Source organism: Psychrobacter sp. AOP7-B1-24, assembly GCF_052376215.1.
GTDB lineage: Bacteria > Pseudomonadota > Gammaproteobacteria > Pseudomonadales > Moraxellaceae > Psychrobacter.
The window spans coordinates 1-41,833 of record NZ_JBQSVL010000023.1; the positions used below are offsets into that span (position 1 = coordinate 1).

Sequence of the window (41,833 nt, forward strand, 5' to 3'; positions counted from 1 at the left end):
TATTGAGCCAATCCAGTAACTGCTCTCCAAAGGCAGCAATCATATCAATCTGTGGGTAATGTACATGCGTATCGATAAATCCGGGCATGATGAGTTTATGTTTCTCATTGTGAACCTGTACAGGTTCTTTGCCCTCTTGAGTATGAGCATACGCCGACATCATTGCAGCACAGTGACCATAATCTAAGACGCGACCCGTTGCATCATCGACCACCAATGCACCATCAGCAATGTACTCAGGATGAATATTTACACCAGCAATCACAGGCTGTAATGTAACGTTTTTCTCTACTGCTGTAATATTTAAAGGACTGGGGTTTTTCAAACCCTCTGCCGCAGTGTTTGTTTTTTTAGATCTGGCAGCTAAGTCATCTTCGGTAAGGTAGTGCAGTAACTGTGCTTGATAAATATGTATGGTCATAAAAAATCTCAAATTAAGGTGTATCAGTTATATAAAGTGATATTTACGACTGATGATAAAGCTGCAGAACTTGGGCAACGATGGAGATAGCGACGGCCATTGGTTCTTTGCCACCAATCTCAAGCCCAATTGGCATGGTCAATTTATTAATTGCTTGCTCACTATAACCACGCTGAAGCAAGCGATCTCGAAAGCGCTTGGCCTTAGTTGCTGAACTGATGCAACCCAAATAAGGCATAGATTCCAATGTATCGTTTTTGGGGCTGAGCTCTGTTTTAGAATGTGACTGTATATTATCTATATCAGTATCAAACCCTGTCTCAATATTGCTAGCGACATCTGTGTCTAAATAAGTATCCAACGTGGCACGTACCAACTCAAAATCAAGACTATGATCGTGCGTCATGACCAAAATAAAATACTGAGTACCTTTGTCTACTGAATTTACTGATGCGTATCGGCGACTTTTATCAATGAATGGTCGAATGAAATCCACAGGTTCTTCTTCAATATGTGGACGGATATGTGCAGGAAGTTGATAAGTAACGGGTTGGTCCAGCGTATCTATATCCCTCTTTACGTATCGTTCAAACATTTCAGCTCGGCTATCCACCCAGTCTACTTGACAAGGTAACTCAGCAAGTAAACTCATTAACGAGGCGGCTACGTGTCCAGCACCGAATACCAATAACGACATCGGCGGCGTCACGTTAAAACACTCAAACATCACAGTGACACTACCACCACAGCACTGCGCCAACTTGGCACCTAATGGATAATGCTTGGTGTATACCACATCGCGGCGGACAGCTTTGGCTTTTTTAGACCTGCCTTTTTTTGAGGGTCTAGTATCATTGGATGCATCTGTATCTAGCTCACCTTTCAGTAGCTTCCTAGCCGTTATCGTCACATCATGCTCAAGACTGCCACCACCCAATGTGTCACAGCAGTCATCAAGCGTAACAATCATTTTAGACTGCAACTCTCGAGGTGCTGAGCCATTGACAGCAATGACCGTGGCCAAGACATGCGCGACACCCTGATTTTGATACTGCGACAGTCCCTCATACCAACGCCTTGGCGCTGGTACCAAAGATAGTCCTGATAATAGTGATGAGGTTTGTGGTGCTGATTCATTACTCACCGTGTGCAGGTCCTCTAGCCGTTGATACATTAGGATCTTGTATCGCCTCAGGCTGTTCATCCATCAGTGTGCCTTCCGTTGCTGGCAAATGGATATCTTTGCTATGAGGCACTTGTTGTGGCTGTACTCGATCATCATCGATACCGCAGTTATCATCCACTGAGGTCAAACTCTCAACCGTATCAGTATCTATACGCTCTAAAATCTCCCACGCTTGGCCTTGTAAGCGCATGACAGATTTCAATACAGCTTCTGGCGTAGCTGGCATGGTCAGCTCTGGGTTTTTCTTATAATCACCGACGCTTGCAATGGCATTGTTTATCGCGCACCAAACACTAGCGGCTAACATGAACGGTGGCTCACCAACGGCTTTAGAGTTATAAATAGTCTGCTCTTCGTTTTTGCGATCGAACAGTTTGACACTCCACTGCTTTGGTAAGTCATGAGCGGTTGGAATTTTATAATTCGCGGCACCGTTAGAAGCCAACTTGCCTTTCTTGTCCCAAATTAATTCTTCAGCGGTCAACCAACCCATTCCTTGGACAAATCCACCTTCAATCTGACCAATATCAATGGCTGGATTAATTGACTGTCCAACATCATGCAGGATGTCGCAGCGTAGCACTTTATACTCACCCGTTAAGATATCAATTTCAACTTCAGAACAGGATGCCCCAAGTGCAAAGTAAAAGAATGGACGGCCCCAAGACTTTGAGCGATCATAAAAAATCTTTGGAGTTTTATAGTAACCGGTCGAAGACAAGCTGATACGGTGCTGATACGCCAATAGCACCAACTCAGCAAACGTTAATATATTTTTATCAGCGATATGAACGTGATTACGCTCAAACCTAATCTCCTCCTTGATAACGTCAAAATGTTCAGCAGCAAACTCAATCAAGCGTTGTTTAACCGTGATACAAGCATTTTGTGCCGCCTTGCCATTGATATCTGTGCCAGAAGAAGCCGCTGTCGGCGATGTATTTGGAACTTTATCTGTACGGGTCGCCGTGACTTTAACCGTATCTACATCCACGTCGAATTCATTGGCGACAATTTGGGCAATCTTTACATACAACCCTTGCCCCATTTCAGTACCACCATGGTTGATCTGAATACTACCATCGGTATAAATATGTACCAGCGCACCGGCTTGATTCAAATGTTGTACGGTAAACGAGATACCGAATTTAACAGGCGTCAATGCCAGACCCCAGCGTTTATCACTGCCCTCTGCTGCCGCTTTTTTATTGGCCGCTGTAACCTGCTGACGGCGTTTATCGTATTCGTTATCGTCTGCCAACGTCTGCATGATAGTAACTAAATCAAAATGCTCAATCGGCTGCCCATAATGAGTGCTTTGACCATCTTTGTATAAGTTCGCCAAACGTACTTGTAGCGGATCTTTGCCTAAAGTATAGGCAATATGATCCATCATATATTCGGCCGTTAATAGCCCCTGCGGACCACCGAAACCCCGATAAGCCGTATTGGATACGGTATGTGTCTTACAACGGTGACCAGCTATCTGTGCCGCTGGATAATAATAAGCATTATCACAATGAAACATCGCGCGATCGACGATAGCATCAGACAAATCAGGCGAATAGCCACACAATCCAGCTAATTGCATATCAACACCGAGCACTTGACCCTCGTCATTGACACCAACGTCATATCGGTTAGCAAACTCGTGACGTTTACCCGTCACCACCATGTCATCTTGGCGATCTAAACGCATGCTCACTGGCACATTATGGCGTTTGGCAACGATACCGCACAGACAGGCCCACGCAGCGGCTTGCGTCTCCTTACCACCAAACCCGCCACCCATTCTACGCACGACTGTCGTCACAGCATGAAAAGGCAGATCAATAACCTCAGCGACGAGCTGCTGTACTTCACTAGGATGCTGTGAGGAGGTGTAGACTTCGAGCCCACCGTCATCATAAGGCACGACATATGATACCTGACCTTCCAGATAAAAATGCTCCTGACCCAGCATATGAATATGACCTGCAATGCGAGTAGAAGCGCTGTCAATCGCTGCTTGAGAATCACCACGCGTCATAAAATGGCTAGGACGTACAAACTGTGATTGCTTTAATGCTTCTTCAATAGTGAGTATCGCTGGCAAAGGCTCATACTCTATCTTTGCCTTGAGCGTGGCTTTTTTGGCAGCACGATGACTGGTTGCAACGACGACGAACAAGGTCTGACCCACATACTCAGTAACCTTATCTACCATCAATGGATCGCCATCAAACACAGGACCGATATCGGTTTTAGCCGGAATATCTTTAAAGGTAATTACGTCTATTACTCCATCAACGGCTCTTACTGCACTGAAATCCATGCTCAGCACGCGTGCATGCGCATGGATACTTTTACCAATGGCTAAGTGTAATGTGCCTTGCGGTTTCAGTATGTCATCGACATAAGTGGCCGTACCCATCACATGACTGATCGCACTGTCATGTTTGGTACTGGTGCCAATTTTGTTTTTGGGTGGGCGGACGCGTCGAATACTGTCGCTGTCAAATAATGAAGAATGATGACTCATGATAGTGATCTCTTATATTTTTGGTCAAACCTCTCACCTATACACTTGGCTATTGATGGTTTGACGGTATGATAAAAGCTATGTTGCGAACAACTCTATTAAGAGTTAAATCAGACGCTAAACTTAATGACATTATCGTCAAAAGCACTGTCGCAAAATCATAACGGTCATAAGTATCTATTAAGCGCTTATCGTTTGCACTTCTGCTACCAGTTGCTTACCGCACTTAATCAGTAATCGTTGTACCACATGCATACGATACTCTCGACTGGCACGCACATCCGTCATGGGTGATACATCCATTGGTAGCATTTGTGCAGCCTTCTCAAAACTAGCTACCGTCAAAGGTTGTCCAATCAATGCTTGCTGAGATTTTGTCGCTAACAAAGGAATAGCCGCCATACCACCAAGCCCAAATTTTACATTTTCGATAGTCATGCCATCTACTGAGATATCCAGTCTTGCTGCAAGCAGACAGGCGGAAATATCATCTTCATAGCGTTTACTTATCTTATGAATAAATAAGTGCTGATTGTCTTGTAATAGTGGGATATGAATGGCGACAACATAACTGCCTGCACGTAGCTTGGTTTTTTTATAATCCAAAAAGAATTCAGATAAAGGTAGGGTTTCATCAGTGTAATACGCTGGAGACTCATCACTATTACGATCCGTATCGCAATGGCGTAAATGAACCTGCGCATCTAATGCTAATAAGATAGGCGGTAAATCACCAATCGGTGATGCATTAGCGATATTGCCACCGATCGTCCCCATGTTCCGGATTTGCGGAGAGGCAATACGCTCAAACAATGCTGCAAACTCAGGAAAATACTGCTCAAGTACAGGCAGCATTTTCTTGTAGCTCATACCAGCACCAAGCACTAACGATTTTGTAGATATTGGCACTACACTTTTCTCTCCATCATTTAATGACCAAGATTTCAACTCATCAATGGCAGATAGCTGAATAATAACGTCATGATCGATAAAATGCTGCGTCACACTTAGGCCCAAATCTGTACCACCAGCCCAAATCGTTGCCTTCGGATTCGCTGCTAATACTTGATTCAGCTCATCAATAGTCTGTGGTATAAATAATTTCTGTGAACCGTGAGTCAATGCAGGAGTGATAATGTTTGTGTGTAGTGGATCAGCTGTTTTACGATTTGCCATCGCATCCGTCGCTAATGCTAGCGTAAAGTCTTTCTGTGCTGCCTTCGCAGTATCTCGTTGCTGACCAATATCTGCCATTGCCAAACCGGCTTCAATAATCGGGCGGTAACCCGTACAGCGGCATAAATTTCCTGATATTGAAGCAACAATATCATCATAACTTAGCTCATCTGTCGTCGCATCTTTCACTTTTTGCAAACGATAATTTTCGTAAACACTTGCCAATGACATGACAAACCCTGGCGTACAAAAGCCGCACTGCGAACCGTGACAGTCCACCATCGCTTGTTGCGCAGGATGCAAGGAGGCACGCTCTGGATGATTCTCAGGATTGTCTGCGAGATAAGCCGCGGTCATCAAATGATGTCCATCCATCAATGATAACAAGGTAATGCAGGAATTTAGGGTATAAAAAGGCGTGGGATTGGCAGTCTCATTACCATTAGTAAGTAACGGCTGTGCCATAACGGTACACGCACCGCAGTCTCCACTAGCGCAGCCCTCTTTCGTATCACTCTGCCTTTCGTGCAGACGTAAATACTCAAGAACGGTTGTATTAGGATTAAGGTCGGCTATCTCATGAAACTTTCCATTTAGATAAAAACTGATCATGGCAATACTCGGCTATCAGGGTAAAGGTTATATAGAAAATTAATTTAAACTCTGAGAGGAAGTTATGCAATGCGGTCGCACACTGTTCCCAAAGTAGGATCAACTGTTAGTCAAACCTAAATCAATAAAAATATCTATAAGCATATGGGATAAGCTGACTGCCTTCTGAACTTCTGACTTGCTCAAGCTTAATCTGACTGAGGAGAGTGCTTCAATATCGTCACAAGATGTCTAAACAAATAGGTTTACGCAACAAGTGGATATAAAGATTGAAATAAACGTGTATTTAGGGTCTGTTGGGCAAGGTTGCTACTTTGTGTGTAAAGCTGACCTTTTGGTTAAGTTCTTACATATTATCATTATATTTATTTAATACACAACTCATAAAATTGTATTTTTACTCATCAATATTGAGCAATTAGTGTCTGCAGAACCTTTAATTAAAAAAACGGTCAACGCTTATTCATTGAAAATATCAATAAATAAACGCTGACCGTCGTGTCAATTCGATTAGATTCCAACACCATTTCTATTTTTTGGTATTGGTAAAATCAACTACTCTGTACCAAGCTCCAACAAGCTCGCATTACCACCAATAGCCGTAGTGTTGATTGTTTTTACTCGTTCAGTAACGAAGCGATGGAGATAATCAGGTGTTAGCATCTCCGAAAAACCTTCCATATCGGTCACACTAATCACTTGAGTCAAAATACCGTCGGTGTTGGCAAGCTCTTGGCTAATCTCCTGCACTTCACTGCGACTGCCAGCGACAGCAACTTGCGCAAGACGGTCAATATATAACAATGTGACCGTTTGCGAGTCGTTTGCCACGCTAATGACGTCATCACTGATACCAGCATCATAGAGTATATTTGCCGCTTCATTGCACATCTCTTCTTGGCTTGGGCAATGTAATATCACCTCATTACCTGTCAAAAGTGCCGCTATTAACTGACCAAGCACTGCCATCGCTTTAGCAGAATCACCACCGATGACCATGGTTTTCCCACGAGCCGTCACATACAAATCATTTGACTCGCCGGTAGCACCAGTCATGCGATGTACTTCATCTAGGCTAGGTGCTTCATTCAACAAATGATTAAACAAGCGCTTTGCTTTGTTGGCATCACCCGTGAGTAAGGCCAGTTTTGGAATAGCCGCTTGTAGATAAACAGCGCGATTGACTGCGCCAAGCAGTCGCCAAGATTCACAAACCTGGGCATGATTTTTTTTGAATTCTGTCGCCATGTTGCTACTCCTTACGCGATTTCTGATTGAGTGGTTGTTTGAGATTGGTTTTGCGTCACCGCAGCATTAGTATCTACGGACTCGCTGCTTAATTTCATCAGACGTGCGACATAGTGCGGACCACCAGCTTTAGGGCCAGTACCAGACAAGCCACAGCCACCAAACGGCTGTACGTTTACGACTGCACCGATTTGGTTACGGTTAACATAAGTATTACCTACCACAGCACGGCGCTCAATATGTTCAGTAGTGTTTTCAATACGGCTATGGATACCCAAGGTCAAACCAAAACCTGTGGCATTAATCGCATCAATCAGCTTATCTAAGTCACGCGCTTGATAACGTAGCACATGTAGAATTGGGCCAAAATGCTCACCGCCGATCACATCAATGCTACTTACTTCAATCGCCGTTGGCAATACAAAGGTAGACTGCTCTTGACTCACCACTGAGCTAGAACTCATTGGCGTCTGCGCTAAGATAGTCGCCGTCGGCTCAGCACTCATACGCTCGATATGCGCTTCAAGACCTTGCTTGGCATCTGCATCAATCACTGGGCCCACGTCTGTCGCAGCGTATAACGGATTGCCGACAGACAGCTCCGCCATATTACCTTGTAACAGCTCAATCAAATCATCAGCCATTTCTTCTTGCACACACAAAATACGGCAAGCTGAACAGCGCTGACCTGCTGAACCGAACGCTGATAGAACCGCATCTTTAACCACTTGTTCTGGTAGTGCTGTCGAATCAACTATCATGGCGTTTTGACCGCCAGTCTCAGCGATAAACACAGGCAGCTCACCGCTGGCCTTTTCATGATTATTTAGGCTTTGATTAATGTACTGTGCTGTCTGAGTTGAACCAGTAAAAATAACACCTGCAATATCAGCAGCGGCTGTCAATGCCCCACCAACGTCGCCCGCACCAATTACTAACTGCAATGCTTCTACTGGCACGCCTGCTTGATGCATCAACTGTACCGCAAAGTGCGCAACCAAGCTGGTCTGCTCGGCAGGTTTCGCCACGACGGTGTTGCCCGACGCGAGTGCTGCCACAATTTGACCCGTATAAATAGCCAATGGAAAGTTCCAAGGACTGATACAGACAAACGTACCACGCGGTTTATACACTTGACGCGACAGCTTACCAGATAAATCGGCAAATTCATGGACGACATCATCCAAACGTTCAGCTTCATCCGCATAAAAACGGCAGAAATCAACGGCTTCTTTAATCTCATCAATACCATCTTGCATGGTCTTGCCAGCTTCAATCTGACAGATTGCCATCAGCTCAGCATAATTCTCTTCGTAGAGGTCAGCTATTTTGCGCAATATTTCAGCCCGCTTAGCAGCAGGTACCGCTTGCCAGATACTTTCTCCTGCCACCGCCGTATCAACCGCTTGACGGGCAATGTCTGCATTGGCATAGACAACGTCACCAGCGATTACTTCATGGTTCCAAGGTGCTTTGACCGCCTGACGATCAAGCTTATGAGTAACGCCATTATCTTCATAGCTGTCAATCGCTTTGCCATTAATAACAGACATCGCTGACCAAGTTTTACCCAAATGGCTGTCGATCTCAGATTTGAAGGATAACCACTGTGATTCTGTGAATATATTAGGACCAAAACTGGCACGGCGCTCACCGTAAATTTCTAGTGGCAACGGTATTTCTGGATTATGCAACGTGGCATTGGTCAGCAGCTTGTCGTATGGATGTACGGTCAGTTTATCAATTGGATAAGACTTATCTAACAACTGATGCACAAACGAGCTGTTTGCACCATTCTCAAGCAAGCGACGCACTAAGTACGGCAGTAAGTCTTTATGTGCGCCAACAGGTGCGTAGATACGTACCGCAATTTTATACGCTTGTAAGATATGATCATAAAGTGCATCACCCATACCATGTAAGCGTTGGAACTCAAAGTCTCTATGCTGACTCATGGTCATAATCGACGCAAGTGTGTGCGCGTTATGAGTGGCAAACTGTGGCCAGATTAATCCGCGTAGATGCTCTGATAATAAGAAACGAGCACAGGCAAGATAAGCCGTATCCGTGCCTTCTTTACGTGTCCAAACAGGATAGCCTGACAAACCCTTTTGTTGAGCAAGCTTAATTTCAGTATCCCAATAGGCACCTTTTACCAAACGTACAGGAATGCGGTCACCTACTTCTGTCGCCAAACGAGCCAGCCAAGCCAATACAGCAATTGCACGTTTAGAATAGCCCTGTACGACGATACCTAGACCATCCCAGCCCTCTGTCAAACTGTCGCGATATAAAGACTCAAACAGTTTTAAAGAAATCTCTAAACGGTCGGCTTCTTCAGCATCGATACTCAGATCCACGTTGACTTCACGTGCCGCTTCGATAAGCAACAAGCAGCGTTGGCGTAGTAGCCCCATTACTTGTGCTTCTTGTGTCGCTTCATAGCGAGGATGCAGTGCTGACAATTTAATAGACACTGATGGCTTCGGCATACCCTCTTTGACTTTAATGCTAGCGGTGGCTCTAATCGCATGCAAATAGTCATTGAAATATTTTTCGGCATCTTTATGCGTGATCGCCGCCTCACCTAACATATCGAACGAGTAGGTATACCCTTTATTACGATATGGCTGGCTGTTTTTATTCGCACCCTCAATCGTTTCGCCTAATACGAACTGATGACCCATGATACGCATGGCTTTTTGCATGGCACTACGAATGACAGGCTCGCCCATCTTCTTAGTCATGCGATCCAAAAATCCTGACGCCGTAGTATTGCTATCAATGCTAACAACACGACCTGTCATCATCATGCCCCATGACGAAGCATTGACCATAAAGCCATTGTCATTCTTGATGTGTTTTTTCCAATCAGCCACACTCATTTTGTCATGAATCAGTGCATCAGCCGTATAGTTGTCTGGCACTCGAATCAACGCTTCTGCCAAACTCATTAGCAAAATACCTTCTTGAGTATCAAGACTGTATTCAAGCAGTAGAGAATCGACCATCTTGACGGCTTTGCCATCATTACGTACATACTCTACCAACTGGCGCGTTTGCTCAGCCGCTGCATCACGTTCTTCAGTGCTAGGCTTGGCAAGTGGCAACAATTCAGACAACCAACGTTCTTCATCGACACTGTATAGTGGCGTGATACGATCATGTAGTGTGTCTGCTGATTGGGTCATGTATTCTGGCGACAACAAGTCAACCGGTTTGAATAAAATCGGCTCTTGCGGGGTAAATTGGTCTACTGGGTTCATAACCACTCCATAACTATCGTTTAAAAACCATAATAAATGGTGCTTTAGGAATTCTAATTTTTCTGCATAGCTGGCTATAACCACTAAATAAATAGTCGTTATAAATACCTACTCACAATAATAATCAAAGAACCAAATGGCGCCATCACAAAACGAGAAAATCCAGCATCAGCTGGAAACCATTAAGTAGGTCGTTCAAGTGTTAAACGGCTACGTTAACAATACAAAGGCAACAATAAAAAGTTAAGCGGCATTAGTGCCTTCTTCTTGCTAGTAGTGAAAGGAGTTTGATGATCAGGTTTTGCGATAACAATGTTAAATATAGAATCATTTAACACCATATTATCAAAACGAAAGTAAATCGTATTAATAAACACAAATCCATCATCTAATATGATACTAATTCACTGTAAGAAAAACCTCTACGGCGTTGATTGAGGTGATGCGCTTAACTTGAGTATAGTATCATGAAAAAAAAATTCAAACTAACGATATTGTCAGTTTTTATAAATTAATATACCGCTAAAAAACAAACAGTTACCAGCACTTTTTTCACAATGACGCTTTGGTCTTATCTCCCTATTTACGATAGAAAATCAATTGTTTTTTTAAATCAAATACTTAAAAAAAATCGTAATGATGTAACCCATATTTCGGCCAAAAAAAATCTCTCTTTATCAGTGATAGATAAAGAGAGATTTTCACATGCTAATGATTTTTCAGAACAACGGCATTGACATTTTAGTACTAAACAAACCCTAACTTGCAGTATAACCAATCAAACAAAGACAATTTTTGCCAATAGCACAATGGTCAATATCCATACTGGAATGCTGATGTCAGAGAATTTACCCGTCAATGCTTTGGTTGCCGTATAAGTTATGAAGCCTAGCGCAATACCGTCGGCAATAGAGTACGTTAATGGTGTAAATAACAATACCACGACGACTGGTCCCGCCTGGGTTAAATCAGCCCACTCAACATCTTTGAGTGTGCCTAACATCAATACTGCCACATAAAATATCGCGCCTGCTGTCGCATAAGCAGGAATCATACTGGCCAATGGTGCAAAGAAAATACTGAGTAAAAATAATACACCGACAGTCACAGCGACCAATCCTGTACGACCACCTGCGGCAATTCCTGAAACGCTTTCGATATAACTGGTCGTCGATGACGTGCCCAGAAAAGTACCTGCGACCGTTGCCGTAGAATCCGCAAACATGGCTTTACCCATATTCTTAACTTTACCATCTTTGTCGACCAATCCTGCCTGTTGAGTGGTCGCAATTAACGTACCTGCTGTATCAAACAAATCCACGAATAAAAAAGCAAAGATAACGCTGATCATACTCACATCAAACGCACCAGCAATATCAAGCTGCATCAGCGTAGGAGCAATCGATGGCGGTGTAGATATAATACCTGTGAACTGCGTATTGCCAGTTAATAAGCTAACCAACGCCACCAGTAAAATACCAATCGTCACTGCACCAGGGACTTTCTTGTAGGATAAAGCCATAATGACAATAAATCCGATAGCAGCCATTGCAGGTCCAAAGGTCGTCATGTCTCCTAGACCGACCAAAGTAGCATCATGATTAACGATAACCCCTGAGCTTTGTAATGCAATAAACGCTAGAAATGCACCGATACCAGCGACCACGCCTTGCTTGAGTGACACAGGAATAGAGTTGATAATCATCTCTCGAATCTTGAACAGACTCAACAGCACAAAGATACAACCAGACAAAAATACCGCGCCAAGTGCTACTTGCCACGTATACCCCATGCCTAGCACAACGCCATAAGTAAAAAAGGCATTCAGCCCCATACCAGGAGCCTGAGCAACTGGTAAGCGAGCATAAAGCCCCATAATCAAACACCCAATTGCTGCTGCCAAACAAGTAGCAACAAACACAGCACCTCTATCCATGCCAGCATCTGCCAGCACGTTAGGATTAACAAAAATAATATAAGCCATCGTCAAAAAAGTCGTTAAACCGGCAAGAATTTCCGTTTTAATCGTGGTGTTTTGACCATTGATTCCAAAATAACGTTCGATTGCATTCATAAGTGTCGCGCCCAGCTTGCTAGTGAAAGAACAAATTTATTGGTGTCTCAAATAGAGGTGACATCAACAAAAAAATAGTGACGTCATTACTAGAAGGCATCAGTAACGAAGTGTAACATTCTAGAGAAGTTACTATGCAAATTCAATCGCTACCCGTACCTTGTGAGTACAAATACCTGCTTTCATAACTTTAGAAAAAACTGTTAAAAAATATTTCAGAGATTTATTTATAAAATCCTGTCGACCTTGGCAAGTAAGCTTATATGCATAAATATCTATATAATTATGTGGTATTTAACATTTTAATAATGACCTTTCCTTCATTTAACAGTAAACTAAGCGGTTGATACAAGTATGCAGAATTATTGCCCTATCATATTTTTATGTTATCAAAGATCCTATCTGGTATGCGTAATGCACCATATCAGCTGACGTCAACTATCCGTGAGTTTATTACATGCCTGAGTCATTAAATATTATCGATCTTGTTACCCAAGCCAGCCTATTGGTGCAGATTGTGATGGCACTATTATTATTAGCCTCTTTGTTCAGTTGGGTGATTATTTTTCGTATGAGTGCACGGCTTGGTACAGCCCAAAACTTCGACCAACAGTTCGAGACTTGGTTTTGGTCAGGAGAAGATTTGGCCAAACTCTATCAAGGTGTGCAAGGATCACCTGAACGCCAAGGACTTGAACAAATTTTTTATATTGGGTTTTCAGAATACCTCAGAATGCATAAAAAGCGCCAACCTAAAGACGACATCATCGATGGTGTTGAGCGTAAGCTAAGAGTCGGTTTGGGTCGTCAGCAGCAATTACTAGAGTCAGGGCTAACGACGCTAGCAAGTATCGGATCGGTCGCGCCTTATATCGGACTGTTTGGTACCGTTTGGGGCATCATGAATGCCTTTTTAGGATTGTCTCAAACAGAGCAAGCTACTCTAGCTTCGGTCGCACCTGGCATCGCTGAAGCATTAATCGCGACGGCGATGGGTCTGTTTGCTGCTATTCCTGCGGTATTGGCTTATAATCACTTTACCGCAAAATCCAGTCGCTTGTATGACTCGCGGGCGCTGTTTTGTGATGAAATGACCGGCATGCTCCAGCGTGAGACCAGTGTAGAAAGCAGCACAAAAAGAGAAACGCCAGCGAATGCTACGCAGGTGCAAGGGTTATGAAACAAAGTCCCTATCGCCGTGAAAAAAAAGCGCTAAATGCGGAGATGAATGTCGTGCCTTACATCGATGTCATGCTGGTATTGCTGGTCATATTTATGGTGACAGCACCGATGCTAATTACTGGTGTTGATGTTGATTTACCAAAAGAGCAAACCAACACCATGAGCCAAAGCCAGCTACCTGTGATTGTTTCTTTGACGGATACTGGAGAGATTTTTATCAGTTATGAAAATCATATCGACTTACCGATGAGTGAACCTGAATTGATTAACACCTTATCCAATTTACAGTCTCAGAGTAACGAACTCGGCGAACAACCAGTGCAGGTAATGATAAATGCCGATCAAAACAATCAATATGGTGTCATTATGACGCTAATGGCAACGTTACAACAAGCAGGTATTCAAAAGGTCGGACTATTAACAGGTGCACCACTACCCGCGCCTGCTGTGCCTTAATTATAAGCACCATTCTCAATCAAGCTGACAATAGAATAGTAGCCAACCCAATGAACCACGTTCATGAGTATAAATATTATGAATAATGCTCCTGCCGTCTATGTGCCTACCCAACCTGAAGGAAATGGGCTCACTATGCCTATGCTATTCAGTCTATTAGCGCATAGCCTTGTGATTGGCTTGCTGGTTTATAGCTATCAAAACTCTGAGGTAGAGATGGTTGGTAGCCTTGAAACGGTCATGGTCTCTCCTGAGCAACTGGCTGAGATGCAAGGGCAGATACTGGCCAATCGTGCAGCCGCGCAGGCACAAGCTGCCAGTATCGATGGTAGTGCAGCGGCAGTCGCCCAAATAAATGAGTCTGACAGTAACGATTCAAACCAAAACAGCACCCAACCAAGCTCACAACAAGTTCCTAGTTTTAGCCGTCCCGACGACACTACTGGTCGCCCTTTACTCATGAGCGAAGAACATCATCAGCGCTTGCTTGAACGAAATAGAGTATATGAGCAGCAAATGGCTGAGTTGGCAGAACAATTGGATGAGTCGATAGCAGAAAGCCACGGCCCAATTCAGGAGAAGCTAAGAAAAGATAAAGCTGAGCTTGAGAAATTACGCTATATACAACAGCACCCTGTTACTATTGCACGTCCCAATGCTGATAGTACTAATATAGAATTTGAAAGTAATGATCCTGATGGCGCACCTCAGGATTACAGTTTGGCAGGCGATGGTAAACCTACCATATCTGGAAGTACGTCTAGTCAATATGGTCCTAGTGGTGGTTCTTCCAAATCAAAAAAACAATATATCAATGGCATCGTATCTCAAATCAAGAATTCATTTGCATTTCCAGAAAACACTTATGGTCAAACAGTAAAGTTAATTATCAAAGTGGATAAATCTGGTAACGTGACATCAGTAAATGTTTCGCGAGAATCAGGTGGTAGTGACGTGGCTCAAGCAGCAGCAATTACTGCTACCAAACAAGCCAGTCCATTAGATATCGACCCTGATAATTTTGAAGACTATAAAGAGATTCAAGTGACCGTTACCATACCTTCAGCGTCCTAACCTAGTAATTATAAAAGAGCAGAAGCTGAAATAAGTAAAAGAAATAACGAAAGGATGAATGTAGTGATGGAGTTTTTTCTTGCACGAATAACGACAGCCAGAACCCTCAATTCTTTATTTTTCTGTTTGTTATTTACGTCATCTTCATTAGCATCCACAAGTGAAATTAATGATGAAAATTCAGTAAATAATACAAAAGAGCATCTTTCAAAGTCTTATAGTTCTGATTCACATAAAAAAAGCATTATGACAGCTATTCGTGATCACTATACGCCACCTATTACTTTCGCCAGAGAACCAGTGAAAGCTATCATACGGCTTGATAAGACAGGCAGAGTGATTGCAGTATCAGCAATCGGCTCAAGTGAACAAGTAAACCAGGCCGTAATGTCAGCTATAAGAGAAGCCAGCCCTTTACCTATTGATCTAGACAATCCTGATAATTACTCTCAAATTGTTATTCAATTTACGATGCCAAAATCTGTTTTATAGTTTCGCTGGATTTTAATTATTAATTCTCTAGCCATGGCCTGTTATGGTACGATATTTTTCATTTATACTCATTGCCAAACAGTTTCAATAAAAGCGTCAATAAACTTTACTCACTATATTAACGGCCTACTTATGACCCTTCTAAATATTCGTTCGACTCCTAGATTGTCAACACTATTTTTATTAAGTCCGCTATTTTTAGCTCCATTGATGTCATCAGCTGCACCACTTGAGATTGAAGTGGTGGTAGATGTTCCAAAACAACAAAACCAAGTCGCTTTCGTTCCCTTCGCTGGTGACACCGTCATGTCTTCTATTATCTTAAATGATTTAGACAACACAGAATTAAAAACGACTAGCAAAAATTTGCCACAGCAGCCAAGTAGCAGCAGCGAGTTAGCAGGCACGCTACCAGTCTGGCAAAGTATCGGAGTTCCTTACTTAGTCGTCGGTAGTAGCAGCACCAATCGTGGCAAAGTTACCACTGAATATGAAGTCATTGAGGTCAAATCAGGGCGAATACTGGCAGGCAAACAGAGCTTAACAGCTAAGGATGACAAAGAAAGCATGCGTTATGCTGGCCATGTCATTGCCGATAAAATATATGAGTTGATTACTGGAACGCCAGGGGATTTTTCAGGTCGTATTGCTTATATTGAAGAAATCGGCGTAGGCAAAGACAAAACCTCAAGCCTGAAAGTCATGGATGCTGATGGTGCAAACGCCAGAACCATCTATACAGCCAAAGGGTCTATCTTTTCACCCGCTTGGTCGCCCGACGGCAAACGCATTGCTTACTCTGTACAGCGAGATAAATCATATCCTATTATCTATGTACAGAACGTAGATGGCGGCTCTTCTACAGCACTCACGCCTTATTCTGGTAGCAACTTGAGTCCCTCATTCTCACCCGATGGTAGCAAAATACTATTTTCTAGCAGCTTTGAAGGCAGTGCCGATATTTATGAAGTAAGCGCCAGTGGTGGCCAACCTAATAGAATTATCAACTGGCCGAGCAGTGAAGTGCAGCCAAGCTATGCACCTGACGGCAAGTCTTTTGTTTTTGTATCCGACAAAGCAGGATTCAATAAGCCACAAATCTATCGCTATGAGTTTGCATCAGGACGTACGACTAAGTTATCAAATAGTAGCTACGCCACCAGTCCACAGTTCAGTGTTGATGGATCGCAGATTGCCTTCTTAAATGGCTCATCAGCCGCTATTATGAATAGCAATGGTGCCGTAACGACTAACTTGGGTAATACAGGTATTGATGAAGCACCAAGCTTTTCACCTAATGGTAAACGCGTGGTATATGCCTCAAAACAAGGTAATAAAGGCGTTATTACGATAAAATCACTAAATGGTGGCGAGACGTTTGGTAAGTCTGCACAAGGCATCATACGCTCACCCGTCTGGTCAGCCAGTCCAAAGTAGCTTTTCCTCTAAAGCAGCTTTATAGATTACTAAGACTATAATTAAGAAAGCGCGCGATAGTCTAATCGGGCGCTTTCTTATACAAATAAGCATATTATCAAGTGCTAGAATAATCCTGTATTTATAGCCAGATAATATAAGAGCAAGCTTTAAACTTAACATGCTTATATAGTCGCAGCCTTACCGAGATACTATTATGAAATCCTTCATTCTTACCAGTTTACTTACGACAGTGACGCTACTGACAGGCTGCCAATCCATCCAGTTTGTTGACAGCCCTATTCCTGTGACCTCAACGCCTAACCCTACTCAACTTAATGCTAATACCAATCCCAAAAAATACGATTAGCGGTGTCAAACTTGTTTAGTCTACAGTGAGTAGTACTTGCACTTGTTTTCCTTGCTACTCTAATTTTTGTGCATGGTATAAGATTAGCACTCAATAATATAGAGCTACAAAAAAGCAGCCTTAGAAATGGCTGCTTTTTTGAATCAGGTATGGTCGATAAAGTCGCCTTAACTCTGTGTATTCGCTGGTTGATGCTTAATAATGGTCTTAGCCAAATGATCACCAAACCAAATAGCAGTATCAATATCACCAGATCCAGGTGTTTTTTCAGGTGGACCATCCAGCGACTGCGTCATCAAACCCAAAAAGCTAGACAGACGGTTTAAGTCATGCGCTTCATGACCTGTCGGCATCAGTGGCAATCCAATCCAATTCATCCCATGCTGCATCGCATACAGAGATATCTGCTGCAATACTGCGAGCTTATCACCGCTCAACCCACCCGAGTTTGCAAAAGCCGCTGCCCACTTACCTTCCCATGCACGGTGATACCAACGCTTTGACGTTTCATCCATGAATGTTTTAAATTCAGCGGTCACACTGCCCATGTACACTGCACTGCCAAACACCAATAAATCTGCTTGATCTACGAATGCCCAATCTACTTCATGGACATCTACCGCTTTGACTTGCGATGTTGGTAACTGCTGGCATGCACCTGTCACGATTGCTTCAGCCACACGCTTAGTATGACCATAATTACTATGATAAATAACTGCAATAGACAGGTTTTCGGCTTGGCTAATGGCTGTTGAGTCAGGCGATATAGATATAGTCATACGGGCTCTAGTAATGGATGGATGGATGAATAATATTAGGATATGTCATGAAGTGAACAGTAATCACCAATGCTGTTAACAGTCTGGCATAGAGTAGCAATATTTGACAAATTATCAACTCTCTTATGTAAATCCTGATGCTGTTAAAGTCTATTGTAGCCAATCTACTAACATGATAAGAGCAGATTTTTCATCATCACACTTTATTTATTCCATAACTGCATATACTAATTCTAGATTTTCTCTCCAACTTGTTTTTATTTTCGATGCAATAAGACTATGATGTAGCGCTTATTCCTATGTTGACTAACAACACATGAGTACAACCAACAACTCAAAAGTAGTGTTTACAAAAGCTATAAAAATGCATGCCAATCAAAAATACTAGCAAAGGAGATCACCACTTTGACAGCGATAAAAGTTCAACCCGTAAACGAAACGCAAGATCCAATTGCAAGAGACAGTCTTCGCTTGAATGATCCACAAAAGATGCTAGTAGCAGGCGGTGCCATTGTGGGATTTCTCATGCTTGTCTATTTACTAGATACCCAGCATATTTCTCAGGCACTACTGCTTGGGATTGGCTTGCTATTAGGCTACACCCTGTTTCATGCACGCTTTGGTTTTACCTCTGCATTTAGACGCCTGATGTCAGTTGGTAATGGACAAGCAATGCGCTCACACATGCTCATGCTTGCCGTTGCCGTGACTCTGTTTGCCCCCATACTCGCCTTTGGCACGAATTTTTTTGGTGGGTCTGTGGCAGGCTATGTCTCGCCAGTCGGTGTCAGTCTGCTTGTCGGTGCATTCATGTTCGGTATTGGTATGCAGCTAGGTGGCGGTTGTGCTTCTGGTACGCTTTATGCCATTGGCGGCGGACGTTCGGTGATGTTCATCACTTTTATTTTCTTTGTCGTTGGGGCCACTATCGGCGCTTACCACTTGCCGTTTTGGACAGAGGAGATGCCAAGCTTTGAGCCTTTTTCGTTGGCCACATCTACAGGTCTAGGTTACAGCGGTGCTTGGATGGTCTCTTTGGCACTTTTTGGTTTGATTGCATGGGTGACCTTGGTGGTCGAAAAAAGAACCAAAGCACCTAAGATGGCACCCGTACCTTCTGCGACAGGCTGGAAACGTATTTTTCGTGGTTCTTGGCCACTGTTTGCAGCAGCCATCATATTAGGCCTGCTAAATGCGCTGACATTGATAACACGTGGTCAACCTTGGGGTATTACCTCTGCATTTGCGCTATGGGGATCTAAAATTGCGAGCACTTTTGGTGTTGATGTCGCCAATTGGGGGTATTGGCAAGGAACGAATGCAGCAGCACTTAATGCGTCTATATTTGCTGATTCTACAACCGTACTGAACTTCGGCATTATTATTGGGGCTTTTATTGCTTCGGCGGCTGGTGGCTTATTCAAGTTCACCAAAATCACTAAGGGTAATTTTGCAGCATCCGTCATTGGTGGCTTGATGATGGGCTATGGTGCACGCTTGGCATTTGGTTGCAATATCGGTGCTTATTTTGGTGGTATCGCTTCTTTCAGCTTACACGGCTATATTTGGGGCATACTCGCCATGGCAGGCACCTTCTTGGCTCTGTACTTACGTCCTGTGTTCGGATTGTCAGTACCAAAATCTAATGACTCAGTCTGCTAATAAAGACAACCATGCGAAAATAAAAAAACAGCCGAGTCAATCGGCTGTTTTTTATTCGCTAAAATAGATTATAAGTTGAGTCGATATTCATCTCTCACTGCTCTGTATGTTACGAGCAATTACTAATGCCATACGTCCCGTGGCTGGCTGCTGCAAATGTGTCTGGCGGCGATACGAGTAATAACGACTATCGGCATAACTACAGTCAACAGGCAAAGCATTCATCACTATAGCACTAGCAGATTCTAACTGCATGGCAGCCAACTTAGGCAAATCAAGCTTAACTTTTTCATTGCCATTACCATTAGTACTGCTACTGGCAGACGGGATAGAAAACAATGCGACAAAATCATCCAGTTCTCTTGCTGACAGTGCTTGGTTTTCTTTGCACCCTGCTAATAGCTTATCACGGACTTCTACACTCACCTCATAATTCGCCTGACTAATACACACGCCTATCCAAGCCTTAATCGGTAGCGTGTCATCAAACCTATTTACAGCCGCTTTAATCACGCCACAAGCCAGTCCTTGCCAGCCTGCATGAATCGCTGCTATCTGTCCAGTTGCAGGCTGGTATAAGACAACAGGCACACAGTCGGCAGTCATTATCGCCAATCCAATACCTGATTGCTGACTAACCATCGCATCCGCTGCCACGGGCGCCATGCTTAAGACAGGCGCATCGACATCGTGAATCTGCCTACCATGAACTTGATTAACCCAATGCAAACGTCTAATCGGCGTATTTTGAAGACTTTTCGATGACAGGCTTATAAAGCTTGCATTAATAGCAGACAACAGTCCCATGCGATTGTGCAAGACCTTTGCCGCATCGTCATTGACATGCAGCCCTAAATTAAGCTCACCATAACTCGCCTGACCTGGTTGCAATGCGCTTGTCTGTGCTGCAGACTCTCTGCTTGAGTAAAGATTGTGAATCGCCTCATTAGAAAACGCAGCCGTTTGAAAAACAGCGACATCATCAATTTGCGCGAGCAATGTCATTGGAGTCGTATTCATCATGGCTAAATTCCACTATCTTTATGAGTCGGTTTTATGCTAACGACAGGGCGTTACAGCATGGTTTATGAGTAACTTTACCAGACTGATTATTCGTCATCATAGCCATCACTTAACACAGCGATCAGTTTTTGCATGTCTTCTGGTAGCGGCGTGGTCACTTCCACATCTTCACCTGTCGTAGGATGCACGAACCCTAAAGTATAAGCATGCAACGCTTGACGCGGGAAGTTATTAATTGCTTGACGCTGCGCTTCCGTGAGACCTGAACGTAACTGGCGACGCCCACCATAAACGCGATCACCAACGATCGGATAGGTCACATGACTTAAGTGCACACGAATTTGATGCGTACGCCCTGTCTCAAGCCCTACATCTAACAGGCAATAGTTTTCGTTAAGTGGTGTCACATCTAATAAATGAGTAACCGCCTCACGCCCTGCTGTCATGACTGTCATTTTCGTGCGTTGATTGCGATGACGACCAATTGGTGCATCTATACGACGGTGGCGCAGCAGGCTTGCCTGATCACCTGCGACCACACACTTATAATGGCGATATACGGATTTGTCTTTTAGCTGCTCCATCAGTGCCATTTGAGAAGGTTTTGTTTTACCGATGAGTAATAATCCAGAGGTATCCTTATCAATCCGATGCACCAGACCTGCGCGCGGTAGATGGTGCTGCTGTGGATAGTGATATAGTAGCGCATTGACCAAAGTGCCGGTTTGATTACCCGCACCAGGATGCACGACCATGCCGACAGGTTTGTCGATAACGAGCACTTCATCATCTTCATAGACAACATCGATATCTATATTTTCTGGTTGGTCTTCACTATGCTGCTCTAACGTCGCTGATAGATGCAACACATCACCAGCTTTGACGCGAACCTTTGGCTTTTGCACACTACCGTTATAGAGCAAGTTACCATCAGTGATCCAACCTTGTATCTGCACACGCGAGAAATCTTTGAATGCTAGCGAGGCAACTTTATCAATACGCAGACCTGACTCATCTTCTGTGACCGTGTGGGTCAGATCTATCACGACTGGCACTGCTTGACCTACACCTGAAGTTTCATCATCATCGCTATCGTCAATGTCATCACAGTCTTCATCGCTATTTAGCAATGCTGTTTCTGATAAATCCGCTTCAATTGACGTTGCATCATCATGCACTGTCTCATCAGGTGTGGGCTGATTGTTGTCAGGTAACTCACTATCTTTTAAAACATCATTTGGCATCGGTGACTCTTGTGCTGATGAATCAGTATCTAACGACTGATTCGGTGGTAAATGGGTGGTCATAGCATTATTATTCATAATAAATGGGTAGGTAGTAAAGTCCTTAACATGATGTCATTAGAGAACTTTTTAAAAAAATTACAAAAAAATAGTCTGCCCATTGCTAATTTATCACTCATCGTGAAAGCAATCATCATCAAAAAAAACGGCAGCAATATCATGATAGTGTACCATGCCAAGTGCTTAAGCCCTATAGAAGCTATTCCTAATCTATCATTTTTACTTAGAGCTTACTTGCACCAAGACTCAATGATTAACTCTCCCAAATATGACATTGCTGTAATTTACTGTATATTTAACAGTATCAGCGACATTCGATATCGCTCGTGATAGCCGCTCATGCTAAAATGCCGAACTGAAATGGAATATGATGAAAAAATAGACGAAGCAAACGTTATTCTATAAAGTATGAGTATATTTTGCTGTATGCTATGGCACTGAATTAAAAAATGACTTTCTTATTAAAAGATGTTAAACATTCACACATAGGCACTGCTTAATGTTCAACACACTTTAGAGTGAGATGTCATCTTGACCTCGTACACTATTAAAATAAACCGCATTCAATAAAAACTATGTTGATGATAAGTCTGCTTAACGATAAATATAATCAATAACAGACAGTTACGAGGTAGCACCATCATCACTTTTTATTATTAACCTTTTATATAGCATAATGACGCTGCTGTTATTATGCGTCCTGTGTCGGAGAAGAAGTATGCAAGCTGTTGGCAACACGTTTATCAAACTGTCCTCAATAACCCTACTTACCCTAAGTGTCAGCCTAGTGGGTTGTCAGACTTTTAAAAACCTGAGTGGCGGCGGCGAAGAAGATACGGCGGTAGAAACTGCTGAAAAATCAGAGCAAAGTTACTATAACGAGGCCATCGAACAGATTGAACAAGGTCATTACAACCAGTCTATTGAAGACTTGACCAACCTGCGTACCTTTTACCCTACTAGTCAGTACGCTGAACAAGCATTACTCGATATGATGTATGCACAATATGCGAGTGGTGAGTACGAAATGGCAGCGGCTAGTGCTGAGCAATTTATCCGCCTATATCCTTCTAACCCACAAATCAGCTATGCCTACTACGTACGCGGTGTGGCCAATATGGAAGGTTCATCAGAAGGTTTTAAACTATTTAAGCTAAATCAAGCTGAACGCGATACCGCCTATCTACGTATTGCCTTTGCTAACTTTCAAGAGCTGGTCGGTAAATATCCAAACAGCCCTTATACACCAGATGCAGCACAGCGTATGACTTTTATTTACAATCAATTTGCTGAAAGTGAAATGGCTGCTGCTAATTGGTATATCGAGCGCGAAGCTTATGTTGCCGCTGCCAACCGTGCTAAATGGGTATTTCAATATTATCCACTCAGTGAATCAACTCCAAAAGCCCTAACTGTCTTAGCCTATAGTTATGACAAACTGGGTCTAACCGATCTATCAAATGAGTACAAAACACTATTACAAATTAACTATCCTGATCAGTTAACCAGTAATGGTAATGTGAAGCTAGATACCAAACGTGGTAGTAGTTGGCTGAACAAACTGACCTTTGGCAAGCTTGGTCGCTCAAGTGTAGAAGATGAATCAGTATCGACAGGTCAATATAATGGTGCGACTAAAACCCAGATAATCCGTAATGCCAATCAGCTAAGGTTGCCTAGCACAAATGCGGCTCCTGCTAATGCAGCTCCTACCAACGCGCCAGCTGCCAATGGTGCGCCTGCACGTGTTACAAACGGCAATCCGCAAAACGCTCAGCCACCAGTCGGCATCACTCAACCAAACCAAGAGGCTCCTATCGTTCCATAGTCTCTCAGGCTATGATCTTTCAAATTATAACTTTTCAAACTATAGCCCCCTAGGGCGTGTCCTCATTTAAAAAATGGTGATAAAAATGAGATAAATTGTCGTCAAACAAGGAAAATAGAGCAGATAATATCGAGATATTAGTCAGTTATTTGACGCTGTTTGGCAAGATTTAGCTATTTTTAACCCATTTAGATGTCTATCGATTGAATTGAGGGCACGCCCTAATCTATAGTCACTTATTATGAATCACAACGACTTATTGCATTATATAAAGTGTGTTTTCATACTTCATGATAAGTGACTTAGATGCTTTATCATAAAAAAATAAGGCCAACAATTATGTTGGCCTTATTTTTCTGTCGCTATAGCACTATTCGTGTCCCCACATAATCGACCTATGGTAAACTGTTTTTTGTATGAGCATTCCAAACCATATTCTTGAACAATTAAATAGCCAAGCTGACTTAGTCAGTATTATTGGGCGTCATACCACGCTTAAACGAGCAGGTAATGAATACAAAGGCTGTTGCCCTTTTCATGGCGAAAAATCTCCTTCGTTTTATGTCAATCCACAAAAAAACATCTATCATTGCTTTGGATGCGGTGCCAGTGGTAATGCCATCAGTTTTTTTCGCGATTATGAAGGCTTGACCTTTATTGAGGCCGTTAATGAGCTATCAAAGCAAACCGGTATTGAAGTCCCCAAAGAAGAACAGCAAAACGTCAGCTATCAGCGTAGCGTACCCAAACCTGCCGCTCCTAAGCCGATTCTACCTCAGCCTGCACCCAATGCCACGAACGACCAAAGCAGCCTAAGTCCAGAAAACTCAAACCAAAGCGGTTTAGAACAAAGCCATGTACCGCCGATTAGTTACGATGAAAATAGCTACAACGACTATCCGCCACTAGATGCCTACGACTCTGTTCCTTATCCGGCAGACGCTTATGATGCAGGTAATTACGGTCCAGACTATCAAGGCGATACGAGCTATCCACCAGCTTGGCTTAGCGGCAGCGATGAAGGTGCCGACCTACAGGGTATGGATAGCCAATCTGATACAGATGGCAACCTCTATGATTTATTAGAGCAAATTCAGCAGTTTTATCAGCACAATCTCACTACTCATCCACATGCCAAGCATTATTTTTTATCGCGTGGCATCACTGAAGATATTTTTGAGACATTTGGGTTGGGCTACGCGCCATTTGGTTGGCAGCATCTTGAGCATCAATTTCCACAGGATATCGAGGGTCTCAAAGCGTTAGGCTTAGTGCGTCAGTCAGAATCTGGACGTGATTACGACCTATTACGAGATCGAGTCATCTTTCCGATTCGGGACAATCAAGGCCGTACTATCGGCTTTGGTGGTCGAGCGCTAGACGACGAGGTAAAGCCCAAATACATCAACTCATCTGACTCACCCGTTTTTCATAAGCAGCATGTGCTGTATGGCTATTATGAGTCTCGCCAGCAACGTGCCAATGACTGGCTCGTGGTCGAAGGCTATATGGATGTTATTGCCCTTTACCAAGCAGGTATCTATGGTGCTGTTGCCTCTATGGGCACAGCAATCAACGAGAGTCAAATCTCACGACTGCTGACGCTAAACCCTACCCTAACACTCAGCTTCGATGGGGATAGCGCTGGACAAAAAGCCGCTTGGCGCACGCTAGAGGTCGCCCTACCTGTATTAGCCGATGACAAAGAGCTGAGGTTTTTGAGCTTACCTAACGGTCATGATCCTGATACTTTTATCAAGAGTCAGGGCAGTGATGCCATGCGTGAGCAGATCACTAATGCCATGCCATTGTCGCAGTATATTTTTGCGTATTTAAGTGAGCGTTATGATCTGAGCTTGGTAGAGGGTAAAGCCAAGCTCATGTCGCAAGTACGCTCATTGACCATGGCATTGCCCAAAGGCAGTAGCTTTAAGTACTTGCTGAACAATGATGTGTATCAAAAGCTGGGCGGCAAGCGCAGTCAAAACGTCGAGGCAAAAGACGCGCTGCTAGATTTTGATGGTGACATGACCATCAGTCAGCAATTGCAGCTGTGTTTTTTATTCCAGCCACGCGCTTTGTTTGAAGACCCGATTGAGTCAATTTGGCAACAGTCAGGATTGACTAACTTAAAGCTACCCGCTCATATTCAGCAAAAAGCCGCTGACGATGTATTACGTTCAATCGCATGGGAGGACTTGCAAGATACTGCGCTATTGGACGTGGTCACTACCATAAAGCGTTGCCTAAAGTACTTACCAACAGACGCCAATGCAGCAGCGCATTTTGTATTATCGAATCTCAACCCAGCAAACCAAACCACTTTAAGCAGTAGCTGGGGTGGGTTTTATAGAGCATTAACTACCAGAAATGTGCTAAGCCTTGATGACTTGATAGAAGAGTTAGTAAGCTCACTACTCGAACGTAATATAAAAAAGAAAATGCAAGAGCTAATAAAAAATCCTGACCATATCAAACAAGCAATAGTTCGTATCCAAGCACAGCATCTAAGTAACTGGCTACGTGCGCAACACGCCGAACGCTCATCGCAAATGGTCACGGTTCAATCTTAGTATTGAATATTAGTATTGACCCTTATTTTTTGTAAATAAAACATCAACCCTTTAAAAGTATAGCAGCTGCCCCCACTACTAATGATTATGCCGAGTAGTCAAAACCGCATCCAAAATAATGTTAAACATTGAACTGATAGCAAATAATCAGTAGAAAATGGTCGGTAAATATCACTGTCTCGTGCTTGATTACTGTGGTCTGTGTTAAACTATGCGGCTGTATATTTGCAGCATTGCTTAGTGAAAGATTATAAGCATGCATCGTCAGGCACAAATTTTAGGTATTATTTTTAATTAGCAGTTTTGAACGAATACTATTTTGAAGTCTTTTTTAATGTTTAGCTGTTTTTCAGCATTGTTATTGTAGTGTTTTGAGCCTTTATTCATATCCACTCATTTTTGATATTATTGACAACCTCTACGCCACATTTTGATCAATCGACTGATAAGATCAACGCACCCAGCCAGCGATAGCGCGTCACAATATAAAAATGTCCGATGCAAGTAAGCGAGTATTTATGAACGATAAGTCAGTTTCTAAGTCCACATCTCAACTGGCCACCTTAATCCAAATGGGTAAAGAGCAAGGTTATCTAACCTATGCTGAGGTGAATGACCAACTGCCCGACTCTATTACCGAAAGCGATCAGATCGAAGATATTGTGCAAATGCTAACTGACGTTGGTATTAAAATCTTTGAATCTGCCCCTGATGCCGATGACATCTTGATGAACGATGATTCAAGTGATGATGACATGGCAGCAGATGAGGCGGCGGCAGTACTAGCCTCTGTTGAAACTGAGCCTGGTCGCACCACTGACCCTGTACGCATGTATATGCGCGAAATGGGTACCGTCGATCTACTGACCCGTGAAGGTGAGATTGCCATTGCCAAACGTATCGAAGAAGGTATTCGTGACGTACAGCATGCCATGTCTTACTGGCCTGGTACGGTACAGTTCGTCCTCGATGAATATCAAAAAGTACAGGATGGCGACAAAAAGCTTTCTGATGTCATCACTGGTTTCTTAGATCCTGAAACCGAAGCAGATAAAATCGCTGCTCAAGAAGCAAAAGAAGCAGCGAAAGAAGAGCGTGAGCGTATCAAAGAAGAGAAAGAAAACCCACCACCAGTCAAAGCAAAAGAAACGGCGCTTGACGACGATGATGAAGATGACGAAGACGACGATCAAGATGACGAAGCCGAAGAAGAAACCAGCGGCATCGATCTAGAAGAAGTACGCTTGCGTCTAGAAGAAATCGAAAACCTATTTATCAAAGCCAAGCAAGCCTTAATCGACTATGGTCGTGGCAGCGCACAAGCGGATGAAGCTTATGCACAGCTTGCAGAACGCTTTATGATGTTAAAACTGAACAACCGCTTGTCAGATCAAGTTATGGCTATCATGCATGATGTCTATGATGACGTCCGTAAGCAAGAGCGTCAAATCATGCGTCTAGTGATTCGCCGTGGTCGTATGCCGCGCGATGAGTTCCGTAAAACCTTCCCTAGTAATGAAACCAATGTTGATTGGCTCATTGAGCGTATCAAAGGCAAACCTGCTTTTGCTGGTACGTTAGAAAAAGTCACTGACGACGTTATTCTACTCCAACGTAGAATTCGTGATTACGAGCAAAAGCTCGACATGAAAATCCACGACATGAAAGACGTGGCACGCCGTATGGCAGTTGGTGAAGCAAAAGCTCGCCGCGCCAAAAAAGAAATGGTCGAAGCCAACCTACGTTTGGTTATCTCAATCGCTAAGAAATACACCAACCGTGGTCTACAGTTCTTGGATCTGATTCAAGAAGGTAACATCGGTCTGATGAAAGCGGTTGATAAGTTTGAATATCGCCGTGGTTATAAGTTCTCGACCTATGCGACATGGTGGATTCGTCAGGCGATTACCCGCTCTATCGCTGACCAAGCGCGCACCATTCGTATTCCTGTGCATATGATTGAGACCATTAATAAGATAAACCGTGTCTCACGTCAGTTGCTACAAGAAATGGGACGCGAGCCAACGCCTGAGGAATTGGGCGAACGTTTAGAGATGGACGAAGTCAAAGTCCGTAAAGTGCTTAAGATTGCAAAAGAGCCTATCTCAATGGAAACCCCTATCGGTGATGATGAAGATTCACATCTAGGTGATTTCATTGAAGATGGTACGATCTCAAGCCCTGTCGATGATGCGACATCTGCTGGCCTACAAGAAGCCACTCGCGATGTATTAGGTAACCTGACTGAGCGTGAAGCGCGTGTATTAAAAATGCGTTTCGGTATCGATATGCCAACGGATCATACATTGGAAGAAGTCGGTAAGCAGTTCGATGTGACACGTGAGCGTATCCGTCAGATCGAGGCAAAAGCACTGCGTAAATTGCGTCATCCGTCACGCTCTGAGCACTTGCGTTCGTTCCTTGAAAATGACTAAGATCAAAACAGAATGAGTACCAATAAAAAAGCCGAGTTAATCTCGGCTTTTTTGTGTTTTTGAATATGATACTATTAATACAAAGTTAATGTGCGCCTAGGCTTTGCTCAGCATCTGGTTTATCATGTACACCAAAACTGTCTATCATCGCTTGGCTCGCCTCGTTCAAACCAATGAGCTCTACCTCAGTGCCTTCGCGGCGAAATTTAATAATCACTTTATCTATCGCAGCAACTGCTGTCACATCCCAAAAATGCGCGCGCGACACATCAATCACCACGTTAGAGACAGATTCCTTAATATCAAAGGAGTCAATCATACGCTCTGCTGATGAAAAAAATACTTGCCCATCAACTTGATAATAACGCGTTTGCGATGCTGCATCCATGTGGCTATGCACACTCATATAGCGCTCAATCTTATTGGCAAAGAACAATGCTGACAGCAATACACCGATCAATACGCCATAGGCCAAGTTATGCGTCGCAACCACCACAGCGACAGTCGTAATCATGACGACATTGCTTTGTAACGGCTTGGTTTTTAGCTCCTTAAACGAGCCCCAGTTAAAAGTACCGATAGACACCATAATCATCACAGCGACTAATGCAGCCATTGGAATAATCTTTAACCAATCGCTTAAGAATACTACCATCAATAATAAAAACACACCTGCTACTAAGGTAGAGAGACGCGTATAACCACCTGATTTGACGTTGATAATCGACTGACCAATCATCGCACAGCCTGCCATTCCACCAAAAAAGCTACTAACGACATTAGCAATACCTTGACCCTTGCACTCTTGCGTACGGTCGCCTTTGGTATCGGTCAAATCATCTACAATAGTCATGGTCATCATCGACTCAAGCAAGCCAACTATCGCCAAACTGATAGAATACGGAAAAATAATGATCAATGTATCTAAGTTCAACGGGATATCAGGTATCAAAAACATCGGCAAAGTATCAGGTAGCTGCCCCATATCATTGATGGTTCGAGCCTCTGCACCTAGTAAGATGGCTACAACCGTGACCAGTACAATACTGACCAATGGCGATGGAATCACTTTACCGATCTTTGGAATGTATGGATAGCCATAGATAACGACGAGGCCTAATGCCACAAGACCATAAACATGTACTAAGTTTGAACCTGCCTGCGGCATCAACTCAGGAACCTGTGACATAAAAATCAAAATAGCCAAGGCGTTGATAAAGCCCAGCACCACAGATTGAGACACATATTTCATCAGATTGCCCAGCTTTAAGAAGCCAAAGATGATCTGTATAACACCTGTCAGCACACTGGCTGCTAATAAATACTGCAATCCATAGTCTTTGACCAGCGTCACCATCAATAACGCCATTGCACCAGTCGCCGCTGAAATCATCGCTGGACGACCACCGACAAACGCAATCACTACCGCGATACAAAATGAGGCATAAAGCCCTACTTGGGGATCGACACCTGCAATGATAGAAAACGCAATTGCTTCAGGAATAAGCGCCAAAGCAACGACCATGCCAGCCAAGACATCGCTTCTCACATTGGATAGCCAATGCTCTTTAATTGTATTTAACATATTTAACTCAGTTTTTAGAAACTGCTATAGTCTGCCCATAAACGAGGTATCTAATCATTATTTAGAAAACATTTAATTGGAAAGCATCTAAAAAGTAGTTAAGATCAGCTCACATAAAAAGTCTGACACATCTCTAGCTAGGCACGTCTATATTTAGGTACCTTGCCCATTACCTGTCAGATAATAAATATAAAAATGTGAACGATCATAGTTAGCGAGTTATCGTCATAACGTACTTTTTAGTGGTGTAATCTTCATAATCCACTAGATATATCGAATAATGATACAAACGTTAAAGCAGTGCATGCGCACAAGAAAAAGCGTTAGACGCTTTATGAGACTAATTGCTATAAGAGCAATTATTACTGAGGAGAGGTACAGCTAGGGTGGCGTATTCATCTTTATGGTGGCAGCTTTTGTAGAGTTAAAAAATGATATTTGACATTATTTTAACATACATAAAATGGATTAATAAAAAATCTCCCTTTTGACGAGGATTTACCTTTTTTGGCTATTCGAATCATCAATATTGAATATTTACCCTACTCTTCTGTTTGAATAAATTTATAGACTTTCGGGCTTTACAGATTTTAATTCTATATTAGAATCATACCCTACACGTAACAGTGAATTTATACACTTCGTCGCTAGGGAACTTGCATGATTGTCCGGCAGAAACTCAATACGTTTAAGATATTTTTCACCCTCCGCGGCTCAATCGTTCCCAAAATTTATCCGCAAATTCTGCTTGTCACACTACTGAGCGTTATCGTTACGATTGTTCAGCACCTGTCTCCCAATACTTTTCCTTCCTACGGAACAGCGCCCTTTACATTGCTGGGGGTCGCGTTGTCACTGTTTCTTGGATTTCGCAACAATGCCAGTTACCAGCGTTGGTGGGAAGGTCGATGCCTGTGGGGCCAGCTGGTGTACGACGCCCGTAGTTTTACTCGCCAAGTGCTGTCCTTTGTAGATGAAGACACTGAGGCTGGACGCGAGGCTCAGCGATCGATGATTCATCTGACGATTGCCTTTACACATGCGGTACGCCATCGACTGCGTGGTACATCTCCTTGGCAAGAGATAGAACCGTTTGTAGCGCCGACACACCATACAGCCATGCATCAAGCCAAAAACCTGCCTGATTACCTGATGCGCTTAATGGGTAAACAGCTTGGGGAGGTACGCCGTCAGCAACTATCGTCAGAGCTGATGGTACAAAACATGGACGAGCGCTTGACGTCTATGACGATAGTCTTGGCAGCCTGCGAGCGTATCCACAATACACCTCTGCCATTTGCTTATATGTTATTGGTGCATCGTACAACTTATCTGTATTGTATTATGTTGCCGTTTGGCTTGGTGGCCTCATTAGGCTGGGTGACACCATTAATATGTGCGGTGATAGCCTATACGTTTTTCGGTCTGGATACACTCAGCGAAGAGCTAGAGGAACCTTTTGGTTTGGCGGCGAATCAATTACCATTAACTGCCCTCTCACGCACGATCGAAATCAACTTGCTAGAAGCATTAGGAGAGAATGATATCCCGCCAGATATCACTCCTATCAATAGCTACTTACAGTAGTATTCATCAGCTGATGCTCAAATAGCTAACTGTAAAAAAATATAGGCTACTCTAACTCCAAGTCATAGCAGTATCTTATGACTGCACTTGAATAATAAGATCAGCACCACTATAAATAGCCAATAAGTCTCTTAGGAGCTAACATTTTAATAAAAGCGAGGCACATACATCATGAGTGATGATCCAAAAAAAGCAGTGAAGATGACTGACTTGACACCCAATGAAGGTATCATAAAAGGCAAAAAAACGGATATTCAAAACCCTGAGCTTTGGGAGTTTCCAATGAACTACCCATTAAGCATCATTGGTCATGAAGGCGAGCATGAGAGCCTGCTGAACGAAGTCAAGCTTATCTTAGGTAGTCAGTTCCCTGATTTCGATTTGGCGTCTATCGAAGTCAAGCCATCAAGAACGGGGCGTTTTCACTCAGCCCGCGTCAATCTATACCTAACTGCTGCTGAGCAAGTTAATGCACTTTATGCCGCACTGGATAATGCCAAAACGGTCCGCATGGTTTTATAGATTGCTTAGAAAACGATAGCTCCTTTTTCGTCCGAATCGTCACTCATCAGTAGTAATATATGGGTGGCGATTTTTTATGGTTTGATGTACAATCTTCGCCCTTATTATTCAGCTTTTTACAGCTATAAATCGCTATTTCTTAGCTACGATATAAAAATAAAAGTGCAACCTATTTTTTACAAAATATTTTATTTTTTAACCAATCTTGGCTAGCCCTTACCCTACCTTTAGTTGCTGATAAAACAGCAGCATCTTCTCCAGATACAACATATAATTTCGATAAAATCAATATAGTATTTTCAAAAAATTCCCGCTATATTGTGTCTACCAATTAATAAACACGCTACATCTAGTGCTCAGTGATTTTAGTCATCACTACGGGTATCGGCAGTTTTTTGCCTTAAAAAAGAGTAGCTAACGCCATTATTCAACGCAGTTTTAACAGTAGTTTGATAAAAAACGTTGAGCGGGCTTTACCGTTTGACGAATAATATAAGCAACCAAAAATAGAGGCCAGCATGACACATATTGACAAAATCAAAGTGACCAAACGTGACGGACGATTAGAACTTATTGATTTGGATAAAATTCATAAGGTAATCGAGTGGGCAGCTCACGATTTGGATAATGTGTCAGTATCACAAGTTGAGCTAAAGTCGCACATCCAGTTTTATGAAGGCATCAAAACTCGTGACATTCACGAAACCATCATCAAGTCAGCCGCTGACCTGATCTCTGAAACCACCCCTGACTATCAGTATCTAGCAGCACGCTTGGCCATCTTCCATTTGCGTAAGATTGCTTATAACAAGTTCACCCCACCGCATCTATATGACCATGTAAAGACATTAACGGATGCTGGCAAGTATGATGAGCATATCCTAGCTGACTATAGCCGTGCGGAATTTGACGAGTTAGAAGAGTACCTCGACCACTGGCGCGATATGAACCTCGCTTATGCTGCTGTTGAGCAAATGGCTGGTAAGTACCTCGTGCAAGACCGTGTTAATAAGACCGTGTTTGAAAGCCCGCAGTTCTTATATATGCTGGTTGGTATGTGCTTGTTTAGCCAGTATGACAAGTCGGATCGTCTTGATTTCGTCAAACGCTTTTACGATGCAACCTCACAATTCAAAATCTCACTGCCAACGCCTATCATGGCAGGCGTGCGTACCCCATCGCGTCAGTTCAGCTCGTGCGTACTCATCGAATGTGGTGACAGCCTAGACTCTATCAACGCGACCACCAGCGCCATCGTACGCTATGTGTCACAGCGCGCTGGTATCGGCATCAACGCGGGTCGTATCCGTGCCCTTGGTAGCCCTATCCGTGGCGGCGAAGCACAGCATACTGGTTGTATCCCATTCTATAAACTATTCCAAACTGCGGTTAAATGCTGCTCACAAGGTGGCGTACGTGGTGGTGCTGCGACCCTATTCTACCCGCTATGGCATTTAGAAGTTGAGTCGCTCTTAGTATTGAAAAACAACCGCGGTGTCGAAGACAACCGTGTGCGTCACATGGACTACGGCGTGCAGTTAAACAAAACGATGTACACTCGCTTAATCAAAGGTCAAGACATCTCGATATTCTCACCAGGTGATACCCCTGGCTTGTATGATGCGTTCTTTGAAGATCAAGACAAGTTCGAAGAGCTATACACCAAGTACGAAAATGATCCAAGCATTCGTAGCCGTCAAATTCCAGCAGCAGATTTGTTCAGCTTAATGATGCAAGAGCGTGCCAGTACGGGTCGTATCTATATCCAAAACGTCGATCATTGCAACACACATAGCCCCTTTGACGCGACGGTTGCGCCGATTCGCCAGTCAAATCTATGTATGGAAATCGCCCTACCGACCAAGCCACTTGATAACATCAATGACGAAGAAGGCGAAATCGCGCTTTGTACGCTATCAGCGGTCAACTTGGGTAAAGTCGAAAACGTCAGCGACATCGAAGAGCCAGCTGAGCTAATCGTCCGTGCACTTGATGCCCTGCTCGACTATCAAGACTATCCAGTCAAAGCGGCTCAAAACGGCAGCATGCGTCGCCGTACGCTAGGTGTGGGCGTGATTAACTATGCGTATTACTTGGCTAAGAATGGCGCACGCTATTCTGACGACAGCGCGCTTGGTCTGACCCATCAAACGTTTGAAGCATTGCAATTCTATCTCTTAAAAGCCTCAAACAAATTGGCAAAAGAGCAAGGCGCGTGCCCTGCGTTCAATGAGACGACTTACTCACAAGGTATCTTGCCGATTGATACGTACAAAGCCGACTTGGACAAAATCTGCCAAGAGCCGCTACATCTAGATTGGGAAACGCTACGTGGCGAGATCACCGAGCACGGTCTACGCAACTCTACCCTAACTGCATTGATGCCGTCTGAGACCTCTAGTCAGATCGCCAACGCGACCAACGGTATCGAGCCACCGCGTGGTCTGGTATCTATTAAGGCGTCAAAAGACGGTATCCTAAAGCAAGTCGTGCCTGAGATTGACAAGCTAAAAGATCAGTACGAGCTACTATGGCAAATGCCAAACAATGACGGTTACCTAAAGCTGGTCGCTATCATGCAGAAGTTCGTCGATCAAAGTATCTCTGCCAATACCAACTACGACCCTGTTCGTTATGCTGGTGGCCGTGTACCGATGAAGATATTGCTAAAAGACTTGCTAAACGCTTATAAGATGGGTGTGAAGACGTTGTACTACCATAACACTCGTGATGGTGCAAACGATGCCCAAGCGGATATGGAAGATGATTGTGCTGGCGGTGCGTGTAAGATTTAGGTTTGCAAGAGAACTTCTTTAAATAGAATTTCTGACGGATGGCGGGTTTGGCTGCTAGGTTAAGCCTGCTGTTTATGACGAAAAATGATTTTCTATACTTATAAAAGACAACACCTTATAAACTATTTTAAAAATTAAGGGTTACTATGCCATCAGATAATTCTGCTTATAGACTGTATAAAATATTAGAAAATGCTAAAAATATAAAATCTGAAACAACAAATATGAATGCTTGGGGGCAATTACTTCAGGCTAATAATGATAAAGCGTCGTTACTATCCAGAATGGGTAAAATGCTTGAATTACCTAAGGAGATATCGGATTCTTTAGCTAATGTTGGTAGTGCTGATCCTGAGACTACAGCTCATATTTCATCGCAATTATTTACTGCATTTACAAACCAAAGATTTGATCTACGATGGGACACATTTAGAAATAAAATTGATAATCATCTACTGAGCTATTTAAAACTTGCATCTAGTTTGTTGGAATCTCAATCTCAAACTTCAATAATAGATGAGGAAAAACTAGAAAATTTACGTGAAAAGATACTGTCTTTAATTGATGAGTTTAAACAGTCTACCAACGTAGATAAACGTTTAAAAGCTTATATAGTTAATCAGCTACATAAAATAATTATTTTGATTGACGACTATTTTATTACAGGTGCACAACCAATACTACATCAAGTAGAGGCAACAGTAGGACATGCTTTTATAGATCCAGAATATAAAGAATTCTTAAAGGAGGAAGATTTAGGTAGAAAATTACTTGAATATCTTCATGTTGTTGCTAGTGTAACAACAGTAGCAGTTGGATTACCTGAAATCTCAAGTTCAATAAAGCTAATTTTAGAAAATATCATAAATTAATTAGGCTTTGTAGTTTTGGTGGAAATTGCATTGCGTCACCCAATGAAGTCAAATCAATTTTAAGGTGTGATCCTTCAACATCAAACCATTTAGCTTTCAGCCAAATCATGAATAGAGCAAATAGCACCTGTGATGAGTGTCAATCATCATATTTTACACTTAGCTCAAAGATTGCAAGTTTATGCCCTAATTGCGCTCACAAACTTTATGGTTATCCAAATTGTAGCCATCATTTTACAGATGGTATTTGTGTAGAGTGTGGCTGCAATGGTCAAGATTCTGATTATATAAAAGAGCGCGTAGGTTGGGTTGACGAAGGAAACCCAACAATTTTCATTATATAAACATATTATGTTGGGTCTCGTGCCTCGACACCAACCTACTCAAAAGTAAGTTGTAGGATGCGCCCAGTGCACCGATGATATAGAAATTGTGTATAAAGGTGTGCGAGGCGCACACTACAAATTAAACATAAAGATATTAACAAATAAGACCGGATTTTCATGCTAAAATTAGCCCTATATTTAGAGCTTAATTTTAACGGAGAATACGTTATGCAACCAATATTTGCGACACAAACAGCCAGTATCTCAGAGCTAAAAAACAATCCTTCTGCACTGATTAAACAGTCAGATGGTGAATCAGTTGCTATTTTAAACCACAACAAACCCGTGGCTTACTTAGTGTCATCAGACGTGTTTGAGCGCATGATGGAAGCAATGGACGATATGGCACTCAGCCAAACCGTGAGCGCACGGTCAAATGATGGGCAAACACCTATAAAGGTCGATTTAGATGACTTATAGCCTTGAGTTTCACCCGTTAGCATTAAAAGAGTGGAAAAAGATAGCGCCAAGTATTCAGCAACAGTTTAAGAAAAAATTACAGCAGCGACTATCAAACCCTCATGTGCCTGCGTCAAAACTCTCTGGACACACGAATACTTATAAAATCAAATTACGCACCATAGGTTATCGCCTGGTATATACCGTCAAAGATGATGTGGTGGTGGTTTATGTATTAGCAGTCGGCAAAAGAGAAAACAACAAAGTATATGACAGTCTGGCGACGCGCCAACCATAGAGCGAATATCGTTTATTTTATGGGTTACGTTGAATGCACCCTATGTCTTAAGCAAACCAACACTGACATTTATACAAGAATATATTATGCCTAGAATGAAACCTTCTTTAGAACAATATTCACTGATGCTTTGCGCCCTATTCTGGACAACCATCACTGTATTATATGTATTTGGTATATCAGGAGGGTTGGTAGGCATCATTTCTATCGGTATATCGATATTGATCTCTCACCTATTTTATAAGCAGCAAAACCGATTGATGACAGCACATGAACAGCTTGTATTTGCTCGAAAAAGCATATTTAACATTATTACTTTTTCTTGGGTGCCCTTAGTCCTTATCTACTTCTTTTATCTGGATGAAGACAAACAAGCGCTATTCATATCTCTCTTTCACCCAAAAGTCTTGCCCACCGCTTTTGTCAGTATAGGCATCGTTTCACTGGTTGCTTTTTTGGGAATCTGGGTAACGACTAAAGGTTATACTTATTTGTTAAAACGAGACATAAAGAAAAAAGCGTAGCAAATAAATATTAAAAACACTAAGGATGGTTTATGAAAAACGTTAAAATCTCATTACTACTATCAGCGCTAGTGTTAGCGACTAGCAGTTATGCTGAAACGACAAATAATAAAGAGGTAGCAGTCAATACACGTGACCAATGTGGCTACTATTATAGAGAGACATTAAGCCATCCTGTCATTAAACGTGACGCTGCCGTGACCGTAAATAAGGAAGCTGCCCAATACATCCAGCTCAAGCGTCAGTTCGCTGAAGAATACCTTATGAATGCTGATATTGGTAGCTTCAGCCCGACGGGTGCTAACTACGATTTTGAAGACAGTGACCAAATACTAGTCGCTCTATCAATGGGTGACATTTTATCGCAAAGCGAGGCTGTAAAAGAATTGATAAGCCTATTTGGCTATTACTACTTAGGCGAATACGTGCCAAAAGATGACTATCAAGCCATCACTTACTTAGAAAAGCTGGTTGAGTATTATAAAACTACCCGTCCAGAGTATGTGGACGAGCTGATACTAGGTGTGGCGATGTCCTTAGATGGCGGCATCAGCAAGGCCAATCCGCTTTGGACAAATGACGATCCGACTCAGGTTTTTAATTTACTCATAAAAGCAGGGTCAATCGAAACAGAAGCGATGATGATCGATGAGGACTTTGATAGCTCAGATGCTGATTGTGTCAAAAACATGCTACCTAAGATTGAAGCACTGGCTAACCAAGGCAGTCGTTTGGCCATTCATAGGCTAGCAAAGTATTATAAAAAGTTGAGCGCTAAAGGCACTGAAGCAGATAATGAGAAGATGATGTATTGGCAACAAAAAGCTGAAGAAAATCCGCTGATAGGCATCAAATGGAGTATTTAATTTAAGGTTTTATGAAAATAATAAAAGAAGCCAAGCAACAAGGATTGTAATATGAAGAACCTAAAAACTTCTGCGTTAATATCATCACTATTATTATCAACGCCTTTATTGATGACTAATAGCTATGCCCATATCGATAGTAGCGAGTTTGAGAAGTGTTACGCTGATGACCAAAAAGTTTTAGCGCAACCACTGATCACTCGTCAAGCAGCAATAACGATGGATCAAGAACAAGTAGCAGAGATTGAGATGGTTCGCCAGCTGACTGATACCTACGTAATGGATGCGGATATCGCAGATTTACCATCGTTCGAAGATATTGAAAAACATGTTGAAAGCCTTAGTAATGAAGAAATGATGGAAGCTGTTCAATCAGGTGAACTAATCTCTTCCGAGGGTGCTGAAGAATCTTTAATGTTTTTATTTCAGTCATATTATATCGGTGAATATGTCCCTAAAGATGAACCAAAAGCCATCCGTTATCTGAATAAACTGATTGAATATCATCAGCCAGACCCACCAAAACATATGACAGAAATAAAAGATTTCGTCATGGTGACTGTGGCTGAATCCTTGCTAGATGCTGATAAAAATTCGACAGATACTGACATTATGTTAGCAACTTATAAAGTGCTTTTTGCAGCAGGCGTGGTAGATAAAGAACTCCTAGCCATGGCTTGTGGCTCAGCAGCATAACGATGAAAAAATCATAGGCGCGGACTTTAAAGCGACTCTTTTTAGCGTTGTAAACTAGGGTGTGTCATAAATTAATATAGCTAACAGTCACACAAACAATAAAACGACGGAGGTCATGTGCAATATACCGCAATCATCAAAGACGGTGGCTTGTTTATCCCGAATGTATTTTCAGAGCTAGACGATGGTGGCTCGCATATCGTACAAGTCGAGGTTGATATTGCAGCGGTGCGTCAGCAGTTAGATATCAGTGAAGCACCAAAAGCAGCCGTCGCCAAAAAAGGCACAACAAAAACAGCAAAAAAACCCGCGTCGAGAGCCAAAAAAGGCATAAAAAATCCAGCAGAAGACGCTGATGCAGACACCCTACGCCAGAGTGCGCTAGATGAATTAGAAGCCCTCGATGATAGTGAGCTGAGTGAGATATTCAAAGCGTATATGAATAATGGACAGACACCAGAACAAATATCGCTAGAGAACTTATAACTAGAGTGTATAACACTCTACTACCCATCCCTATAACCTAATATTTTTACATACAGATTTATCACCGTATCCATTATAAAGGCAGTCTTATGACCTACTCAATTTTTTCTCAAACGCCAAACAATGCCCTAAAAGAACCGATGTTTTTTGGTCAGCCCGTCAACGTGGCACGCTATGATCAACAAAAGCACCCTATCTTTGAACAGTTAATCGAAAAACAGCTGTCGTTTTTTTGGCGTCCAGAAGAAGTTGATGTATCAAAAGACCGTATCGATTTTAGTAATCTGTCCTCACATGAGCAGCACATATTTTTAAGCAACCTCAAATACCAAACCCTACTCGACTCTATTCAAGGTCGTAGTCCAAACGTGGTGCTACTGCCGCTGGTGTCTATTCCTGAGCTTGAGACGTGGATTGAGACATGGTCGTTTTCTGAGACCATTCACTCACGCAGTTATACCCATATCATTCGTAACATCGTCAACGATCCCAACATTGTCTTTGATGACATCATGCAAAACGAGCACATTTTAGAGCGTGCCTCTGATATTGCCCAATACTATGATGAGCTATATCGCAACTCGCAGCTCTATAGCTTGTACGGTGCTGGCACGCACAATATCAATGGCGAGCAAATAACCGTCGACCTAAAATCACTGAAAAAACAGATGTATCTGTGTATCGTTGCCGTCAACGTCCTAGAAGCCATCCGTTTTTATGTATCATTTGCCTGCTCATTCGCCTTTGCTGAGCGTAAGCTAATGGAAGGTAACGCCAAGATTATCAAACTCATCGCTCGTGACGAAGCCCTGCATCTAACTGGTACGCAGCACATGCTTAATCTCATGCGTAATGGTCGTGACGATCCTGAGATGGTCGAGATTGCCGCAGAGTGTTATGAAGAAAGTATTGAAATCTTCCGTAAGGCTGCTGAGCAAGAAAAAGAATGGGCAGGTTATCTATTCCAAGATGGCTCAATGATCGGTCTAAACAAAGACATTCTGTGCCAATATATCGAATATATTACCAATTTGCGCATGGAAGCCGTTGGCTTGCCAGCCGCGTTCCCGAACTCCAAATCAAATCCAATTCCATGGATCAATACTTGGCTATCATCTGACAACGTACAGGTCGCGCCGCAAGAGACAGAAATCAGCTCATACTTAGTCGGCCAGATTGACTCCGACTTGTCAGACAGCGATTTTGATGACTTTGAATTATAAGAGCTTTGAGTTGTAAAGGCTTTAAATTATAAGGGCCTTGAGCTGTAACTGTTTTAGGTTTTAATAGTACTTTACGCCTTAATAGCCTTTTATGTGAATAGTGTTTTACTTTTCAATAGCAACAAGATAGCGCAATCCCAATAGGATGAATTATGACATGGGTGATGACCAGTAAGCAGAAGTTCTATTTGCATGATGATGAAAGTCTTCTCGATGGACTATTGCGTACTGGGCATGATATCAACTATCAATGTCGCGAGGGTTATTGTGGCAGCTGCCGAGTCAAGTGCATCGCCAGCTCACACTCCATCGATTACCCGTTTGAGCCGCTCGCCATGATTGATGAAGATGAGATCTTGCCCTGCTGCTGCCGAGTTCAAGGCGTGATACGTATCAGTCATGAGCCGAGCGTAAAATGATACCAAACCCAAAAATACGATGAGCCGTGTCTCGGATACGCTGTATATCAAATAATAAATATCTAAATGTTTAAAAA

The 41,833-nt window shown here is 42.7% G+C and carries 32 protein-coding genes and 1 pseudogene; 22 read left to right on the top strand and 11 right to left on the bottom strand.

What is annotated here, in order from left to right; all coding sequences use genetic code 11:
* From ACT3QP_RS06735 to ACT3QP_RS06765, 7 genes and pseudogenes are all read right to left on the bottom strand, one after another.
* Positions 1–421, bottom strand: a pseudogene (locus ACT3QP_RS06735) (guanine deaminase); the annotation flags it as partial.
* A 43-nt stretch (positions 422–464) separates the two neighbouring features.
* Positions 465–1,565 carry an XdhC family protein gene (locus tag ACT3QP_RS06740; protein WP_444524947.1) on the bottom strand — a complete coding sequence of 367 codons (1,101 nt, stop codon included), beginning with the start codon at positions 1,563–1,565 and terminating at the stop codon, positions 465–467.
* Positions 1,558–4,128 (bottom strand): xanthine dehydrogenase molybdopterin binding subunit, encoded by a 2,571-nt coding sequence (gene xdhB / locus ACT3QP_RS06745; protein ID WP_444524948.1) that lies wholly within the window; start codon positions 4,126–4,128, stop codon positions 1,558–1,560. Before xdhB ends, ACT3QP_RS06740 begins: the two co-directional genes overlap by 8 nt.
* Positions 4,129–4,308: 180 nt before the next feature.
* Positions 4,309–5,916, bottom strand: a complete 1,608-nt coding sequence (gene xdhA, locus ACT3QP_RS06750; RefSeq protein ID WP_444524949.1) for a xanthine dehydrogenase small subunit — start codon at positions 5,914–5,916, stop codon at positions 4,309–4,311.
* Between the two features lie 555 nt (positions 5,917–6,471).
* Positions 6,472–7,164: a 1-pyrroline-5-carboxylate dehydrogenase gene (locus ACT3QP_RS06755; RefSeq protein WP_192519058.1), complete on the bottom strand. Its 693-nt coding sequence runs from the start codon at positions 7,162–7,164 to the stop codon at positions 6,472–6,474.
* A gap of 11 nt (positions 7,165–7,175) precedes the next feature.
* The gene (putA, locus tag ACT3QP_RS06760) at positions 7,176–10,430 is read right to left on the bottom strand and encodes a bifunctional proline dehydrogenase/L-glutamate gamma-semialdehyde dehydrogenase PutA (RefSeq protein ID WP_444524950.1); all 3,255 of its coding nucleotides are present in this window, start codon (positions 10,428–10,430) and stop codon (positions 7,176–7,178) included.
* Between the two features lie 778 nt (positions 10,431–11,208).
* Positions 11,209–12,504, bottom strand: a complete 1,296-nt coding sequence (locus tag ACT3QP_RS06765) for an NCS2 family permease (protein WP_444524951.1) — start codon at positions 12,502–12,504, stop codon at positions 11,209–11,211.
* 457 nt (positions 12,505–12,961) lie between these two features.
* On the opposite strand from ACT3QP_RS06765, the gene tolQ reads away from it, so the two are divergent.
* From tolQ to ACT3QP_RS06795, 6 genes are all read left to right on the top strand, one after another.
* Positions 12,962–13,684: a protein TolQ gene (tolQ, locus tag ACT3QP_RS06770; protein WP_192519061.1), complete on the top strand. Its 723-nt coding sequence runs from the start codon at positions 12,962–12,964 to the stop codon at positions 13,682–13,684.
* Positions 13,681–14,142, top strand: a complete 462-nt coding sequence (gene tolR / locus ACT3QP_RS06775) for a protein TolR (RefSeq protein WP_444524952.1) — start codon at positions 13,681–13,683, stop codon at positions 14,140–14,142. The genes tolQ and tolR overlap by 4 nt, the downstream gene beginning before the upstream one ends.
* Positions 14,143–14,205: 63 nt before the next feature.
* The gene (locus ACT3QP_RS06780) at positions 14,206–15,216 is read left to right on the top strand and encodes a cell envelope integrity protein TolA (RefSeq protein WP_444524953.1); all 1,011 of its coding nucleotides are present in this window, start codon (positions 14,206–14,208) and stop codon (positions 15,214–15,216) included.
* A gap of 66 nt (positions 15,217–15,282) precedes the next feature.
* A complete protein-coding gene (locus ACT3QP_RS06785) occupies positions 15,283–15,708 on the top strand; it encodes a TonB C-terminal domain-containing protein (protein ID WP_444524971.1) in 426 nt (141 codons plus the stop codon).
* A 132-nt stretch (positions 15,709–15,840) separates the two neighbouring features.
* On the top strand, positions 15,841–17,145 hold the full coding sequence (locus ACT3QP_RS06790) for a translocation protein TolB (protein WP_444524954.1): 1,305 nt from the start codon (positions 15,841–15,843) through the stop codon (positions 17,143–17,145).
* Between the two features lie 196 nt (positions 17,146–17,341).
* On the top strand, positions 17,342–17,494 hold the full coding sequence (locus ACT3QP_RS06795; RefSeq protein ID WP_444524955.1) for a hypothetical protein: 153 nt from the start codon (positions 17,342–17,344) through the stop codon (positions 17,492–17,494).
* A gap of 167 nt (positions 17,495–17,661) precedes the next feature.
* On the opposite strand, the gene ACT3QP_RS06800 is transcribed toward ACT3QP_RS06795, so the two are convergent.
* The gene (locus ACT3QP_RS06800; RefSeq protein WP_444524956.1) at positions 17,662–18,273 is read right to left on the bottom strand and encodes a flavodoxin family protein; all 612 of its coding nucleotides are present in this window, start codon (positions 18,271–18,273) and stop codon (positions 17,662–17,664) included.
* Between the two features lie 405 nt (positions 18,274–18,678).
* On the opposite strand from ACT3QP_RS06800, the gene ACT3QP_RS06805 reads away from it, so the two are divergent.
* Positions 18,679–19,935 (top strand): YeeE/YedE family protein, encoded by a 1,257-nt coding sequence (locus tag ACT3QP_RS06805; RefSeq protein WP_444524957.1) that lies wholly within the window; start codon positions 18,679–18,681, stop codon positions 19,933–19,935.
* An 87-nt stretch (positions 19,936–20,022) separates the two neighbouring features.
* Here ACT3QP_RS06805 and ACT3QP_RS06810 read toward each other — a convergent pair whose 3' ends face one another.
* Both ACT3QP_RS06810 and ACT3QP_RS06815 read right to left on the bottom strand, forming a co-directional pair.
* Positions 20,023–20,958, bottom strand: a complete 936-nt coding sequence (locus ACT3QP_RS06810) for a polyphenol oxidase family protein (RefSeq protein WP_444524958.1) — start codon at positions 20,956–20,958, stop codon at positions 20,023–20,025.
* Between the two features lie 86 nt (positions 20,959–21,044).
* A complete protein-coding gene (locus ACT3QP_RS06815; protein WP_444524959.1) occupies positions 21,045–22,265 on the bottom strand; it encodes an RluA family pseudouridine synthase in 1,221 nt (406 codons plus the stop codon).
* Between the two features lie 715 nt (positions 22,266–22,980).
* On the opposite strand from ACT3QP_RS06815, the gene ACT3QP_RS06820 reads away from it, so the two are divergent.
* The 3 genes from ACT3QP_RS06820 to rpoD all read left to right on the top strand — a co-directional run bounded on the left by ACT3QP_RS06820 (position 22,981) and on the right by rpoD (position 29,098).
* A complete protein-coding gene (locus ACT3QP_RS06820) occupies positions 22,981–24,090 on the top strand; it encodes an outer membrane protein assembly factor BamD (protein ID WP_444524960.1) in 1,110 nt (369 codons plus the stop codon).
* A 416-nt stretch (positions 24,091–24,506) separates the two neighbouring features.
* A complete protein-coding gene (locus ACT3QP_RS06825) occupies positions 24,507–26,663 on the top strand; it encodes a CHC2 zinc finger domain-containing protein (RefSeq protein ID WP_444524961.1) in 2,157 nt (718 codons plus the stop codon).
* Between the two features lie 518 nt (positions 26,664–27,181).
* Positions 27,182–29,098, top strand: a complete 1,917-nt coding sequence (gene rpoD / locus ACT3QP_RS06830) for an RNA polymerase sigma factor RpoD (RefSeq protein WP_442072993.1) — start codon at positions 27,182–27,184, stop codon at positions 29,096–29,098.
* A gap of 85 nt (positions 29,099–29,183) precedes the next feature.
* Here the strand turns inward: rpoD and ACT3QP_RS06835 are convergent, their stop codons facing one another.
* Positions 29,184–30,683, bottom strand: a complete 1,500-nt coding sequence (locus ACT3QP_RS06835) for a SulP family inorganic anion transporter (RefSeq protein WP_444524962.1) — start codon at positions 30,681–30,683, stop codon at positions 29,184–29,186.
* A gap of 660 nt (positions 30,684–31,343) precedes the next feature.
* Here ACT3QP_RS06835 and ACT3QP_RS06840 point away from each other — a divergent pair.
* The 12 genes from ACT3QP_RS06840 to yfaE all read left to right on the top strand — a co-directional run bounded on the left by ACT3QP_RS06840 (position 31,344) and on the right by yfaE (position 41,756).
* Complete coding sequence (locus ACT3QP_RS06840; protein ID WP_444524963.1) at positions 31,344–32,270, top strand: bestrophin family protein; 927 nt, start codon at positions 31,344–31,346, stop codon at positions 32,268–32,270.
* A 201-nt stretch (positions 32,271–32,471) separates the two neighbouring features.
* Complete coding sequence (locus ACT3QP_RS06845; protein WP_444524972.1) at positions 32,472–32,792, top strand: YbeD family protein; 321 nt, start codon at positions 32,472–32,474, stop codon at positions 32,790–32,792.
* A 518-nt stretch (positions 32,793–33,310) separates the two neighbouring features.
* Complete coding sequence (gene nrdA / locus ACT3QP_RS06850; RefSeq protein ID WP_444524964.1) at positions 33,311–35,587, top strand: class 1a ribonucleoside-diphosphate reductase subunit alpha; 2,277 nt, start codon at positions 33,311–33,313, stop codon at positions 35,585–35,587.
* Between the two features lie 146 nt (positions 35,588–35,733).
* On the top strand, positions 35,734–36,459 hold the full coding sequence (locus ACT3QP_RS06855) for a hypothetical protein (RefSeq protein WP_444524965.1): 726 nt from the start codon (positions 35,734–35,736) through the stop codon (positions 36,457–36,459).
* Positions 36,460–37,013: 554 nt separating this feature from the next.
* Positions 37,014–37,265, top strand: a complete 252-nt coding sequence (locus tag ACT3QP_RS06860; RefSeq protein ID WP_192520265.1) for a type II toxin-antitoxin system Phd/YefM family antitoxin — start codon at positions 37,014–37,016, stop codon at positions 37,263–37,265.
* The gene (locus ACT3QP_RS06865; protein WP_192520264.1) at positions 37,255–37,542 is read left to right on the top strand and encodes a type II toxin-antitoxin system RelE family toxin; all 288 of its coding nucleotides are present in this window, start codon (positions 37,255–37,257) and stop codon (positions 37,540–37,542) included. Before ACT3QP_RS06860 ends, ACT3QP_RS06865 begins: the two co-directional genes overlap by 11 nt.
* 86 nt (positions 37,543–37,628) lie before the next feature.
* Positions 37,629–38,066 (top strand): hypothetical protein, encoded by a 438-nt coding sequence (locus ACT3QP_RS06870; protein ID WP_444524966.1) that lies wholly within the window; start codon positions 37,629–37,631, stop codon positions 38,064–38,066.
* A gap of 32 nt (positions 38,067–38,098) precedes the next feature.
* Positions 38,099–38,932 (top strand): hypothetical protein, encoded by an 834-nt coding sequence (locus ACT3QP_RS06875; protein WP_444524967.1) that lies wholly within the window; start codon positions 38,099–38,101, stop codon positions 38,930–38,932.
* A 51-nt stretch (positions 38,933–38,983) separates the two neighbouring features.
* Positions 38,984–39,628: a hypothetical protein gene (locus tag ACT3QP_RS06880; RefSeq protein ID WP_444524968.1), complete on the top strand. Its 645-nt coding sequence runs from the start codon at positions 38,984–38,986 to the stop codon at positions 39,626–39,628.
* Between the two features lie 117 nt (positions 39,629–39,745).
* Complete coding sequence (locus ACT3QP_RS06885) at positions 39,746–40,114, top strand: hypothetical protein (RefSeq protein WP_444524969.1); 369 nt, start codon at positions 39,746–39,748, stop codon at positions 40,112–40,114.
* Between the two features lie 89 nt (positions 40,115–40,203).
* Positions 40,204–41,337: a class Ia ribonucleoside-diphosphate reductase subunit beta gene (nrdB, locus tag ACT3QP_RS06890; protein WP_192520260.1), complete on the top strand. Its 1,134-nt coding sequence runs from the start codon at positions 40,204–40,206 to the stop codon at positions 41,335–41,337.
* Between the two features lie 152 nt (positions 41,338–41,489).
* Positions 41,490–41,756, top strand: coding sequence for a class I ribonucleotide reductase maintenance protein YfaE (gene yfaE, locus ACT3QP_RS06895; protein WP_444524970.1), 267 nt, complete (start codon positions 41,490–41,492; stop codon positions 41,754–41,756).
* Positions 41,757–41,833 lie beyond the last annotated feature (77 nt).

Coding starts and splice junctions, on each gene's coding strand:
- xdhB (WP_444524948.1), bottom strand. CDS start 4,128: ATGAGTCATCATTCTTCATTATTTGACAGCGACAGTATTCGACGCGTC.
- xdhA (WP_444524949.1), bottom strand. CDS start 5,916: ATGATCAGTTTTTATCTAAATGGAAAGTTTCATGAGATAGCCGACCTT.
- ACT3QP_RS06755 (WP_192519058.1), bottom strand. CDS start 7,164: ATGGCGACAGAATTCAAAAAAAATCATGCCCAGGTTTGTGAATCTTGG.
- putA (WP_444524950.1), bottom strand. CDS start 10,430: ATGAACCCAGTAGACCAATTTACCCCGCAAGAGCCGATTTTATTCAAA.
- ACT3QP_RS06765 (WP_444524951.1), bottom strand. CDS start 12,504: ATGAATGCAATCGAACGTTATTTTGGAATCAATGGTCAAAACACCACG.
- tolQ (WP_192519061.1), top strand. CDS start 12,962: ATGCCTGAGTCATTAAATATTATCGATCTTGTTACCCAAGCCAGCCTA.
- tolR (WP_444524952.1), top strand. CDS start 13,681: ATGAAACAAAGTCCCTATCGCCGTGAAAAAAAAGCGCTAAATGCGGAG.
- ACT3QP_RS06780 (WP_444524953.1), top strand. CDS start 14,206: ATGAGTATAAATATTATGAATAATGCTCCTGCCGTCTATGTGCCTACC.
- ACT3QP_RS06785 (WP_444524971.1), top strand. CDS start 15,283: ATGGAGTTTTTTCTTGCACGAATAACGACAGCCAGAACCCTCAATTCT.
- ACT3QP_RS06790 (WP_444524954.1), top strand. CDS start 15,841: ATGACCCTTCTAAATATTCGTTCGACTCCTAGATTGTCAACACTATTT.
- ACT3QP_RS06795 (WP_444524955.1), top strand. CDS start 17,342: ATGAAATCCTTCATTCTTACCAGTTTACTTACGACAGTGACGCTACTG.
- ACT3QP_RS06800 (WP_444524956.1), bottom strand. CDS start 18,273: ATGACTATATCTATATCGCCTGACTCAACAGCCATTAGCCAAGCCGAA.
- ACT3QP_RS06810 (WP_444524958.1), bottom strand. CDS start 20,958: ATGATGAATACGACTCCAATGACATTGCTCGCGCAAATTGATGATGTC.
- ACT3QP_RS06815 (WP_444524959.1), bottom strand. CDS start 22,265: ATGACCACCCATTTACCACCGAATCAGTCGTTAGATACTGATTCATCA.
- ACT3QP_RS06820 (WP_444524960.1), top strand. CDS start 22,981: ATGCAAGCTGTTGGCAACACGTTTATCAAACTGTCCTCAATAACCCTA.
- ACT3QP_RS06825 (WP_444524961.1), top strand. CDS start 24,507: ATGAGCATTCCAAACCATATTCTTGAACAATTAAATAGCCAAGCTGAC.
- rpoD (WP_442072993.1), top strand. CDS start 27,182: ATGAACGATAAGTCAGTTTCTAAGTCCACATCTCAACTGGCCACCTTA.
- ACT3QP_RS06835 (WP_444524962.1), bottom strand. CDS start 30,683: ATGTTAAATACAATTAAAGAGCATTGGCTATCCAATGTGAGAAGCGAT.
- ACT3QP_RS06840 (WP_444524963.1), top strand. CDS start 31,344: ATGATTGTCCGGCAGAAACTCAATACGTTTAAGATATTTTTCACCCTC.
- ACT3QP_RS06845 (WP_444524972.1), top strand. CDS start 32,472: ATGACTGACTTGACACCCAATGAAGGTATCATAAAAGGCAAAAAAACG.
- nrdA (WP_444524964.1), top strand. CDS start 33,311: ATGACACATATTGACAAAATCAAAGTGACCAAACGTGACGGACGATTA.
- ACT3QP_RS06855 (WP_444524965.1), top strand. CDS start 35,734: ATGCCATCAGATAATTCTGCTTATAGACTGTATAAAATATTAGAAAAT.
- ACT3QP_RS06860 (WP_192520265.1), top strand. CDS start 37,014: ATGCAACCAATATTTGCGACACAAACAGCCAGTATCTCAGAGCTAAAA.
- ACT3QP_RS06865 (WP_192520264.1), top strand. CDS start 37,255: ATGACTTATAGCCTTGAGTTTCACCCGTTAGCATTAAAAGAGTGGAAA.
- ACT3QP_RS06870 (WP_444524966.1), top strand. CDS start 37,629: ATGCCTAGAATGAAACCTTCTTTAGAACAATATTCACTGATGCTTTGC.
- ACT3QP_RS06875 (WP_444524967.1), top strand. CDS start 38,099: ATGAAAAACGTTAAAATCTCATTACTACTATCAGCGCTAGTGTTAGCG.
- ACT3QP_RS06880 (WP_444524968.1), top strand. CDS start 38,984: ATGAAGAACCTAAAAACTTCTGCGTTAATATCATCACTATTATTATCA.
- nrdB (WP_192520260.1), top strand. CDS start 40,204: ATGACCTACTCAATTTTTTCTCAAACGCCAAACAATGCCCTAAAAGAA.
- yfaE (WP_444524970.1), top strand. CDS start 41,490: ATGACATGGGTGATGACCAGTAAGCAGAAGTTCTATTTGCATGATGAT.